General features: G+C 60.6%; 50 protein-coding genes (1 of these 50 running past the window's edge). 30 read left to right on the forward strand and 20 right to left on the reverse strand.

From position 1 onward, the window contains the following. Positions 1-325: the 5' portion of a hypothetical protein gene (locus BV034_RS10505; protein ID WP_265592848.1), read on the reverse strand. 29 nt of this gene lie to the left of the window's left edge; 325 of the gene's 354 nt are visible here — the first part of the coding sequence; it begins with the start codon at positions 323-325; the stop codon falls past the left edge of the window. 85 nt (positions 326-410) lie between these two features. Further along, complete coding sequence (locus tag BV034_RS10510) at positions 411-968, reverse strand: hypothetical protein (RefSeq protein WP_050026764.1); 558 nt, start codon at positions 966-968, stop codon at positions 411-413. Between the two features lie 6 nt (positions 969-974). Between BV034_RS10510 and BV034_RS10515 the strand changes: the two genes are divergently transcribed. Continuing rightward, positions 975-1,250: a hypothetical protein gene (locus BV034_RS10515; protein WP_050026766.1), complete on the forward strand. Its 276-nt coding sequence runs from the start codon at positions 975-977 to the stop codon at positions 1,248-1,250. Positions 1,251-1,289: 39 nt separating this feature from the next. Beyond that, the gene (locus tag BV034_RS10520) at positions 1,290-1,553 is read left to right on the forward strand and encodes a hypothetical protein (RefSeq protein WP_050026769.1); all 264 of its coding nucleotides are present in this window, start codon (positions 1,290-1,292) and stop codon (positions 1,551-1,553) included. A 16-nt stretch (positions 1,554-1,569) separates the two neighbouring features. Here BV034_RS10520 and BV034_RS10525 read toward each other — a convergent pair whose 3' ends face one another. Continuing rightward, the gene (locus BV034_RS10525) at positions 1,570-2,511 is read right to left on the reverse strand and encodes a YihY/virulence factor BrkB family protein (protein WP_265592849.1); all 942 of its coding nucleotides are present in this window, start codon (positions 2,509-2,511) and stop codon (positions 1,570-1,572) included. A gap of 149 nt (positions 2,512-2,660) precedes the next feature. On the opposite strand from BV034_RS10525, the gene BV034_RS10530 reads away from it, so the two are divergent. Then, complete coding sequence (locus BV034_RS10530) at positions 2,661-3,035, forward strand: hypothetical protein (RefSeq protein WP_050026772.1); 375 nt, start codon at positions 2,661-2,663, stop codon at positions 3,033-3,035. Positions 3,036-3,060: 25 nt separating this feature from the next. Here BV034_RS10530 and BV034_RS10535 read toward each other — a convergent pair whose 3' ends face one another. Continuing rightward, positions 3,061-3,990, reverse strand: a complete 930-nt coding sequence (locus tag BV034_RS10535; protein ID WP_050026774.1) for a glutathione S-transferase family protein — start codon at positions 3,988-3,990, stop codon at positions 3,061-3,063. Positions 3,991-4,151: 161 nt separating this feature from the next. Here BV034_RS10535 and BV034_RS10540 point away from each other — a divergent pair, with 161 nt between their 5' ends. The 8 genes from BV034_RS10540 to BV034_RS10575 all read left to right on the forward strand — a co-directional run bounded on the left by BV034_RS10540 (position 4,152) and on the right by BV034_RS10575 (position 12,141). Continuing rightward, positions 4,152-4,379 carry a hypothetical protein gene (locus BV034_RS10540; protein ID WP_050026776.1) on the forward strand — a complete coding sequence of 76 codons (228 nt, stop codon included), beginning with the start codon at positions 4,152-4,154 and terminating at the stop codon, positions 4,377-4,379. Positions 4,380-4,875: 496 nt separating this feature from the next. Beyond that, positions 4,876-5,856: a hypothetical protein gene (locus tag BV034_RS10545; RefSeq protein WP_050026778.1), complete on the forward strand. Its 981-nt coding sequence runs from the start codon at positions 4,876-4,878 to the stop codon at positions 5,854-5,856. Between the two features lie 201 nt (positions 5,857-6,057). Further along, positions 6,058-6,516: a hypothetical protein gene (locus BV034_RS10550; protein WP_050026781.1), complete on the forward strand. Its 459-nt coding sequence runs from the start codon at positions 6,058-6,060 to the stop codon at positions 6,514-6,516. Between the two features lie 59 nt (positions 6,517-6,575). Then, positions 6,576-7,415 carry a hypothetical protein gene (locus BV034_RS10555; RefSeq protein WP_050026782.1) on the forward strand — a complete coding sequence of 280 codons (840 nt, stop codon included), beginning with the start codon at positions 6,576-6,578 and terminating at the stop codon, positions 7,413-7,415. A gap of 26 nt (positions 7,416-7,441) precedes the next feature. After that, the gene (locus BV034_RS10560) at positions 7,442-8,092 is read left to right on the forward strand and encodes a prepilin-type N-terminal cleavage/methylation domain-containing protein (RefSeq protein WP_265592850.1); all 651 of its coding nucleotides are present in this window, start codon (positions 7,442-7,444) and stop codon (positions 8,090-8,092) included. Further along, positions 8,089-8,547 carry a prepilin-type N-terminal cleavage/methylation domain-containing protein gene (locus BV034_RS10565; protein WP_050026786.1) on the forward strand — a complete coding sequence of 153 codons (459 nt, stop codon included), beginning with the start codon at positions 8,089-8,091 and terminating at the stop codon, positions 8,545-8,547. The genes BV034_RS10560 and BV034_RS10565 overlap by 4 nt, the downstream gene beginning before the upstream one ends. Beyond that, positions 8,522-9,445, forward strand: coding sequence for a prepilin-type N-terminal cleavage/methylation domain-containing protein (locus tag BV034_RS10570; protein WP_265592851.1), 924 nt, complete (start codon positions 8,522-8,524; stop codon positions 9,443-9,445). The genes BV034_RS10565 and BV034_RS10570 overlap by 26 nt, the downstream gene beginning before the upstream one ends. Further along, on the forward strand, positions 9,442-12,141 hold the full coding sequence (locus BV034_RS10575; RefSeq protein ID WP_050026790.1) for a hypothetical protein: 2,700 nt from the start codon (positions 9,442-9,444) through the stop codon (positions 12,139-12,141). The genes BV034_RS10570 and BV034_RS10575 overlap by 4 nt, the downstream gene beginning before the upstream one ends. A 4-nt stretch (positions 12,142-12,145) precedes the next feature. On the opposite strand, the gene BV034_RS10580 is transcribed toward BV034_RS10575, so the two are convergent. Next, positions 12,146-13,132 carry a metallophosphoesterase gene (locus tag BV034_RS10580; RefSeq protein WP_063768736.1) on the reverse strand — a complete coding sequence of 329 codons (987 nt, stop codon included), beginning with the start codon at positions 13,130-13,132 and terminating at the stop codon, positions 12,146-12,148. A 72-nt stretch (positions 13,133-13,204) separates the two neighbouring features. Here BV034_RS10580 and BV034_RS10585 point away from each other — a divergent pair, with 72 nt between their 5' ends. Then, a complete protein-coding gene (locus BV034_RS10585; RefSeq protein WP_050026793.1) occupies positions 13,205-14,131 on the forward strand; it encodes a LysR family transcriptional regulator in 927 nt (308 codons plus the stop codon). Here BV034_RS10585 and BV034_RS10590 read toward each other — a convergent pair whose 3' ends face one another. The 3 genes from BV034_RS10590 to BV034_RS10600 form a co-directional block, all read right to left on the reverse strand. Then, positions 14,132-15,466: a DUF6596 domain-containing protein gene (locus BV034_RS10590; RefSeq protein WP_050026794.1), complete on the reverse strand. Its 1,335-nt coding sequence runs from the start codon at positions 15,464-15,466 to the stop codon at positions 14,132-14,134. A 30-nt stretch (positions 15,467-15,496) separates the two neighbouring features. Beyond that, positions 15,497-15,922 carry a YciI family protein gene (locus BV034_RS10595; RefSeq protein ID WP_050026796.1) on the reverse strand — a complete coding sequence of 142 codons (426 nt, stop codon included), beginning with the start codon at positions 15,920-15,922 and terminating at the stop codon, positions 15,497-15,499. 361 nt (positions 15,923-16,283) lie between these two features. Then, complete coding sequence (locus tag BV034_RS10600) at positions 16,284-17,108, reverse strand: thioredoxin family protein (protein WP_050026798.1); 825 nt, start codon at positions 17,106-17,108, stop codon at positions 16,284-16,286. Positions 17,109-17,233: 125 nt separating this feature from the next. Here BV034_RS10600 and BV034_RS10605 point away from each other — a divergent pair, with 125 nt between their 5' ends. Continuing rightward, on the forward strand, positions 17,234-18,397 hold the full coding sequence (locus tag BV034_RS10605) for a DNA topoisomerase IB (RefSeq protein WP_265592852.1): 1,164 nt from the start codon (positions 17,234-17,236) through the stop codon (positions 18,395-18,397). A 213-nt stretch (positions 18,398-18,610) separates the two neighbouring features. Continuing rightward, positions 18,611-19,927, forward strand: a complete 1,317-nt coding sequence (locus tag BV034_RS10610) for a hypothetical protein (RefSeq protein WP_050026800.1) — start codon at positions 18,611-18,613, stop codon at positions 19,925-19,927. Between the two features lie 31 nt (positions 19,928-19,958). On the opposite strand, the gene BV034_RS10615 is transcribed toward BV034_RS10610, so the two are convergent. Continuing rightward, entirely contained in the window at positions 19,959-20,237 is a 279-nt protein-coding gene (locus BV034_RS10615; RefSeq protein WP_265592853.1) for a hypothetical protein, read from the reverse strand. 44 nt (positions 20,238-20,281) lie between these two features. On the opposite strand from BV034_RS10615, the gene BV034_RS10620 reads away from it, so the two are divergent. Next, entirely contained in the window at positions 20,282-21,127 is an 846-nt protein-coding gene (locus tag BV034_RS10620; RefSeq protein ID WP_265592854.1) for a polysaccharide deacetylase family protein, read from the forward strand. 57 nt (positions 21,128-21,184) lie between these two features. Then, positions 21,185-22,162, forward strand: coding sequence for a diadenylate cyclase CdaA (gene cdaA / locus BV034_RS10625; RefSeq protein WP_050026807.1), 978 nt, complete (start codon positions 21,185-21,187; stop codon positions 22,160-22,162). Positions 22,163-22,196: 34 nt separating this feature from the next. Here cdaA and BV034_RS10630 read toward each other — a convergent pair whose 3' ends face one another. The 8 genes from BV034_RS10630 to BV034_RS10665 form a co-directional block, all read right to left on the reverse strand. After that, on the reverse strand, positions 22,197-24,101 hold the full coding sequence (locus BV034_RS10630; protein ID WP_050026809.1) for an AsmA-like C-terminal region-containing protein: 1,905 nt from the start codon (positions 24,099-24,101) through the stop codon (positions 22,197-22,199). A 49-nt stretch (positions 24,102-24,150) separates the two neighbouring features. Then, entirely contained in the window at positions 24,151-24,513 is a 363-nt protein-coding gene (locus BV034_RS35935) for a hypothetical protein (protein ID WP_265592855.1), read from the reverse strand. Beyond that, on the reverse strand, positions 24,477-24,911 hold the full coding sequence (locus tag BV034_RS10640; protein ID WP_081887719.1) for a phage holin family protein: 435 nt from the start codon (positions 24,909-24,911) through the stop codon (positions 24,477-24,479). The genes BV034_RS35935 and BV034_RS10640 overlap by 37 nt, the downstream gene beginning before the upstream one ends. Before the next feature lie 24 nt (positions 24,912-24,935). After that, entirely contained in the window at positions 24,936-25,217 is a 282-nt protein-coding gene (locus BV034_RS10645; RefSeq protein WP_050026814.1) for a hypothetical protein, read from the reverse strand. Between the two features lie 54 nt (positions 25,218-25,271). Further along, positions 25,272-25,472, reverse strand: coding sequence for an entericidin A/B family lipoprotein (locus BV034_RS10650; protein ID WP_050026815.1), 201 nt, complete (start codon positions 25,470-25,472; stop codon positions 25,272-25,274). Between the two features lie 314 nt (positions 25,473-25,786). Beyond that, on the reverse strand, positions 25,787-27,142 hold the full coding sequence (locus tag BV034_RS10655) for a sigma-54 dependent transcriptional regulator (RefSeq protein ID WP_050026817.1): 1,356 nt from the start codon (positions 27,140-27,142) through the stop codon (positions 25,787-25,789). 21 nt (positions 27,143-27,163) lie between these two features. Continuing rightward, positions 27,164-28,315, reverse strand: coding sequence for a hybrid sensor histidine kinase/response regulator (locus tag BV034_RS10660; protein ID WP_050026818.1), 1,152 nt, complete (start codon positions 28,313-28,315; stop codon positions 27,164-27,166). Beyond that, positions 28,312-30,474 (reverse strand): ATP-binding protein, encoded by a 2,163-nt coding sequence (locus tag BV034_RS10665; protein ID WP_265592856.1) that lies wholly within the window; start codon positions 30,472-30,474, stop codon positions 28,312-28,314. Before BV034_RS10665 ends, BV034_RS10660 begins: the two co-directional genes overlap by 4 nt. A 246-nt stretch (positions 30,475-30,720) precedes the next feature. Between BV034_RS10665 and BV034_RS10670 the strand changes: the two genes are divergently transcribed. The 3 genes from BV034_RS10670 (at position 30,721) to BV034_RS10680 (ending at position 31,977) form a co-directional block, all read left to right on the forward strand. Further along, on the forward strand, positions 30,721-31,320 hold the full coding sequence (locus tag BV034_RS10670; RefSeq protein WP_050026822.1) for a ferritin-like domain-containing protein: 600 nt from the start codon (positions 30,721-30,723) through the stop codon (positions 31,318-31,320). 72 nt (positions 31,321-31,392) lie between these two features. Further along, a complete protein-coding gene (locus BV034_RS10675; protein WP_081887725.1) occupies positions 31,393-31,557 on the forward strand; it encodes a DUF1328 family protein in 165 nt (54 codons plus the stop codon). Between the two features lie 162 nt (positions 31,558-31,719). Continuing rightward, entirely contained in the window at positions 31,720-31,977 is a 258-nt protein-coding gene (locus tag BV034_RS10680) for a GlsB/YeaQ/YmgE family stress response membrane protein (RefSeq protein ID WP_050026825.1), read from the forward strand. 75 nt (positions 31,978-32,052) lie between these two features. On the opposite strand, the gene BV034_RS10685 is transcribed toward BV034_RS10680, so the two are convergent. After that, positions 32,053-32,613: an alpha-ketoglutarate-dependent dioxygenase AlkB gene (locus tag BV034_RS10685; protein ID WP_050026828.1), complete on the reverse strand. Its 561-nt coding sequence runs from the start codon at positions 32,611-32,613 to the stop codon at positions 32,053-32,055. A gap of 142 nt (positions 32,614-32,755) precedes the next feature. On the opposite strand from BV034_RS10685, the gene BV034_RS10690 reads away from it, so the two are divergent. The 11 genes from BV034_RS10690 to BV034_RS10740 all read left to right on the forward strand — a co-directional run bounded on the left by BV034_RS10690 (position 32,756) and on the right by BV034_RS10740 (position 50,525). Beyond that, positions 32,756-33,616: an IclR family transcriptional regulator gene (locus BV034_RS10690; RefSeq protein ID WP_050026829.1), complete on the forward strand. Its 861-nt coding sequence runs from the start codon at positions 32,756-32,758 to the stop codon at positions 33,614-33,616. A gap of 29 nt (positions 33,617-33,645) precedes the next feature. Continuing rightward, positions 33,646-37,719 carry a DUF1553 domain-containing protein gene (locus tag BV034_RS10695; protein ID WP_050026831.1) on the forward strand — a complete coding sequence of 1,358 codons (4,074 nt, stop codon included), beginning with the start codon at positions 33,646-33,648 and terminating at the stop codon, positions 37,717-37,719. Positions 37,720-37,765: 46 nt separating this feature from the next. Next, positions 37,766-38,224, forward strand: coding sequence for a GxxExxY protein (locus BV034_RS10700; protein WP_265592857.1), 459 nt, complete (start codon positions 37,766-37,768; stop codon positions 38,222-38,224). Positions 38,225-38,279: 55 nt separating this feature from the next. Then, positions 38,280-39,701, forward strand: a complete 1,422-nt coding sequence (locus BV034_RS10705; RefSeq protein WP_050026832.1) for a DUF1501 domain-containing protein — start codon at positions 38,280-38,282, stop codon at positions 39,699-39,701. Between the two features lie 147 nt (positions 39,702-39,848). Further along, positions 39,849-40,424: a cob(I)yrinic acid a,c-diamide adenosyltransferase gene (locus BV034_RS10710; protein WP_050026834.1), complete on the forward strand. Its 576-nt coding sequence runs from the start codon at positions 39,849-39,851 to the stop codon at positions 40,422-40,424. Positions 40,425-40,426: 2 nt separating this feature from the next. After that, positions 40,427-41,143, forward strand: coding sequence for a hypothetical protein (locus BV034_RS10715; protein ID WP_050026836.1), 717 nt, complete (start codon positions 40,427-40,429; stop codon positions 41,141-41,143). Positions 41,144-41,366: 223 nt separating this feature from the next. Next, positions 41,367-42,407 (forward strand): glycosyltransferase family 9 protein, encoded by a 1,041-nt coding sequence (locus BV034_RS10720; protein WP_050026838.1) that lies wholly within the window; start codon positions 41,367-41,369, stop codon positions 42,405-42,407. 68 nt (positions 42,408-42,475) lie between these two features. Beyond that, complete coding sequence (locus tag BV034_RS10725) at positions 42,476-44,608, forward strand: ABC transporter ATP-binding protein (protein ID WP_050026840.1); 2,133 nt, start codon at positions 42,476-42,478, stop codon at positions 44,606-44,608. Between the two features lie 340 nt (positions 44,609-44,948). Next, a complete protein-coding gene (locus BV034_RS10730) occupies positions 44,949-48,959 on the forward strand; it encodes a PVC-type heme-binding CxxCH protein (protein WP_050026841.1) in 4,011 nt (1,336 codons plus the stop codon). 108 nt (positions 48,960-49,067) lie between these two features. Next, positions 49,068-50,123, forward strand: coding sequence for a nitronate monooxygenase (locus BV034_RS10735; RefSeq protein ID WP_050026844.1), 1,056 nt, complete (start codon positions 49,068-49,070; stop codon positions 50,121-50,123). A 36-nt stretch (positions 50,124-50,159) separates the two neighbouring features. Beyond that, positions 50,160-50,525, forward strand: coding sequence for a cupin (locus BV034_RS10740; RefSeq protein ID WP_050026846.1), 366 nt, complete (start codon positions 50,160-50,162; stop codon positions 50,523-50,525). Positions 50,526-50,535: 10 nt separating this feature from the next. On the opposite strand, the gene BV034_RS10745 is transcribed toward BV034_RS10740, so the two are convergent. Beyond that, positions 50,536-51,801, reverse strand: a complete 1,266-nt coding sequence (locus BV034_RS10745; protein WP_265592858.1) for an O-antigen ligase family protein — start codon at positions 51,799-51,801, stop codon at positions 50,536-50,538. Between the two features lie 285 nt (positions 51,802-52,086). Then, the coding region (locus BV034_RS10750) for a sulfatase-like hydrolase/transferase (protein ID WP_265592859.1) at positions 52,087-52,843 on the reverse strand (757 nt) is incomplete at its 5' end.

A 52,843-nucleotide genomic window follows, 5' to 3' on the forward strand; every position in this document is an offset into this window, starting at 1 on the left:
CCTCTTCCAGTTCCCGGAGTTCTTCATCGGCTTCATCGAGGCCGCCTTTGACGAGGAGTTCGGTGCATTTGATCTCGTCCTCCAGAGGAATGCGAGCGATGCGGTCCCCATTCTCCACTCCGGCCTCATCCCAGGAGTGGCCCATGAGAAGGGCATTTTGTGACACCTCGGGATACTCCTCCAAAATGGTCTCCTCTCCCGAGGGCATGAAGTCCTGCTGATTGAGATCTTCCACCAGGCTTTCCACAGGATCCGGGGGATCGTCTTCGAAGGGCAGAGCGGGCTCCGCCCGGCGGGGAACGTGAGAGGATGCTTTTGATTTCACGGAGGTGTCGCTTTCTTCTGAATCGCAAGAGCCCATCATTTGCGTGTTTGGCCTCGCGTGGTGGGGAGAAGTTCTTGGAGAGCCGTCAGACCTCACGCGGCCCACCTGAGCCCTTGGACCACCACGAGCGCAGGTGCGCGGCCATGCTGGCCATGAAATGATGCAGTCCATCGCGGAGAGAGGCCAGGGGGGATGGCGATTGCAGAAGAGTGGATCGCTTCTCAAGCAACTCCGCGAGAAAAAGGCTTTGACGGCGAGGGCTGCGCCACCAGGAGGAATTCTCACTGGAGAGGGATTCCATGGTTATCCGGATGTTGGATGGCGTGAGCAGTTCAGCGGCAGTCGGTGCCTGGCTGCGCACGTAGTTCGACAGAATCTCCGGCAGCTCGGAGTGGTAGTACACCTCAAATTCAGCCGCGAAAAGCTGGGGATGCAGGAGGAATCGGTCGGTGTGCCATTCGTTTTTCTTCTCCACCAACTGTCGCCATTGCTCGTAGTCGGACACCGATTCCAGGCGGTTGATGGCCATGTCGGCCTCAATCTCTGAGAGAGAACTGCGCAGGGTTGCCCCCATGTAGCTCAGGTAGGCCAGCTTCTTGGGCGAAGCAGGCACTGAGTTGGATGTGCTGGAGCCGGAGTCCATGGGAGAATGGAGATTCAGGCAACGAACGGAGGAGTCGAGGGCGGTTCCGATGGGGAGGGGTCTCCTGGCTGCGGGGCAGGCGAAGGAGCGGGAGGCTCCGGGGCTGGCAGCGGCTCCGCAGGGGTGGGGTCCGACGGCATCGGCTGGGGTGTCTGCGGTTCTGGGTATGAACTGTTCATGGGGGAATGGGTCAGAGTTTCACCGGAGATCGGGCGGTGCTGGCAGTTTGGCTGCATTGCACTGCTGGAAAAGACCGGTGTGGGCAACCGCCGGGGTGTGTAGCAACGATTTCAACATGAAGCTCGAAAGGAGAAAGGTTCCATGAAAAACCAGACAACATTCAATCTTCGCATCCCTCAGAACACATCGCGTGCGCTCGATATCGCCGCAGGCAGGACGGGTCTCACCCGGCAGAATGTGTGCCGGCTGGCCATCTCACTGGGATTGAGCCAGCTAAAGAAGGAGGGCTTTCATATCACCACTGCCTTGCAGCATCGCGCTGAGGCGGAGAATCCTCCAGGAACCGTGATGCTCGCGCAACGCGCTCATGGCGTACCGGGAACGGATTTCCCTGAAGATGGCTGAAGGCCTCCTTCAGGCCTCATCGATTGATCGATGCCGGAGGGGCTCCCTGCTTCGGATTCGGAACATGCAGCCCTTGTGCCACCATTTCCTCCAGCACGGAGGCGGCCACGGTCATGGCGCGGGACTTGGGCACCAGTCCGGAGCCGAACTTGCGCGCATAGCACTTGGTGAACTCCGCTCCGTAAAACAGGATGCATGAGGAGTAGTACACCCAGAGCAGGAAGACGACGATGGAGCCTGCCGCCCCGTAGCTGGAGGCCACGCCGCTGGTGCCGAGATAGACACTGATGGCGTGCTTCCCGATGTTGAACAAGCCCGCGGTGACCACCGCTCCCAGCCAAACATCCCCCCAGCCGACATGCACGTCTGGCAGGAGTTTCAGGATTAACGCAAACAGCACGCTGATGACTACAAGCGAGAGGCCAATGTCCCACCATCCCAGGAGCTCCGGGTGCATGGGAACCCATTGGCCAAAGTAGCGCGTGGCTGCTGCGACCGCAGTGCTCACCAGCAGGGAGGTGAGCAGCAGGAAGCCAATGACGAGCACCATGGAAAAGGACAGGAACTGGTCACGCAGAAGCGTGAACACTGGCCGTCCCGGGCGGGGGATGACTCCCCATATGGTATTGAGGGCGCCTTTGAGCTCGCCAAACACCCGGGTGGCACCGAAGAGCAACACAGCCACCCCGATCAGGGCCCTCCAGCCGTTGTTGTCCTCCTGCCACGCATCCAGAATGAATGCCTGGATGGAGTGGCCGGCATCCGCACCCGCCAGAGAGGAGATTTCCGCCACGATCTGCCCCCGAGCCGCCTGCTCGCCAAAGACAAAGCCCGCCAGTGAGATGCAGATGATCAGAAGGGGGGCCGTGGAAAAGGTGGCGTAGTACGCCAAGGCAGCGCTCAAACGAGAGGCATCGTCGTCGATCCACTCCCGTGCTGCGGTACGAAGAAGGGACAAGAAGGCGAGAGGACCCATAACCGGACTTCGCGGAAGCTGGGGGTATCGGTCCTCTTTATGCGGAGCAGTGGGTGAGTTTTCACCCTTATTACAGGGCTTGCCAGGCAGCGGGGGATTCTGGTAGAGTGGAGGTCAATTAAAGGAATCCTATGAATGCAACCCTCGAAGAAGGGGCAGATTCTGGGGCCGAGCCCGGGCCCGTCAAGACCGCCGTCACCGCCGAACTGGCCCGCAAGCGACGGCGTTCCGCGATCGAAAGCTGGCTTTCACAGTCTCCCTTCTACGAACCTTTCCGGAAGGTGACTGCGCCGTGCTTCCACTGGCTGGCCCAGCCCACAAATTCGATCATCGCCGTTCTGCTGTTGATCCTGGCCCCGTTCATTGGGCTGCTGCTGCTGCCACTCTTTTTGATCCTGATCCCGGTGTTCCTCTTCCTGGCCGTGCTGGGCTCGATGGCCACGACGGTGAAGACGGACGCAGAGAGCGAAGTTCATGAGTCCGTCACGCAGCACTTTCTGCACTGAGCCTGCTGTTGTTGCCTTGAACTTGTCAGTCGCGGCCGGGTGGCTCATCAAGCCACGCCAGGTCCGGGCCACGTGGCACGATGCGGGTGGGATTGATGTCGTCGTGCGTGATGTAGTAGTGCCGCTTGATGTGATCAAAGTTGACGGTGTCGGCGATGCCGGGCTGCTGGTACAGGTCCCGCAGGTAGCCTGACAGATGGCGGTAGTTCCGGATGAGCCGCAGGTTGCACTTGAAATGCCCGTGATAAACGGGGTCAAAGCGGATCAAGGTGCAGAACAGGCGCCAGTCAGTTTCCACGAACTTGGGTCCAAAGAGGAACCTCTGTGTGCCAAGGTGCTCGTCCAGCTGGTCGAGCGCGGTGAACAGCTCCCGGAAGGCCCTCTCGTAGGCGCTCTGGGTGCTGGCGAAGCCGGCGCGATACACGCCGTTGTTGATGTTCTGGTAGATGAACTCGGATAGGGCGTTCTGCTCCTCCTCCACGGCAGCCGGAAAAAGGTCCACCTCCGTGTGCTGGAGCTCACGGAACTCCGTGGCAAACATGCGGCAGATGTCGTCCTCAGAGTTGTTCACGATCTGACGAAGCTCCCGGTCCCAGAGGACAGGCACGGTGACGCGGCCCTGAAAGCCGGGATCGGTGGCTGTGTAGGCCTCAGACAGGAACTGGAAGTCGTTCACGGGATCGGCCGTGTGGCCGGGACCCTCCCGGAAGGCCCAGCCCCGCTCATCCCGCACTGGATCCACGACGGTCACGCCCACGGCGTCCTCCAGTCCCAGCAGGTGTCTCACGATGAGCGTCCGGTGTGCCCAAGGGCAGGCCAGAGAGACATAAAGGTGGTAACGCCCCCGGACGACAGGATGCGGTGTGGAGCCGTTTGTGCTTACCTTGGAGCGAAAGGCATCATCCTGCCGCTCGAATTCGCCGTCATCAGATTGTTCGTCAGGAAACTGGGCCATGGGGTGCTGGAGGGTATCTCCATGGAGCAATACGTCTGGATGGCGACGTTTGGCCGTCCAGGAGTGTTGGCCAGTTTTCCCGGGGAATTCCGGGTCTGTATTCCCCGCAAACTGGGGCTTCTGTATCTGGCAGGACGCCTGGGGGTATGGCACTTTCTCCCATGATAGCAGCCTTGTCCTTCCTCCCCGTCAAGATCATCGCCGGTGTGGGCCTGTTTTTCACCCTGGCGGCGGGAGTGTACATGATCAAGAATCATCAGCGGCTCTATGGCCACGACCCCGAACTCCCCCGGGAGACCAGCGGCGAGCGGGTGTACAGCAAGGCTCAGCTTTGGCTCATCTGGGCGCTGCTGGTGAAGGGGCTCGCATTCCTCACCTTTGCCATCTGACCGGGCTGGTCACGAGTCGGGCGGTAGCGAAAATTGCCCCGGGCGGTCCATTTTCGACTTCTATAGCGGGCTTCCTACCAAACTGGTGGGAGGCCCGCTAAGCATTTGTCCAGGGAGTGATCGGGAGCGACCGATGTATTGTAAGGGTTGTTGCCAGCTGCTCAGCCGGTCGTGCAGGGGTGAGAAAGATTTTTTGGTTGTTTCATCAAAGTTCTAGGAAAACGGGCCTCCCGCGACGCTTTGAAGGGTGATCCTGTATGCAGACGGATGATTTTGTTTTTACGGAAAACTAAATATCCCGATGAGCACGATCTTACGCAACTTTTCCTGAAAGATAGGTTGGATACGACATGCTCACGACTCTTTTGTATCAGAATATGGCATTAATTGCCAAGTATGTGCAGGGTGTTCACGAGGCGCCTCAGGCACCCTTAAGCCAGGGACTGAAGCGGATGAGGATGAGTTTCAACCCATAACCGGAACCCCAAGGACCGTCATGCAGACCGCACCCACCCACCCGGCCCAACTGCCCACCCGCGCAAATTCTCCCGGCGGGCTCATCGGCCTCGACTGTTTGGAGACCATCCCCGGCATCTCGTCGGTGGCAGTGCAACTCACTCCAGACATGGCCCGACGCATGCTCGAGCGAAACCTGAGAAACAGAAAGCTGTCCGAGCAGGTGGTGGACAAGTATGTGGAGGAGATTCGCAATGACGAGTGGCGCCTGACGCCTGCCGCGGTGGGTTTTGATTGCGAAGGGAGGCTGGTGGACGGCCAGCACCGGCTGACTGCCATCGTTAAATCCCGCCGCACCGTGCCCATGATCGTCACCACTGGACTGCCTGCTGCCGCCCAGGAGAAAGTGGACCGCCAGAGGAGGCGGAGCCTCTTCGATGCGCTTTATCTCTCTGGCCAGGTGCGCAACCGCAAGTGGGTGGAGATCGCGACCTGCCTGGCCCGCCGGGTGGTGGCGAGCAACAGCGGTACGGCCCCTCCAGACAGCGTGGTCAAACTGGCTTTGGAAACTCATCGTGAGGCCATTGAGGCGGTGACGGACCAGATGGGCGAGAAGAGTGTCAAAGGCATCTCCCAAGCGTCCTTCCTGGCTGCAGCCGTCCTTTACCACGAAGTGGATTCCGACAAGTGCCGTGAGTTCCTGGCTGCCATTCGTACGGGAGCGGGACTTGCGCTGGATCATCCGGCGCTTCGCCTGCGTAAACTGCTCATGGGAGAGTCTCTGCTCCATTCCATGCCGCGTGGGGGAGCCAACCAGAGTTACATCTTCAGAAGATCCATCTATGCCATGCAGGCGCATCTGGAAGGGCGGATGATCGGAGGCCTGCGGGAGGCGGACAATTTTGCCAGTCCGTTTATGGAGGAGGGGGCCGCCAGGCCGCCCCGCCGGAAGGCCCGCCGCAACCAGGAGGAGCCCGCCAGCGAACTGCGACACAGTGCCGGACTGTTGATGACCGCATAACGCCCCCGGCATCTGTGATTATTGCATAGAACTAGAGCGAGCCCTCCCAGAGCCCCGGGATCCCTCCGGCGGCCTGTGCCCGTTCTGCAACTCCAACAGGCTGACCATGACCACAAGAACACGTCACCCACGGGCTCGACCTGCCGAAGGTGCGCCTTTGAAGAGGTTGGTCTCCCCAGGTGTGGAATACCGGAAACAACCATGAAACGATCCCTGCGGCGTCTGATCCGGCGGATGGGTTTATCCGGGGTGGCCCTCGGGGATACGGTTCTGGTGAATCGGCTGGATGGCCTGGGCCGGCGGCCCAGTGGTCTGTTGCTGGACTATGTGGAACGTGTCATTCCTTCTGTCAGTCTCGATTTCGGCGAGATGACGATTCTGGGAGGCGAAGCATTTCTGGAGGCCAATGGGTTGCTGGATCCGGGCCGTCGTGTGGCAGGTCTGGGGTTCTGGACGCTGGCCACCCTCTCTGGGGGAGATATCTATGTCTTTGATCAGGAAGAGGAGCGTGTGCGCATGGTGGATCCCTGCCAGCTGCATTCGTTGGTCGCTGCAGCCGGTGAGGCACTGACTCGCAGCAGCATCGGAGCCCTAATGCTGGACCCTGGTGAGGCGCTGGATGAGTTCATTGAGAGCCTCGCAGATCTCTATGCCTGTTAACACGACTGCCATTTGAACCTGTGACTTGTTCGTGCACAACCAAGACACCGCGTGGCGGTTTGAAACCGAAAGCACGGCTGGAACCCCGCGCGACGAACAGCCTGCCATCGACCACCGTGCTGACCGACTATTCCGCGAACTCTGTGGCAGAGACGACTGCACTCGATCTGGCAGAATACAACCAGACCCTGGCCGGGTTGACCAGTGTCATTCCGACCGGGGCCAACGATGTGGTGGCGGTGACGAATTCAAGCAGTACCACGCTGTCCACGCTCACGATCAATCAGAGCACGGCTCTGACTTACTTTGGTCGCATCACCGGGAACCTGGCGCTGGTGAAGCCCGGGAACGGCACGCTCACGCGGGCCAACACGTGCAACACCACGACCCCCACCGCGACCACCAACACCTACACGGAAAAGACCACCATCAGCGGCACTCTCGCATTGTCGGGCACCGGGAACAACGACGGCACCCCCTGGATCCAGATCGACAGAGGAGCAGTGTTCAGCGTCAGTGGTCGCACCACCGGTAGCTACACCCTGACGAACAAGACGCTGAGTGGAACCGGGAGCGTCACCGGCACGCTGAATCTGGAGCGGACAGGAGTGATCAAAGTGGAGCTGGCCTCCGGGTACTCTGTGCAGTGGGCGGATGTCTTCAACCTCGTGGACTGGACCGCGCTCGGGGCCAATACGGGCAAGGTTTCAGATTATCTCGATCTTTCATCCTTGGCAGATCTGGGCAACGGCTGGTACTTTAGCACCGATCTGTTCCTGACGGAAGGCATCATCTACGTCGTGCCCGAGCCAACAAGAGCAGTTCTTTTCCTGCTTGCCCCGGCCAGCATAACCAACCGGCGTCGCCGGACATCTCATCAAGGAGGCGTGGTGTCATGACTACTGGGAAGAGAGCCAAATGGAGTATGCATCAATCAAGGTGTCGTGAGGGCTTCACCCTCGTGGAGATGCTTATGGTGATGGCTGTCATGGCTTCCATCCTGGCGATCGGGGGGCTTGGCGTAGGCCAGGCTCTGCGTGCCATGGCGCTGACCAATGCAGGCAACAAGGTGACCCGGCTCATGGAGACGGCCCGGCAGCAGGCAATCACCAAAAACACCCTGAACGCCGTGGTGCTGATGAAGTCCCTCGGGACTGAGGTGGACGGGCGTGCTTTCACCGTGCTGGAATACACTGTGACCGGGGGCTGGCGTCAGATTCGTGAGTGGGAGGTGTTGCCAGACGGTATCGTGGCGGATGTGGGGGCCACAGGTGCGGATGCGACCTTCTTCGCCAATGGTCCGCAGCCCTTTCCGTTTGCGGATGCCAGCACCCCTGGCGCACCGGTGGCCTATGGCTCGAATTCGAGCCTGCCTGCTGGCACCTATGCCGCCCGGATCTTCCTGCCTGGTGGCGGGCTGTTGAATCCGGATGATGCGGCCCAGTTCCGGCTGGTGGAGGGCGCCATGTCAGGAGGCAAGGTGCAGTTCAGCCAGGCCGAGGGTGGGGTTCCGTTAAACTACTATCGTGTGGTGCTGCTGGGCACCACGGGTAAAACCAAAGTGGAACGGCCATGAGACTTCGTACCGTATCGTCCAGGAAAGGTGGCTTCAGCCTCGTGGAGGTCGCCCTTGCCATTGCCATCATTGGCTTCTCTTTGCTGGCAGTGGTGGGATTGCTGCCGCTGTTGATGAAGACGGAGCGGGACAGTGGTTTCAACTCCCTGCTCCCCAGGATGGTTTCTGTGGCCGTGGGAGAGCTGCGTTCCCGGACTTATCCCTCCAATCTGTCGGAGACAGTTGAGTTCCGGTTCAATGAGTCGGGCACGGTGGCTGCGGAGGATGAGCAGGCCTTCTATGTCTGCAAGGTGAGTTTCAGCCAGATCCCGGCTCCAACCTCCGCCTCTGCGGCCAAGGGGGGCATCCCTGATGTGGGGACAGACGCCTGTCTGGCCACCTTGAAATGGACCTTCAACCTGGAGCCGGGGCGTGCCCCGCAGATCATCCATGTCTCGATCGCAAAAGAGAAATAACCTTTCCGCTTTCACTCTCGTGGAGGTCATGGTGGCCTCGGCGGTGCTGAGCCTCATTGTCGTGCTGCTGGTGCAGGTGGCCGGCATGGTGAGCAATACCTGGTCGCTGGGCAACGGTCGCGCAGAACGCACCCAGAATGGTCGCGCCTTGGTGGACTTCATTGGCCGGGATCTGCGCTCGGCTGCGCTGCCGGTGGACTCGCGCTCCACCGGTGCCGCGCCGGACCTGCAGTTCGTGGTCAACCCCGCTGGCGTACCCGCCAGGTACCGGCAGCCTCAGGCGGTGTTCTGGCAGGCTCCGCTCGCCACCTCCACGGTTCACGGAAACATGGCGGAGATCGGTTACTTCGTCCGCTGGGATGAATCCGCCAGCCCTCCGCGGGCCTCCCTGTGCCGGGTCTTTCTCAACCCCGGGGCGACTGATCACCTGGTGTACAGCCAGCTTTCCTGGATGACGGAGGCGGTGTTGAATTCCTCCGCTCCGGCAGATGCGGCCAGCTCCTACCGAGGGCTGTTTGCGGAGAATGTCGTGGGGTTGTGGGTGCGCTGTTTGGATGCTTCAGGCAACGCCATCACCCAGACGGGAGTGGCCGCAGGAGGGTATGACTCCCGCGTGGGCTATGCTGACCAGGTTCATGAGTCCACAGGGGTTGTCGCCAGCATCACTCGCACCGCCCCTGTGCTGCCAACTGCGGTGGAGGTGTCCGTCCTGGTGCTGGACTCACGGTCTGCCTCACTCCTCACGGCGGCCACGGTGGCCACCATCAAGGCCGCAGTCGCACAGAGTGCCAGCGCAGCGGACTGTGTGGAGACTCTACAGGCCAATGCCAGCCTGAGCCGGGTGATGGGGGGCATGTCGTCCCAGACTCTCAAAGTACATTTGGAAAACGCACCATGAAGACCCTCTTGCCTCCCAGCCATCCGAGTGGTCGCACCGATCGCGGCATGGCGCTGGTGATCACGGTCATCATCCTCGCCCTCATCACCATCATGGTACTGGGGTTCGCCGATATGGTGCGAAACGAGACCGCCGCCTCCGGCGCTCACCTGGATCGGGCCCGAGCTCAAAGTTATTCTCAGATGGGGGTGAACATGGTCACGGGAGTGCTGCGCAAGCATACGACGGATGGCACGAAGGTGTGGGCGAGTCAGCCAGGGGCGCTGATTTTGCCGGTTGAGAACGCCAGTGGTTCCTTCTTGATCCGCCTGGGGAGGCGGCTGCCGTTGCACTCGGGCATGCCTGGCTCGGCGGCTCTGGCGCTGGCTGCCAATGATCCTCTGGCCCCGGCCAACCTCAATGTCCAGACCTTCAATGATCAGAGCCCGGTGACCCATGTCATCACGGACCAGCAGACGGACCCCAACGACAGTACGAGCCCGGTGGCGACTCTGCCACTGCGCTGGATCTATGTGCGGCAAGACGGCACGCTGGAGGAGTCTGAAGCGCCTGTGTTGACCAATTCCGCGAACCCGATTGTGGGTCGCTTTGCCTGGTGGGCAGATGACGAGTCCAGCAAAATCAACATCAACACGGCTTGGAAGCGCAACGGCTCCAGCGGTGGCACAGGGGTGAAGAGCCCCTTCACCACCAGTCATCCCGCCAGCATCAATCTCCTGTCCCTCTCCAACTATGGCATGACGGCGGACATGGTGGACCGGATGCACGCAGCCATCGCACCGGACCCCTATGATTTCACCACCGTGAAGCGCTTCTTCAACTCCACCCGGGAGTTGCGCAACCTGGATGATGGGGCTGGCAGCTTCACCACGGTGTTGAATCGCGCCAAGTTTGAGGTCACCCACTACAACCACGAGCCGGATACGACGTTTTTCAACGAACCACGGATTGTTCTCACGACCGACAAGACAAAGGCGGCGGGCCGACCCTTCATTGACATCAAGAAGGACGGGTCTCCCGAGATCTGGGACCCCATCGCCCACACCGACGCCACTAAACTGGCGGACACGATCGACCTGCTGAACTCCTACCTCAAGCGTACTGACTGGCCCATGACTCCTGACTCCAGCTTTCAGGCCAAGTACTATGCGAACAAGCCAGAGCGGCTCACCCAGCTCTCGCTCAACATCATCAACTACGTGCGGTCAAAGGAGTCGGCAGGGGAGAGCGTGACGAAGGCCGTCGTGCCTCTCCGTGGTGAGCAGGCGGCGGGTGGTCGCTTCCAGCTCATGGAGGTGGCCACCTCTGACATCGCCTTCATTGGCATCACCCGGGCACCGAAGATCACGGAGATGGGATTGTGGGTGGCAGCTTCGGCCAGCAGTGGCACCACTTACCAGGCCAAATACAAGCTGGAGATTCATCTGCCGAAGAACTTTGGGTTGGATCAAATCGATCTTACGAAACTCAGCCTCTTTCTTGGTACCTCCGGTACAGGGCTAAGTGGTGCTCCGGCAGAAACGGCGATCACCACGGCAGAGATTGCGGGAGGCAATCCCATTTTGACCGCAGGAGGTTATGCCAGCATCACTCGCACTTCCACCGTTACGATGACCGGCACCCGTCCGACCTCGGTGAATCTGCGTTTTGCCATTTCGCGCACAAGACGGCTCGATGTGACACCGCTGGGTACAGCGGCCGTCTGCACGCTGGATGGTACGGGGGTGGCAGAGAAGGACATCCACTCGATCGAAGTGGATGACCCTCGCGTGAACACGCATCGAAACGACTGGAAGAAGCGGGACTATGGAAACAGCTTCGGCAGGGAGAACGACGGCACGGTGGGCGGGGTGGCCATTCGCACCCTGGGCAAGGCAACCACCACGGCTCCCAAGCAGGACACGAATGCCAGTGGGGTGATCACAGATGCAAGCCTCTACATGCCGCCTCCCGCAGGCTCCGCGGGCAACGCCAGCGGTCAGGTCGATTCCGTGGGCGAACTCGGCTACATCCACACGGGAATGGAGAGTGGGGCCGGAGCCGGGGTGCCCTGGCGAACACTGCATCTTCAGCCCAATGCAGACGCGGCCACCATGGTGCCAGACTGGGCCTTTATGGACCTGTTCACGGTCCCTGTGGATGTGCCTGAGCGTGCCAAAGGCATGTTTGCCCCGCATTCCACCAGCACGGCGGGACGCATCAATATCAACTCCCAGGTGCAGCCGTACGGTGATGCCTCACAGGTCACTTCGCCTCTGGAGCGTTCCTTGCCGCTGGTGGCTCTGTTGACTGGGGTGGCGGCTCCTACGTCCACCAATGCCAGCGAGACCATCGGCATCGCCAAGGCGCGTACGATCGCCAAGAACATCTACAACCGCACCCTTGCCACGAAGGGCAAGAAGTACGGCTATGCCGAGGCCTACGATTCTCCTGGCGAGATCGTGGAGATCGCCGGAGTCGCTGACGGAGGTGAAGAGAGCGAGGCGGTGGTTCGAGGTATTGCCAACCTCGTCAGCACCCGGGGCAGCGTCTTCATGGTGTACAGCATCGGCCAGGCATTGAAGCAGACCCGCAACGGTAGTCTGGTGATCACGGCCGAGAGCCGTCAGCAAACGATGCTGGAGCGATATGCGGATCCCTCCGCCACGGGCGTGACCCGGTTCCGCCGCCTGGAGTATCAACCGCTGACGCCGTGAAGTCTCATGCTGCAGCTCTTGCTTCCACTGGGTAGTCAGTTTGCACGAAGTTGGCGGCGTCCAGAGTGGCCTCGCCGTTCCAGCGATACGCGGTGAGTGGCCCGTCGAGCCCGGCCCCGTAGTCCAGGCAGGCGAGGTTGGGCGCCAGCGGAGCTTTGGGGCCTGCCGGAGGCATCCAGTAGTGTCCGAAGAAGACTGGGGGCGCATCCGCAGGATAGTTGGGGAGAGGGAGCAGGTGATCTTCTCGAAGGGGCATGTCGCCCACCAGCGTGCCAGGTGGCATGGCCAGATCCGCCAGCTTGGTCAGGCCGTTCAGGTTCCACCAGCGGGTGCGCATGTTGCGGCGCTCGATGCCCTTCTTGTCGAGGAACGCAAGAGCCTGCGGCAGGGCAATCTCGGGCCCCTTGGCAAGGATCTCCATGGCGGCATGCACCTCCGTGGTGCGGTTTCCGCAGGCCTGGAGAAATTCAGGATCGCGCAGGGTATGATGGGCTATGCGTTTCAGCAGGGCATCGTCCCAGCAGGCGTGGATGGCCCTGCAGCCCCCCAGATCCAGTGCGAGCGGCAGGCCCTTCATCCAGTGCAGGTGACCGGTCAGTTCTTTCTCGTACCCAGCGAAGGCCTGGTGAGTTGCCTCGCACTGGCGCAGATTCTCTTTCGTCCGGGGACGCAACCAGCCGCCGTGCCCATCAGGAGTGTGCAGCAGGATGAAGTTGTACTCGTGATTGCCCAGAATGCAGAACGCGACGTGTGCCTCCACCAAGGTTCTCACCCGGCGGACCAGCCCCCGGACGTCCGTCCCACGATCCAGCAAATCGCCCAGGAACACTGGGATTCTTCCCTCCGGATGGCGGTGAATCCCGTCTCGCTCCACGTATCCCAGCCTGTCCAGAAGTTGCAGCAGTTTGCCATGCTGACCGTGGATGTCGCCAATGAAGTCGTAGGCCAGGTGATGAAGGGGCGGGTGCTGGAGGAGTAGTTCTTGTTTCATGACGAACCCAAGGTGCCTTCTATAAACACAATGTTGTAGTGATGAGAATGCAGGATATATCATTGGGCGATCATGTTTGAAGATCTGCTCTCCCGACACGGCCTCTCCCTGGACCGCCTGCATGGGTTTCTGTGCGTGGCGGAGGCGGGCAACATCAGCCGTGCTGCCGCTGGCGATCCGGTGAAGCAGAGCCAGCTTAGCCGGCAGATCCGTGATCTGGAGGCGTTCTTCGGTGTGGAACTCACCCATCGTCGGGGCAAGTCGATTGCCATCTCGGCTGAAGGAACCCGGCTGGCGACGTTGATCCGCCAGCACCTGCGGGCGTTGGATGACTTCCGGCTGGAGCAATCCGGTCAGCTGAGGATGTACTCATTCGGCACCACGTCGAGCCTGATGGAGTGGCTCGTGTGCCCACGAATGCCGGAACTTCTCAAACAGTTCCCCAATGCCCGGTTGCATCTTGAGACCTGGCGCAGCGCGGAGCTGGTAAACCGGGTACGGGACGGGCGGCTGGATTTTGCCCTGGTTCGGGAAAATGCCGTGCCAGAGGACCAGTTGCGTTTGAAGCTGGCCCGTGCCCGCTACCTCCTGGCCGTTCCGGTGGCGCTGGCCAGGCAGGTAAAGCTGCCGGAGCGGCCGCGTCTGGCTGATACGGCCCGCCTTCCTCTGGCCTTGCAGGTGGCGGGAGGCACGTTTCATCACATGGTGACAGAGGCGCTGCTGGAGAGTGGGGTTGCCTGGGAGCCTGCAGTGGCCTGCCAGTCTTTCCTACAAGTCCGCGCCGTCGTGGAGAGCGGGTGTTGCGCGGGCATCCTGCCGGAGTTTTTCACCACCCGGCTGGATCCACGACGCTTCCTGCTGCTGCCGATGGCCTTCCTTCAGCCCCATGTGCGTACCCTGGTGCTGCACTGGAGCGAGCGTCAGATGCAGCGTCGCGGGATAGAGGAGTCACGCATCCGTGAGCTGGCGGCAGTGTTGAAGAGCGGGATGGGCGTCTAGTTACGCTCCCACGCCGCACTCCTGGAGCCGCCGGGAGATAAACTCCCTTTCTGAGGGCAGGTCCGCCTTGCCCAGTGCTCTGCGGAAGTGCCCGGCAGCCGCCTGGGTGCGGCCCATCTGGTACTCCAGATCGCCGAGCACGGCGTCCAGCAGGAAGTAGGAGTCGAGCTGGTCCCGGTGTTTCATCTGCTGCACCGCCCGAAGCCCTTCGGCAGGGCCGTCCACATGGGCGACTGCCACCGCGCGGTTCAAGGCAACAATGGGGGAGTCACTCATGGCCACCCAGCGGTCGTAGTGGTCCAGGATCCGCGTCCAGTCCGTGGAGGAGAAGTCTCTCGCCGTGGCGTGACAGGCGGCGATGCCTGCCTGCAGATGATACTCGCTCAGCTCTGTGCCAGAGGCAGATCGTGACAGGTGAACGAGGCCCCGGGCAATCATCATCTGGTCCCAGGTGGCGCGATTCTGCTCCTGCAGCCGCAGAATGTTTCCGGCCCCGTCCATGCGGGCGGAGAGCCGGGCAGCGTTCAGCAACATGAGGGAGAGCAGGGCATGAGTGCGTGGTAAATTGGCGGCAGGGTGGCTGGTGAGGAGGCTGGCCAGTCGGATGGCCTCATTGCAGAGATCCTCCCGCACAAGATGCTCGCCGCTGGAAGCCTTGTACCCTTCGTTGAAGAGGAGATACAGGATCTGCAGGACACCGTCCAGGCGGGGCTTGAGTTCCTGCCCGGAAGGGATTTCAAAGGGGATCTTCAGATCCTGAATGAGCTGTCGTGCGCGGGTCAGCCTTTTGGCAATAGCGGCGTCTGAGGCCAGAAAGGCTCGGGCGATTTCTGTCACGCCAAATCCGCAGAGTGTCTTGAGCGCCAGGGCCGCCTGGGCATCCGCAGGGATCTCCGGGTGGCAGCACACGAACATGAGGCGCAGCACCTGGTCCTTGATCTCGTCCTCGAACATCGGCGGCGTCTCCTCCGAGTTGCCGCCTGACCACAGATCCGTGGCCGCGATGATCTGCGGCTGCTTGTCCGCCGCCATCTTGTTGCGCCGCACCACGTCCAGGGCCAGGTGCTTGGCGGTCTGCATCAGCCAGGCGGTCGGGTTCGAGGGCACACCGTAGTAGGGCCAGGTGCGCAGGGCTCGCGCCAGGGCCTCCTGCACGACATCTTCAGCCAGTTGCAGGTGTTCCACGCCAAAGATGCCTGTGAGCATGGAGACCAGACGTCCAGACTCCCGGCGGAACAGGTGCTCCGCCAGCCGGGGGATCTCCCGGGGAGGCGGGCTGTCCGGCAGCGGCTCCTGGTCCAGGTCCGTCTCGTCAGTGTGGCGGGTCAATTGCATGACGGGGATGCAGTGGAGGTGTCAGTAGATTCAGGCTTCTGTCGCCGCTGCTGCCGCCGCCATCTCCATCACTGCTACGCACGGTGGGCAGGCCGCTGCGACAGGGCGCACCTCCACCTGCATGCCGTACTCCAGGGCCGGGCATTGCTGCCCGAGGGCCACCGCCTCCTCCAGGGTGTCCACGCTGATGAGGAAATAACCGGCAATGGTCTCCTTGGACTCCGCAAACGGCCCGTCCGCGATCTGGCGTCCTTTTTTGCCGGTCAGAATGCGCCCTTCCGGATGCAGAGGATTGGCCCCCACCATCTTGCCAGAGGCGGAGATGCGGTCAAACCAGGCCATCCACTCAGACATCACTCGCTGCAATTCTTCAGGGGCCAGGCCTTTGTCCCAATGGGTGCCGCGAAAGAGAAGCAGATACTGGGATTCGTTCTGGACTGGGGAAGTTGAGTTCATAAGATTTGAGAGAAAGGGGATGGAGTCTGCTGATTACTTCGGTGTCTCGCTGAGCATGTTGAGATATTCTGGAGCGGCGGGCGAGCGAATTCAACCCCACAGCACGTGGAGCGACGTCGGTTGGCGAGCCGGCGGGCTCTCTTGATCACCAGAAAAGCCAGCGCCCCCACGCAGAGGGTCATCAGGCCGTATCTGACGAGGGCCGCGGTGGAAAGCGAGACGCCCAGACCGGTGAGCACCGCGATGTAGCCCGCCATGCAGGCCGGGCACTTGGGCATCAGGACGAGCAGGGCGCCTGGGCCCAGCCAGCCCAGGGCTCGCAACCCACGCGGGGATGGTGGGGGGCTGAGGTGAGTGGTGTTCATGATGGGGGCCTCCCTTGGTGGTTGCCTCCACAGGCGCAATCTGCGCCGTGCCGAGTTTCCTCGTACCTGTCATGGTGCCGCACCCAGTCGGTCAGGTCGAAGGAAGGGCCGTTTTCATTGCGGCCCAGCGGGGTGAGGTCCAGGAAGTTGTAGGTGTTGAGCAGAAGTTCGTCTCCGCGCGCAAAGCACGAGTAGGTATGGTACACCACATTGTCCGGGCCTTTGTAAAACACGCTGGTGCCACCCAATTCCTCGATCATGTACGGGGCAGGTTGGTAGTTGTACTCCACCACGCCCCGGGCACGGTCCTCCGCGGTGTAGGACACGTGGTAGTCGAAGTTGAAGTCGCTGTGGCAGGAGGAGACCCACGGGAAGCGCCAGCCCATGCGGGCTTTAAAAGGGGCGATTTCCGGCCAGGGTGCTCTTGAGATGGCCGCGACAGTGACCCCGTGGTTTTCCAGATGCACGCGGGCCCCCTCAATGTGGTCGGAGAGGAAGGAGCAGCCCACACACCCCTCCACCCAGCCGGGGCCCAACATGAAGTGCTGCACGATGAGCTGGCTGCGCCCGTCAAACAAATCCGCCAGGGTGAGTCTGCCATCGGGGCCTTCAAAGACATACGATTTCTCCACTCGCACCCAGGGCAGTTCGCGGCGTTTCGCATTCAGCCGATCCCGCCGGTGGGTGAGGTCCTTCTCCTGTTCCAGGAGGGCCATACGCGCCTTGAGCCAGGACTGACGGGAGACCACCCGGTGCCTTCGTGGCTCGGGGTGGATGGCGATGGTATTGCGGGCGGGCAGGTCTGTGCTTCGGGTGCTCATGTCTGGATGGTTCCCTCCTTGGTTGGGGGCCGGGGTCTTCAGTGGAATGACGAACCGCCCTGCGGGGGATGGACATGCGGGACAATTTTTCTGAAAATCTTCCAGTCTCCGATCAGGGTCGGGTAGTGCGCACCGCCGAAACCAAATTCCGCCGCGAATCGGGGGTGGTGGTTCCCGCTGCCATTCCCAATATGAAACACGCCGTGCTCGATACTCCGACGGCCGAAAACCTCCGCGCTGCCGATGCGGCGGGGTTGCGCTACACCAGTGATCATCGCCCAGGCATCAGCCGCCACCGAAAAGGTGATGGATTCGTTTATAAGGACGCGAAGGGGCGGCGGGTCACCGATCTCGCGACTCTGGGGCGCATCAAGTCGCTGGTCATTCCTCCCGCCTGGACCAATGTTTGGATCTGTCCCACCGCGAACGGCCACCTCCAGGCCACGGGACGGGACCTGCGTCAGCGCAAGCAGTACCGCTACCACTCTAAATGGCGACGCCACAGGGACGACAATAAGTTCAGCCATGTGCTGGGTTTTGCCCGGATGCTGCCGAAGATTCGCCGTCGGGTCGGGCGCGATCTCGCCTCAATCGGCATGCCCAGGAACAAGGTGCTGGCGGCAGTGGTGAAGTTATTGGAAACCACACTGATCCGCATCGGCAATGATGAGTACGCCCGCACCAATAAATCCTACGGCCTCACGACGATGCGCAACGGCCATGCAAAGGTGAAAGGCGGGCAGATTACCTTCAAATTCCGCGGCAAGAGCGGAAGGGTTCATGACATAACGCTCCAGGACCGCCGGTTGGCTGCTGTGGTCCGGCACTGTCAGGAGATGCCGGGGCAGGAGCTCTTTGCGTACGAGGACGAGGAGGGCGGGGTAGTTGACGTAGGATCTCAGGAGGTCAATGACTACCTGCGCGAGATCACTGGCGGAGAATACACCGCCAAAGACTTTCGCACCTGGGCGGGCACGGTCCTGGCCGCCATCGCTCTACAGGAAATGGAGGAGTGCACCTCGGAGACTCAGGTGAAGAATAACATTCTCACCGCCGTGGAATCGGTCGCTGCGATGCTGGGGAACACCCCCGCGGTTTGCCGGAAATGTTACATCCACCCTGGCATTCTGGATTCCTATCTCAGCGGGGCGACCATTGCCACGGTGTCGCAACGCATTCGGGCGGGGCTGGATGCTTCACTGCGCCAAATGCGTCCGGAAGAGGCAGCGGTCGTCGTGCTTTTGCAGCGACGCCTTAAGAACGGTCCGCGAACCGGTAGGAAGCGGTGAAAGCAGGTGAGGGATATTTTATTGCCAATCGGACGGTATAAGTGGATAAATTCTGTCCCTAAATTAGGTGGTTTCATGGTTGTAAACTCCTAAGAATCAGCTTGTCATGGACGTTGGATCTGGGTTGGAATAGTATTTGCAATATTCAGCCATCTCCTGGCGTGGCGACGTGGTTTGCCAGGAGTGTTGCGCCATTTGCTCCACACCGCTTCCATGAATCCAGAGAACTCAAACTCGTCGCCAGTGCGGCCTTCGGCCTCCGGTCCGGTCCCTCCGATCGTCATCCAGGGAAGCCTCTCCGGGGTCCAGCCTGGGACGGCCTCGCAGCCGGTGCAAGTCGCCAGCCCTGCCGCGGATCCCATGCCTGTTCCCGCAACTCCGACAGTGCAACCGGTGGTTGTTTCCGTGGACCTTCGGCCGATGATCTCCGCAGCGGTGCCTCCGGCACCCAAACGGGGATTTTTTAGCAGTTCCTGGAGGAAGGTGGGAGGCGGCTCGCTCATCCTCAGCATTCTCATTCACGTCGGCATCCTGGCGGTGGCGGCCCTCATGGTGACCACCATCGTCCAGTCGGAGAAGAAGGTGGACTTCCTCCCCGGTGGGGGCAGCAAGCAGGGGCAGGAGGCCAACCAGGCGCTCTCGAAGGCGGTGCAGATGAAGAAGCGCAGCCTGCTCAACAAGAGCACTCCCATGCAGAAGGTGGTCTCCACCAGCGCGAATGCCGCGATCGCACTGCCAGACATGCCGGCCGAGCCCCTGGAGGTGGCGGAGCTGAGCAGCATCATGGGCGGAGGCACCATGGGCAGCGCAGGCTTTGGTAGCAGCGGAGCTGGTGGTGGCTTTGGCACCGGGCAGGGGATGGGGGGCAACTCCGGGGCCGTCTTCAAACCAATCATCATGTTTGGCCAGAGCATCAAGGCCCGGAAGATCGCTGTCATCATGGATGTGTCGGGCTCCATGACTCCGCACCTGACAAAGGTCATCAAGGAGCTGGACCGCGTGGCAGCAGGCAGCCGGGTCGTTCTCTACGTTGGTTGCGGGGTGGCGAGCCCAGAGAAAGGGGTGCGACTGGATGACGATGCCATGTCCACCCGCACCAGCACCAAGAACGAGGAGCGCAGCTTCGAGGTCTTCTGGCGCAAGAGTCACCAGGCCGCTCCCAAGCCGGGCATGCCTCCTCCGCCACCCAAGAAGAAAGACGATTCCGATCCGATTCCCGAAAAAGAAGTTTACGATGTGCTGGCCAATCGAGGTGAGACCTACTTCATCAAGAGCCAGGGGATCAAGTATGCCTGGGTCTCGCTGCTGATCCGTGAAGTGCGCGATGCCGACGCCCTCTACTGGTTCTCCGACTTCCAGGATGAGGTGGATGATGAGCAGATGGAAGCTGTGCTGAAGAACCTGAAGCGTCGTCAGCAGAAGCTGTTCATCCACGCCTCCGGTCAGGGGCGCTCATTCGAGCAGGTGCGTGACAAGATCTGCCTCCCCTCTGGTGGAGAGGTCGTGAAGGAGCAGCCCAAGAAGTCGTAGGTCAGCGTTGCCAATCCGCCGCGACCTGGTCCTAGAGCTCCTCTTCCTCGTCGTGGCGCATGGCCAGGGCCCGCTTGGCCAGCATTGCCTCGCGGGAGAGGATGGCGGCGGTCTGTCCCTCGGCGTACTCCTCCCAGCAGATGATGTCTGACTTGGGCAATACGACGTTTTCACCAGCCTCGACGATAAACTCAAACCGATCCTCTTCCGGCACCGCCTTCAAAGCGCGAAGGATCTTCGGCTGCTCTTGGGTGCTCAGATAGACGACGAACAAGCTCATGGGCAATGGGTAGCATTTGTCGCGGGGCATGGCGACGAATTGTTTTGGCTCAATTTTGGCGCAAGCCGCTGCTTGTGAACCTTCCAGCCAGAGGCATGGTGGAAATGGTGAAGAATTTGCGGTGTCAGCTCCGACGGGGAGTCATCCTCTGGAACGCAGTGGCTCCCGTGGTGGCCCTGGTTTTGCTGCTGCGAGGGCATGGCTGGCTGGCTCTGGCGATCCTGATGAGTGCGCATGCACTGTGGCTTTTGCCCACCCTTTGGCCCGCCTGTGACTGGCTGGGGGAGGTGGTTTGCACCCTGAAGGGGGCGCGCGATGGGCGACAGGAGCGCCCGTATGATGAGGATGCCAAGGAGGTGTGGCTGACCATTGATGATGGCCCCGATCCCGTGGACACACCGCTTTTGTTGGATCTGCTGGACCAGTATGGAGCCCGGGCCACGTTCTTTTTCATCGGTGCCCGTGCGCGCAACCATCCGGAACTGGTGGGTGAGGTTCTGCGGCGGGGCCATACCGTGGGGAATCACACTCTGAACCATGTGCAGTACTGGTTCTGGGCATTCGGCCCCTCAGGGGTGGCCCGTGAGGTGGGGGGATGTCAGCAGGTGCTGACAGACCTGTCTGATGGGGACGCTCCCCGCTGGTTCCGTGCGCCAGCGGGATTCAAGAATCCCCTGGTGCAGGCTGAGGTGGAACGGAAGGGCCTGCGTCTCGCAGGATGGAGTGCGCGGGGGCGGGATGGGGTCATCAAAGACCAGGATGTCATTCTTAGCCGCCTCACTTCTGGAGTGAAGCCCGGGGCCATCCTTCTCATGCATGAGGGGCGGGATGACGGCCAGGGCGGGCGGTTGGCCCCTCAAGTGCTGGAGAAACTTCTCACCTGGCTGCGGCAGCATGGCTACCGCTGCGTTTTGCCGTAGGGCGCTGGCAGCAAATCATTTGCGCAGGACGGAGCTGCACGTTAGTTTCCGCCAACCATGTGGAATTTCATCCAGGATCACTGGAGAGACGGGGTGGAGATTCTGATTCTCGCCGTCCTGCTTTATCATGGTTACAGGTTCCTGCGTGCCACCCGTGGTGCACGCATTCTCACCGGCTTGCTGGTCCTGCTTCTGGGGCTGACGCTGATTTCCCAGTTGCTGGAGCTTCAAGTGATGAACTGGCTGCTGGAGCGGTTCTCTGTCTTCCTGGCGGTGGGGTTGGTGGTGCTGTTCCAGCCAGAATTGCGACGTGTGCTGGCTGAGCTGGGTTCACACCGGTTTTTCTCGTTCAATGCCACGGAAGAGGCCAGCGTGGATCAGTTGATCGAGGCCATGGTCAGCCTTTCCCACAAACGTTGCGGGGCGCTCTTTGCTCTCCAGCGCGGCATCGAACTCAAGCCCTATGCCGAAAGTGGCGTGGGCATGGATGCCAAGATGTCCCTGGAACTGGTGGGCACGATCTTCCATCCCAAGACGCCTTTGCACGATGGCGGCATGATTGTGGACCAGGGGCGGATCATCGCCGCCGGTTGCGTGTTTCCCGTCACCCAGAAGGATCTGAATGATCGCAGCGTCGGCCTCCGGCATCGCGCGGGCATTGGCATCTCCGAGGAAACGGATGCCATCGCCCTGGTCGTGAGTGAGGAAACCGGTGCGCTTTCGCTCTGCTACAAGGGCAAACTGGAGCACGATCTGGAGGCGAATGAACTCCGCACCCGCCTCCAGCAGATCCTCATGTTCGGCGACGATGATGAGGAGGAGACTACGCCTGGGAAACAGGAAGGGGTGACGATCGCCGATGTCAAAGCCACGTTCGCCCGCGTGAAGCTCTGGTTTACCCGCGATTGGGAGGCCAAGCTGGTCTCCTTGGTGCTTGCCTTCCTGCTCTGGTACGTCATCCACGACCAGATCTCCCGCGGTCAGCGGTTCATGTTCGAGATGGGCTCGGCCACCCCGGGCGCGGTAAAGGTGTAAACGCCTGCATTCGCCAGACGAGGGCAACACCAAGTCACTTCCTGCCGGGGATCAACCGCCCCGGCAGTTTGAAGATCTCCTTGGCGGCCTTGCCCGTCCCTTCGAGGATGCCTTCGGCGGCTCCCGCCCCCACTTTCACCCCTTCGACCCCGATTTTGGCTCCTTCTTTAAGAATGCCAGTGGCGGCGTCCAACGTCCCCTTCACAATCTGTGTTCCGGGGGCGAACTTCAGCTGCCATTTGAGGTCGGGCAGGGTGCCTGCCCCTTCAAACGTGAGCAATTCACTGAAGGCACCAGTGGCAAGCTTCAGCACCAGACCTTTGAGACGGGCTTGTGCTTCGAACTGGGCATACTTGGATTCCAGATTGATCGAGCCTTTGGCGTCCACTTTGGTGGCGTTGCTGGAAAGGTCGAGTTGCTCGAAGACCAAGGTGCCCCCGCCCATGTGATAACGGGCATCCAGGCGTGAGGCGACATCTTTGCCGAAGTCGGGTTGCAGAGGGTTGATCAACAGGTGCAGGGCTCCTAGGAAGGGGACCTGATAGAAACGTGCCTGAGTGATGACAATGGAGCCTGAGCCTTTCACCCCAGAGGGAGTCATCACCCCGCCGCCTGCGAAGGTGCCCGTCACCGAGCCCTGGCGGGGTTCGTTGCTGCCGAAGCTCCGCATCACCACATCCAGGTTGGCTCCTGACAATCGGGCGCTGGTCTTGAAACTCGTGGCGGGCTGAGAGTAGTCGAGATCGAGCTCGTCCGTGGAGAGCGTGCCGCCCCAGAGCCTGGCCTTTACATCCTTGAGCGAGGCCCGCCGGTCTTTCAGCGCGAGATCGGATCGTAGGTCGTCCAGATGAATGGTCCCGGAGTCTAGCGCCCATGCCAGATGACCTTCCAATTCGAGCCGCCCGTGCCACTCCAGGGCACCGGGATCAGAAAACGGTAAAAGGCCGGTGCCAGTTAGCTTCCAGACTCCCTCGGAGCGGAGTTTCTGCAGGTGCACCGCATTGGGTGAGAGCTGACGAATCACCGCAGGGAGGTCCAGAGAGGAGTCCAGCTGCTTGATCACGATGTGCTCCCGACCGGGATCCACATGTCCGGACATGGTCGCCGTACCGCCGCCGCTGGCGAGCTTGAGCAGAGGGATCTCAATCCTTGACCAGGGATCTCCCTCGGCTGCAGTGTCGATCTTGGCCGCTGCCTCGGTAAGATGGAGCCCCCTCCAGGTGAAGTCTCCCCCGCTGAGTTCGAGGTTCATATGGACCCGGTCTTCCGGCCGGGATTTGCGGAAATCGAGCTTCGCCTGGGGTGGCTGGTTCTTGGAAACGATCTTGATGTACTTCTGGGTCGGGGCCAGCCAACGGAACCGCAGGGCGGACTTCAGCGCCTGTCCCTTCTCCCGCGGCGGTTGCTTGGCCTGCTCCTCAGGGGAGAGTTCGGCTTTGGGCGTCCAGGCATATTCCCCAGTGATGAGGGCAGCCCACCCTTCCATGAGGCCCTGGGCACTTACCAGTTCCACCCTGTCCTGGCGCACGTTCAGGTCGATGCCAAAGTTCTCCACCTGCATCCGAGTCTCCCCCTCCAGCAACTCGAGGTGGGACTTCTTGGTGGTGAATCTCCCCGCGTTCCAATTGCGCCAGCCCGGGCTGTCTTTCACAAGGCTGAGCTGGGAAACTTTGACCGCAGCATCCGTTTTGGCCTCGTCACGATAGAGCGTCACGTTGCTGAGGCTGACGCCGGGGCCGGGGATCCAGTTGGCATCCTCCCAGGTCATGTACACGCCTGCGTCTGCCAGACGGGAGTTCGCCTCCGCTGCCAGGATGTCGCCAATCCACTGTCGGCTCAGCCATACCCCGCCCGCCAGCAGAAGCAGGAGCACGAGGCTCCCGATGAGAAATCGGCGCAGTCGCCGTTTCTTCTTGGGAAGCGGTTCAGTCGGGTTCACGGCGCTAGGGGACAGCCAGTGTCGCAGAAAATCGAGGAACGGGCAATCATCAACTGACACCCGTGGGCGCTCCAGAGGCGGGAAGAGAGGAGGCGAGCGGCGTTTGTGACAGTCGCTGTAGGACATACGGCGCGGCCAGGGGTACGACCGCCTGGAGCATCGTGCGCACGAACTTGGCACTCATGGTGGGGCGGGCCATGCGGAAGACCATGGGGATGACCCGGCTGGCCAAGGCTCCTCCCGCGAGGGCGTACAGGGCGTACCGCATCGGGTGGGAGGCGATGGCCTCACGGGCGCGGGAAGGCAGGTTAAAGGAATGTTCCAGATCGTCCACCGCGCAGCGCAGATCCCACCGGCTGGCTTCAAGTTGACGCCTTAGTTTCTGGAGTTCGATTGGGAGCTGGTGAGCCATAGCTTGTCTTGTTGGAATTCATGCCTGGTGGCGTGGAAGAGCGTTTTGCTCGAGGTGGAGAGTGCGCGGACCGCCCAGAAGGCCAGTCCTACCGCGCCAATAAGATGGGCTGCCGCCACGATGGCTGCTGCCGGGGCGAGGTCCCCCTGCCACCAGTGGGCAGCCACCCAGCCCACCAAGGCAAACATGAGGAGGACATAGGCGATGGCGGCAAAGAGCAGGCTGGTGAGTCCCGCCACGATCACCGCAGCGAGCAGCTTGAATGCGCCTTCCCCCTCCATACAGGCCAGGCGAAACCGGGCCTCCAGATACATCACGGCTGCAGCGAGAAGTCGCCGCAATGTGCCGGTAACGCCCGCGGAGTTCTTCTCCGGGTCGGAGTGTGGGTGAGACTGCATGAGGGGGACATGCTGGGAACGGAATCAGCCGTTCGTCTGTTGATGACGGACCCGAATGGCAGCTGCGACGAGGACACCTGCGCCCAGCGCCAGACTGGCGGCGGCGAGCGGGTTGGTGGCAACCCAAGATGCTGGGCGGCCAGCTCCGGTCAGCGTGTCACGGGTGACGGCTGCAAAGGAGCGCACCACGGGCCGCATGTGATCAAGCAACCGGTGATTGGTCAGCCGGGTCAAGTGATGCTGCGCGTGCCGGACGTCGCGGCGGATATTGTCAGGGTACAGGACAAGGGCTGGGACCGGGATCATGGGAAAGGAAAAGCGGGGGTTTTTGATGCGCTTGGGGCGTTGTGTCAGTCAAGATCAGCGGGCGACTTCGTGGGCCTTCTCCTCGATCTTGTTGCCAACCTTTTGGGTGTCACGCCCCAGCCCGGCCACCGTGTTGCACGAGACCATGCCACCGGCGACCGCAAGGGTGCCGATCAGAATGGCGGCTTTCGTGAAAGGGCGCTTCACGACCGGGGTGGGAGAGGGGAATTTGATGACTGAAGGTGTGGTATTCATAGCAACTCCCTAATTCGCAAGGGCTGTGCCACCCCAGTGTGTGCGGTGTAAGCCGTTGATTGCCAAGGGAAAGTGTTCTTTGGCCTTGGGGGAACTCCCTTTCAGAGGTTGCATCCTGCATCGCCAACGGGCGTTTTTCGTTTGCAGATTGCATGAACACCTGAGCCTCTCATCAGGGGGCGGTGTCTTGGCCGGTGCCCAGAGGAGGTCGCATGGTGGATCTGGACGTGACCGACCAACAGACGCCCCCCAAAAGAAAACAACCTCGAAATCCGCGATGGGAGTTCGAGGTGTCAATCAAACCGCCCGCCGGATTACTCTGAATCCAGACCCAGCTTCTTGCGCTTGCGATACAGGGTGGCCTGGTCGATGCCGAGCACGGATGCCGCCTCCGCAAGACTTTGAGTTCTGCTCAAGATGGCTTTGATGTGAGCGGCCTCCAGATCTTCCAGACTGACCCAGTCACCTTTGTTCGGGCCGTCTGCGGAGGCTTCCGCAGCGGCGCTGCCATTCAGCGAGGGTGGCAGGTCCGTGGTCTTGATTTCGCGGCTCGCGGCCAGGATGACCACACGTTCAATGACATTGCGAAGTTCGCGGAGATTACCTGGCCACGGGTAGGCCATGACCCGCCGGCGCGCGTCTTCTGAAAAGGCAGGAAGAGGGCGGGCGCACTGTTTGGCAAAAAACTTGAGGTATTCCTCGGAGAATTGCATCACGTCCTGCTGCCGCTGGCGCAGGGGTGGCATGGTCACGGTGATGACGTTCAGACGGTAGTAGAGGTCTTCGCGGAAGGTGCCGTCTCCCACCGCCTTCGCGAGGTCGCGGTTGGTGGCGGCGATGATGCGGACATTGGCCTGCCGGATGGTGTTTTCCCCCAGGCGCTCGTATTCGCGATCCTGGAGGAGTCGCAGCAGCTTGGGCTGGATCTCCAGGGGCAGTTCGCCGATTTCATCGAGGAAGAGAGTGCCGCCTTCTGCAGCCTTTACCTTCCCCCACTGGTCTTTCACCGCGCCGGTGAATGATCCACGGGTGTGGCCAAAGAGTTCACTCTCCAGCAACTCCTTGGAGAGGCTGGGGCAGTTGACAGTGACAAAGGGTTTGCTCGCCCGGTCGCTGCGCTGATGCACTGCGCGAGCTACAACGCTCTTGCCCGTGCCGCTCTCACCCAGGATGAGGATGGAGGCGGGAGTGGGGGCGGCGCGAAAAAGGACGTCCAAGGTGTCCTTCACTGCTGCGTTGGAGGAGTCAAACACCGGCTCCGGGCTGTGGCTTGCCACCTGCGTCTGCAGTTCCACCACGCGCTCGGCCAGCTTGCGATGCTTCTGGGCGCGAGTGATGACCAGGCCCAGTTGGGCGGCGGTGAAGGGTTTCTCCAGAAAGTCCAGCGCTCCACGGCGCATCGCTTCCACGGCCAGACTGATGTTGGCGGCGGCCGTAAAGACCACCACCGGCAGTTGCGGGTTCCGCTTGAGAATCTCGTCCAGAATGTCCAGACCGTATTCGCGACCCAGGTTCACATCGAGCAGGACCAGATCGAATGTGGACTCCTTGATGGCTTCCAGGGCAGTGGCGCTGTCCTGGGCGCTTTCCGCATAGTGGCCTGCATCCTCCACGATCTGCATCGTGGCTTCGCGGATGAGCTTTTCATCATCAATGACGAGGATGTCCATGTGCGATTGTCTCTTTGCTTTTTATCGGGTCAGGTTGGCGGTGGGAGATGGGGCTTCGGGAGTTTGCTCCAGGGTTTCAGGAATAGCCAGCGGGAGCTGGAGGGAAAACACGGCCCCCTCCCCGGGGCCGCTGATCATCCGGATCGTGCCGCCCATGCGTTCGATGAGGCGTTTTACGATGGAAAGTCCCAAGCCGGTGGAAGGCTCGCCGCCCGTGGGCCGGGCGCTGAGCCGGCCGTAGCGCCGGAACATGCGGGACATGTCGTCATTGGTGAAGCCCGGTCCCTGGTCGGCCACTTCGCACACAGCGTATCCGGTGGTTCCGGTCTTGGCCCTCAGCGTGATGGTGGTGCCCACCGGGGAGAATTTGATGGCGTTGGAAACCACGTTTTCCAGAGCTTGCTCAAGCATTTCGTGGTCACCCTTGATCGTCACGGGGCGCGGGGCCAGCTCGAGCACGATGTTGATCTGCTTCGCAGCGGCGATGGGTTCGTGGCGCGCTCCCACGGAGGTGAGGATCTCTTTCAGGTCAATCGGGGTCGGATCCACCTTCAAGTTCTCCGCCAGTTGATTGGCGAGGAACTCCTTCACGAACACGAGCATGCGCTCCGTGGAGTCGTGGATGTTGTCCACGAGACGTGCGCTGCGGGGCGGCAGTTCGGAGACGCGGTCCTGAAGCAGCTTGGTGCTCAGTTTCATGCCCGCGAGGTGGTTCTTCAAGTCGTGGGCCAGAATGCCCAGCAGTTCATCCTTGTCCTCTGCCAGCAGGCGTAGGTCGTCCCGTGCATGTTTGAGCGCCAGATGGGTGCGCACGCGGGAGAGGAGCTCCGCCCGGTTGAAAGGCTTCGTCACATAGTCCACGCCCCCCGTTTCCAATGCCTGGACGATGAGGTTCTTGTCATCGGCGGCGGAGAGAAAGATGACTGGGATGCCGGACCAGTCGGAGTTGGCCTGCAATCGACGGCACACCTCCAGGCCATCCATCTCGGGCATCATCACATCCAGCAGGATCAGGTCTGGCTTGCGTATGGCGAGGCGCTTGAAGGCCTGCTCCCCGCTCAGCGCAGGAATGATGTCGTAGTCCATCATGGACAGGATGGTACCTACGATTTGAAGATTTTGTTCCTGGTCGTCAATGATCAGGATGGTGTCCTTAAAGACTGTGGGAGTCATGCGGGAGGGGCGATGTCGGAGTCAGGGATGGATGCAGAGGTCAGTTGAGTGGTGAGGGCAGGGAACTGGCCGAGCTGATTTTCCAGTGCAGCCAAAGCAAAAGATTCGGCAGCCTCCATCAGCTTCTGGGCATAGTGTTCCAGCGGGGGACATGAACAAGATCGCGCGAGACCTGCGAGCTGGTTGGAAAAACTTTGAACGTCAGACATGGCCATGCCCTGGATGACGCCCGGCCACACATTTTTTTCCAGGTCCTTGAGACGAGGCAACAACTCCCTCCACAGCGCGGCGATCTCGGCGGACGCTGGTCTGGGCACTTCCGACACGCCCAGGACGGAATCCATGGAGGAATGCTGCGGGATGAATTGCGCCAGCTCGCGGTAAAGTTCCGCGAGAGAGAAGGGCTTGCGGATGTAGCCGTCGAATGAGCGGCGGAGGGCCTGTTCTTCATGCGAGAGGCTTGAGGCCGTGACCGCGACCAGTGGCAGCAGTTCCAGGTCGGGTTGCTGGCGGATGAGTCGCATTGCCTCGCGTCCGTCCATCTCCGGCATGCGGATGTCCATCAGCACCACATCAGGTTTCTCGTTCACTGCGGTGCGGACTGCCTCTGAGCCGCTGGCGGCGAGGAGAATTTTGTGGTGGGTGCTGGCGAAGATGTCGGCCACCAGGCTGCGGTTCGTGGGATTGTCATCCACCGCCAGAATCTTGGAGGGCCGGAGCTTGTTGAAATCAACCGCGAGATGCTCCTTGGTCTGGCTTTCCGGAAGGCGTGCAGAGATCTCCACATGGGGGAATTCAAAGCGGAAGAGCGTGCCGCGACCTGGCTGGCTGTCCAGCAGGATGCGACCTCCCATCAGGTCGGACAGCCGCTTCACGATGGCCAGCCCCAGGCCTGTGCCGCGGGTTTGGGACTTCGTTCCTCCATTCACTTGAACGAAGGGTCGAAAGACTTCCGCCTGCATCTCGCGAGGGATGCCTACGCCGGTGTCTTCCACTTCCACCGTCAGCAGCATGCGGCTGCGGTGTTCAGTGTCCCGTTCGCCGTGCAGGCGCACGGTCACTCCGCCACGTTCCGTGAACTTGAGCGAATTGCCCACCACGTTCACCAGGATCTGCCGGAGCCGGATGCTGTCGATCAGCAGGGAGTTGGGCACGTTGGGGGAGATCTCTGTATGCAACTCCAGGCCACGCTCGATGGCCTGCCGGGCAAACATCTGCTGCACAAAGCGCACCACGTCCCGCACATCACAGGGGTCCGAGGAAATTTGCAGCATGCCCGCCTCGATCTTGGAGAGGTCCAGAATGTCGTTGATGATCTGCAGCAGGGCCCGCCCGCTGACCAGAATGGTTTCCGCATGGCGTTTCTCCTGCTCCGACTGCGCCTCATTGGCCAGCAGTTCGCTGAAACCCAAGATCGCGTTCATCGGGGTGCGGATCTCATGGCTCATCGTCGCCAGGAAGATGCTCTTCTCCTTTTCCGATTGCTCCGCCCGCACTTTCGCGGCGGCGAGCCGCTCCTCCCTGCGCAGTTGTTTGAGGGACTCGCGGAAGAGCATCAATGCCAGAGCTCCCGCTCCCAAGGCGACCACTCCGGATCCAGTGGCGCTGATCAGGCCCCATTTCTGGTCTGACCTCATCACAGCATTCTTCTGAATGATGATGCCATCGAGTCGGGAAGTGACCGCCTCCACCCGATGGCGGAGTTCGTCCATGATGCGTTTTCCTCCTCCGCCGGAGATGAACTCCTGGGCCGGTCCGGGCCCCTCCCGCTTGCGGATGCTGATGGCTTCGCGCAACTCAGCGAACTTTTCATCCACGAGACGGCGGATTCCTGAGACTTCCTCACTGGAGACAGCCTCGGTGTGATCAGCTGTCACGAGTTCATCCAAATCCCGGGGGACGGCCACTACACTGCGCATGAAAGGCTCGAGGTAAGTTTCATCTCCGGTGATCTGGAAACCCCTCTGACCCGTCTCGGCATCTTTGAGGGCGGAGAAGGTCCGTTCCCAGCCAGCCTTCATCAGCATCGCATGCTGGCTCGCATCGATGCTGGCATTCATCTTGGACCAGGTGACAGCCGTGAAGATGAGGGAGGTGACCGCCATCGCGCCCGCGACGAAGGCGATAAAACCCTTGGTTGGCTGTCTTTGAAACCGCATGAGACCCGCGTCAGTGTCACGCCTGCCACCCTGATCCTGCAAGCGGTGATTTCCCCGCCGTGCAAAAAGCATAGCAGGCGGTGAACCATCTTGCAAAATGGTCCCTGAGAGTATCGGGGAAGGGGAGGGGGAAGGGGTGGGTTGAGGTCTTGTTTGCGTTCATGTTGAATGAGTTATGGTTGTTTGCCTAGGGGTGGCATGCCATATGCACCTTATTGGGGTGGACCCCCTCCCCCATCCCTCGACATGACTCCCGCCCAGAGCTCCCGGCCCCTGTTTAATCTGAAAGACCTGTTGTGTGAACAACTGCGCGATCTTCATGACGCTGAAAAGCAGTACGGTTCACAGTTGCCGGAGATGGTGTCGAAAGCCACTTCCTCGCATTTGAAAGACAAGTTGAGCGAGGTTTCGGACCGAGTGTTGAACAATGCCGAAGAGTTGGCTCACGCGTGCCAGATTCTCGGAGTTCCGTCCGGAGGTGTGACGTGCGAGGCGATGAAGGGCCTGATTCGCGAGGCCAAGGACACCTCTTCAGACTGGGGCGACTCTGCAACGTTGGATGCTTCGCTCATCTCCAACGCCCAGCGTATCGCTCACTATGAAATCGCGGGATTTGGTACGGCCCGGGCCTTTGCCCGCTGTTTGAAGCTGGGTGAAGTGGCAGAGATTCTGCAGCACCTGCTGGAGCAGGCGTTCCAAGACGACAAGGACCTTAGCTACATCGCCAATGGCGGTTGGTTCACGCCGGGCATCAATCATGAGGCGGCGGAGCCCGCCATCAAGCCCCTCAATACTCCCGGCTCGGAGGTGCCAAGTGCGGCAGGCACCAGCGTGGATGCCTCTTAATCACAGAGGCTGCATCTCAATCTCTCACTCCCCAGGACAGCCATGAAACACAGCTTACCCAGCCTCTTCCCCATGTTACCCTATGCGCTGCTCTTCCTGATTATCGCGGTGGTTGCCGCGGTCATCGGCTTTGCCGGCATCGCCGGAGCGGCGGCGTGGGTGGCAAAAATCCTCTGCTTCGTCTTCCTGGTGCTCACGGCTGCGGCGTTCCTCAGCGTGCCAAGGGACACCCTTTGAAGCAATACCCTCGAAAGACAAATGAACGTCTGGGGGAAAACGGTATCAGAAGTTGCATGGCGCAATCATTTCCAGAGCCACAGGTTCAGGCGCCAGCGGCGGGGATCTAATCAGTGAAACCACATCCAACCAAACAAGCATAATCTCCAACTGCACACCTATATGGGCATTCTTTCCTGGATCATTCTCGGCCTCATCGCAGGCGCACTCGCCAAGCTCATCATGCCAGGCGACCAAAAGGGCGGCTGTATTCTCACCTCCGTACTGGGCATTGCCGGCGGCATCGTCGGAGGCTGGCTGGGCTCGACCCTCTTCGGGTGGGGTGACGTCAACGCCTTCGACTTCCGCAGCTTGGGCATCGCCATCATTGGCTCCTTGATCCTGCTCCTGGGCTTCCGTCTGGTGAGCGGCAAGAAGTGACGGTTCTGTCCAGATAGCTCCTTATGATGCCGGCGGATGAAAGTCCGCCGGCATTTTTTTGAGGTTGTTTCCTGCTTACCTTGCAGGCTGCCTCGCTTCCATCTCAGCAGGCTTCAGGATGTGGCGGAAGGTCAGGCTGATCCGGGCCTCATCGGTGTCGGTTTTCTTGATCGCGTGCATCCAGTGGTCCTGGGTGAACTGCGTCATGTAGAGCAGTGAACCCGGTGGCAGTGGGAAAGCGCGCTCTGCATCAGCTAGGGTTTTGCTCCGGAAGGTCAGGACCCGTTCCGCACCCAGCGAAAGGATCGCCACCCCTGTGCCTTTTGCGAGGTTGTGGGTGGCGTCTGAGTGAAACCCCATGCTGGAGCGCCCATTCTCATAGTAGTTGATGAGACAGTTCGTAGGGGCAAAGCCCAGCGTCACGGTGAGCTTCTGGCAGAGCGACACCAGTAGAGGGTGCATGGGTACCTCTTCATAATCAATGCCGGAGTCATCGTAAGTCTGGCCAAAGCAGGCCGTCTTTCGGGACTTCATTCGCTCGTCCCAGGTGATCTGGGCCGTCAGCACGTCAAACAAGGCGCTGGCTTCCGATGGCGCGAGATAGCCCGGGGTGACCGTCACTTCAAGGGGGTCCATGGCAATTGCAGGGGGTGTTTTTTGTTAGGGGAGTACAAGATGCCATGCCGTGGTCGAGTTCAAAGCGGAACCTGCGTCGGTTCGGTTGCGGAATCTTCAGGCTTGAAAGATCCGTTTTTCATCTGCGTAATGCTTTCCGTCTATGAAAAACGGATCTCGCTCCAACTCCTCAGCCTCCCGTGCCTCTACCCGAGGGTTGGAGGAGGTCTCTCCTCTGGCACCAGGGGCAGTTCTCGAGCCCGCAGGATCCGAATCACAAGCTCCCGCGCTGCAGCGGGGGCTGAATATTCTGGAATTTCTGGCTTGCCGGGAGCAGGGGGCGACCCTCTCGGAACTCAGCAGCGCGCTGAATCTCTCACCTGCCTCCATCTTCCGCCTCACCGGGGTGTTGGAGGAGTCTGGCTATGTACGGCGTGAGGAGCCGTCGCGTCGGTTCAGTTTGACGCGAAAACTGCTCCTTCTTGCCCAGCCCAAACAGGAGGGGCGGGCCTTGGTGGAGTGCTGCATGGCTCCGATGCGGGAGGTGCTTCGCCGTACGGGTGAGACCGTGCAACTGTGTTGTCTGGCAGGGAGCGAGAGCGTTATGGTGGAGCAGTTGCCTTCCACCCATCCTTTCAAGTACATCGTGGATCTCGGCTCCCGCCCGCCCCTCCACTGCTGTGCACCCGGAAAAGCCCTGCTGGCGAGTCTCCCGACTGCAGAGCAAACCAAGATCCTCCAGGAACTGAAGCTGGAGAAACACACGGCCCGCAGTATAACCACCAAGAAGGGGCTGCTGGACGAGTGTCGGCGAATTCAGTCTGCAGGCTATGCCGTAGACGAGGGGGAGCACTTCGAAGGCATCCATTGCGTGGCGGCATCGGTGAAGGACCGTCATGGCTATCCGGTGGCTGCCATCACGATCGCAGGGCCTTCTGCCCGTATCCCGTCGGAACGGTTTGCGGAGTTTGGAGCCATCATGATGGAGGCTGCCCGTGAGGCGGCACTGAACTATTTCGGTTGAGCCGGAGTCTGTACTTCACCTGGAGAACCATGAACAAGGTCACTTCCATTGCCTCCGTCTTTCTAGCGATTTCCCTGCCGATCTGGCAGGGAGCCGGCTCTGCCCGCGCGGCTGAGATCACCCCAGAGGGGCGCGACTATTTTGAAGCGCATATTCGCCCAGTGCTGGTGGCGGAATGTTATGACTGCCACGCGGGCAGCAAGAAGAAGGGAGGGCTGGTGGTGGACTCACGAGACGGTCTTCTCAAGGGCGGCGAGAACGGCCCCTCATTGGTCCCAGGCGATGCGCAAAACAGCTTGCTGATTCAAACGCTGGCTCACACCCATAAGGATCCAGATCTGCACATGCCCAAAGACGGCGCAAAGCTGGATGCATCTGCTCTCAAACACTTTGTGGAATGGGTGAACATGGGTGCGCCAGATCCCCGCGACAAGCCTGCGGTGGCGGAAGGTACGCAACCGGTGTCGTGGGACCAGATCTTTGCCCTGCGCAAGCAGTGGTGGAGCCTGCAGCCGGTGAACCACAACGTGGTGCCACCGGCCGGGGCGGCGGACCACCCGGTGGACCGGTTCATTCAGGCCAGGCTGGCAGAGCAAGGGCTGCAGCCTACCCCGAACGCAGACCGTCGTCTGTTGATCCGCCGACTCAGTTTTGCCCTCACGGGCCTGCCTCCCAAGCCGGAGGAGGTGGAGAAGTTTCTTGCTGACACCTCGCCGGATGCCTGGGGACGGCTGATCGATTATTACCTTGAACTGCCCTCCTTCGGTGAAACCTGGGCGCGCCACTGGATGGACCTCATGCGCTATGCCGAGACCCATGGCAGTGAGGGCGATCCTGTCATCCCGGGTGCCTGGATGTACCGGGACTACCTGGTGCGCGCCTTCAACTCCGACCTGCCCTACCACCAGCTTGTGCAGGAGCACATTGCAGGTGATCTCCTGAAACCCCGTTGGAATGAAGCGCTGGGGGTGAACGAGGCCCTGCTGGGAGCTGCCAATCTCCGTCTTATGGAGCACGGCTTCCAGCCTGTGGACTCCCTGGATGAGCAGGTGAAGACGGTGGACAACCAGATTGACGTGCTCTCCAAGACCTTTCTGGGGCTGACGGTGAGTTGTGCCCGTTGCCACGATCACAAGTTCGACGCCATCAGCCAGAAGGACTTTTACGCCTTGTACGGCATCTTGGCCAGCACGCGCCCGGCACAGGTGGTGCTGGATCCACCGGGCAAACTTGATGTTCACCGTGACGAGTTGATCCGCCTCAAAGGGCAGATCAAGGCTGAGCTGGCGGGGCTGTGGTTGAAGTCTGCGGAGGTTCTGCCGGAGCAGCTTCTCAATCCGGCCGGCCTGGAGGGTAATGCCGGGGTTCGAGGAGAAATGGAGACGGCTCTGGCTGATTTGAGGTCTCGCGCCCGGGCCGTCGCCCTGTCCCGGAAAGGGGGCGTGGTAAAGGACGCGCGAGTGCCTGACCCCATGGCGTGTTGGAATTTTGAGGGGGACGCTCGCGACCAGATGGGCGGGCTCGATGGAGAGTTGATGGGGGGCGCTGTAGTGCGCAATGGCCGGCTTGTCCTCAATGGGGAGGATGCCTATGTCCGAACAGCCCCGCTGGGGAAGTCCATCCGGGCACGGACGCTGGAGGCCTGGGTTCGTCTCGACAACACCGAACAGCGGGGCGGGGGAGTGGTGTCCATCGAATCCGAGAGAGGGGACGTGTTTGATGGGATTGTCTTCGGCGAGAAAGAGCCCCGGGAATGGATCTCTGGGAGTGATTTTCACCGTCGCACGAAGGATGTGGGTGGTCCTGTGGAGATGAAGCCCCGTGATCAGTTCGTGCATATCGCGATCACCTACAGTGCAGACAACGTGGTGACCCTCTATCGCAACGGAGAGCCCTACGGCCTTCCCTACCAGTCGGAGGACGAAATTCAAACTTATGGTCCCGGCGGTGCCCATCTCTTGTTGGGCAGACGACATCTGGGGGGCGGTAACGCGCTCCTGGCAGGCGAGATTGATGAGGCCCGCCTCTATGATCGGGCGTTGTCTCCTGCGGACGTGGCTGCCTCCTTCCGGGCCGGAGCCATCGCGGTGCCTGAGCAGGAGCTTTTGGCCGCGATGACGGATGGCGACAAAATGGAATACGAAAGACTCACCAAGGCCCTCAAACTAGCGGAGAAGGAAGATCAAGAGAACCCCACTCGCAATGCCTGGAGGGATGCGCTCTCCAGTGCTGCGAAGAATGCGAGCGATGCTCTCTATCCCTGGGCGAAGCTGAAGGACCGCCAGGGGAAGGCATTCAGCAAGGTGTGGGCGGACCTCGCTTCCGCCTGGTCGCGGGATCTGGACGAGCGTCGCCGCTTCAACTCAGAGAATTTCACCTCTCTCTGGGACGTGTCCAAAGGTGAGGACTACTCGAAATGGTTCAGAAACGGAACGGGACTGCCGCCTCAGCCTGCGCGTGCCGGCGAGTTCATGGTTCGGGTCGATGAAGATTCGGTGGTGGATGGGTTGCTCCCCGCGGGGGTGTACAGTTCGCTCCTATCTGCGCGACACGCGGGGCTCATGGTGTCGCCATTCTTCAAGATGGATACCGAAGCGATCAGCCTGCAGCTCACAGGTGATGAGGGCGGCGGAGTCCGCGTCGTGGTGGACAACTATCCTCTGGGAAATAACAATACGTACCCGCAGTATCGCCCTGCTGCTGAACCCCTGCGCTGGCTCAAGATGGACACCAGCTATCGGAAAGGGGCGCAGGCCTACATGGAACTCGGCACACGAGATGACTCCACCCGCCCGCAGCCACCAAGTGCCCAAGCGCCCAAGAAAGGGGTGAAGCCAAAAGAATACAATGGGCGTTCGTGGTTCGGGGTAGCAGGCATCGTCCTGAACAAGCCGGGTGTGAACGATCCGCCCCGGGAACTGCCGCTCGCTTTGTCTGGCATCTGGGGCCAGCCCGCACCCGTGGATGCGCGGGCGTTGGCCCAGCTCATGGGCAAGACTCTGGAAGATGCCGTCCTCGCCTGGAAGGAAGATCGCATCAGTCCGGAGCAACTGGCCTATCTGAACGACTTTGTTCGCCGAGGTCTGGTACCGGTGACGGCTGAATCATCCCCCAAGCTGGCGGAGTTGGTGAGGCAGTATCGCAAGCTGGAGTCGGAAGTGCCCGTTCCGCAGCGTGCGCCCGGGCCGGTCGAGGCGGATGGCTACAACGCCGCACTGATGGTTCGCGGAGATCACCTCAAACCGGCAGAGCCGGTGCGCCGTGGCTTCTTGAGCGCCCTGGGAAGTGCAAATTGCGAAGAGAAGGGGAGTGGCCGCCGACAGCTCGCCGCCGCCATGACCAATCGGGAGAATCCGCTGCTGGACCGCGTCATGGTCAACCGCATCTGGTACTGGCTCTTCGGCCAGGGGCTGGTCGGTACGGTGGACAACTTTGGCCGCCTGGGTGAAAAGCCGACCCACCCGGAGCTGCTGGACTACCTGGCGACGCGGTTCGAGGAAGACGGCGGCTCGGTGAAAAAGATGATCCGCTTCCTACTCGGCTCACAGGCCTGGCAGCAGAGCAGTGAGGCCTCAGCGGAAACCGTGAAGCGTGACGCCGCCAATCAGTGGTTCAGCCGCGCCAGAGTGAGGCGGTTGGAGGCGGAGATGATTCGCGATGCCATGCTCAGTGTTTCTGGGGCGCTGAACGACACCCTCTATGGTGAACCGGTGGGCGATGCCCAAAAGCGTCGCAGCCTCTACCTTCGCGAGCGTCGGACAGCCCCGCACGCCTTCCTGGAAGTGTTTGACCGGCCCAAGCCCACCACCACTCGTGGTCAGCGCGATGCCACCAACATCCCCGCCCAGAGCCTGACTCTGATGAATGACCGCTTTGTCATCGACCTAGCTCTGGTCTGGTCCCGCCAAATGGTCCGACCCGAAGCCGGGGCCACCTTGGAAGCCAAGGTCACTGCCGTGTACAACACCGCCCTGGGCCGCCCGCCTACGCCAGAGGAACTGCAAGTCGCGAAAGACTACTTCGCTGGTGAAGACACTGAAGCGGTTTGGAAAGACTATCTGCAGGCCGTGTTTGCACTGAAGGAGTTTATCTATCTGAGATAGCTCAGGAAATGCAGTTTAACCACAGAGACACAGAGAGCACAGAGGAATGATGAAAGAAAACAGCAATTTGGAGTTTGGAGTTTCAGTCTTGGAAGAGACTGGGCTGCAGGATGCTCCTGTGGACTGTCAGGCGGAGTCGCGTGATCCTTTGACTGCTGCGGTGATCGGGGCTGCTATTGACGTGCATCGTGCGTTGGGGCCTGGACTGTTGGAGTCTGCGTATGAGGAGTGTCTGTGCCACGAACTCACATTGCGGCGTATCGCCTTCGAGCGTCAGGTGTCGTTGCCGGTGTCTTACAAAGGCGTCAAACTGGATTGCGGCTACCGTCTGGATCTCCTTATCGAACAGCGTCTCGTGATCGAGATCAAAACGGTCGACGAGCTGACGGCTGTGCATTCCGCGCAGATCATTACCTATCTGAAACTCGGCAACTATCCCTGCGGCCTCATCATCAATTTTCACGTCCATCTGCTCCGCAACGGCATCAAGCGATTCATCAACTGAATGGATTCATTCCTCTGTGTCTCTGTGGTTTAACCTTCATCTTCTCTAACCCCTGATGTCCCCACAACTCTTTTCCCGTCGTCAGATGCTCGCCCGTGCCTCCACGGGGTTTGGCATGACGGCCCTCTCGGCACTCATGGCGGAACGCAGTTATGCCGGGCTGGCGGATCCCTTTGCCGCGCGCCCATCCGGATACCGGCCCAAAGTGAAGAGCATCATCTTTGCCTACATGAGCGGCGGGGCCTCGCATGTGGATTCCTTTGACCCCAAGCCGGAGCTGGCCAAGCGCCATGGCCAGCCGATGCCTGTGCCGGTCAAGCCCACGATGTTCAACAACAACGGGAACATCATGGCCAGCCCGTTTGAGTTTAAGCGCTATGGCCAGAGCGGCATTCCGGTGAGCAGCATGTTTCCCTGCATCGGGGAGTGTGCGGATGATCTGGCGGTGATTCGCTCGATGACGAGCAAGGTTAACGAGCACGCCCAGGGCAACTATTTCTTCCATTGCACGCAGCCCTTCAGCGGATTCCCCAGTGCGGGGGCATGGTTCACTTATGGGCTGGGCAGTGAAGCCAATGACCTGCCGGGATTCGTCGTGCTCAGTCATGGCAACGTGCCCCACGGTGGTGTGGGCTTGTTCGGCAGCGGATTCCTGCCTGCGGTGAACCAGGCCTCATTCATCAATCCGGATGCGGATGAGCCGCTCAGCAACATCAAACCCCGGGAACTGGACGCCGCCCAGCGCCGCCGCCTGGGCCTCATTAGCAAGCTGGACCATCGGTTCTTGGAAACGACCCAGCAGGATGCCCAGGTGGAAGCCGCGATCCGGAACTATGAGATGGCCTATCGCATGCAGAGCGCGGTGCCCGGGCTGTGCGACCTCTCTGACGAAACGGAAGCCACCAAAAAGCTGTATGGCCTGGACTCCACCGACAAGGAGAAAGCTGGCTATGCCAAACAGTGTCTGCTTGCCCGCCGCCTGGTCGAGCGCGGTGTGCGATTCATCGAGCTCACCTGCCTCAACAAAGGCATTGGTGCAGGCAATGCCGCCAATCCCTGGGATCAGCACGGCAAGATCTTTGAAGGCCACGGGGCCATGGGCTATCAGGTGGACCAGCCGCTGGCCGGTCTGATCAAGGATCTGAAGTCCCGGGGATTGTTCGAGGAAACGCTCATCATCTGGGCAGGCGAGTTTGGTCGCACACCGTTTTCCCAGGGCAGCGATGGCCGGGATCACAATCCCTACGGCTTCAGCATCTGGCTGGCCGGCGGCGGAGTCAAAGGGGGCACCATCTACGGTGCCACCGATGAACTGGGCTATCACGCCGTCGAGAACGTCACCAGCGTGTACGACCTGTGGGCGACCGTGCTCCACCTCGCCGGCTTCGATCACGAAAAACTTCGCTACCGTTTCGGCGGCCGCGACTACCGGCTCACGGACGTTCATGGCAGGGTGATTCGGGAGGTGCTTGCATGAAGTGAAAAGTGGAGAGTGAAAAGTAAAAAGTGGCGGGCAGCTCGTGCTGGACTTTTCACTTTTTACTCTTTTACTTTTCACTTCCTCGCGGCTTGAACTCATCGAGTGCGCCCAAGGTGTCCTGAACCGTCCACCCCGCCACTTCCCATGTCCATCACCACCCGCCGTGGAGACTCCGGAGAAACCGACCTTCTTTTTGGATGTCGTGTCAAAAAGAGCTATCCACGCATTGATGCGATTGGGTGTGTCGATGAACTGAATGCGGCTTTGGGGCTGTTGCGTGTCACGGGGAAGACGGACTATGCGACCCGTGAGGTGCACAAGATTCAGCTGACGCTCATCGCTCTGATGGGCGAACTGGCGACGCCACCTGGGGAGGAGGAGCGCTATGCGGCCAGCCATCCTCAGCGGGTGAACGCAGATTCCGTGGACTATCTGGATGCGCTGGTCAGCGATCTGGAGATGGCCGGGGCATTGAAGTTTCATGGCTGGGCGCTGCCTGGGGCTGCGGGATCGTTGGGTGGAGCTCATGCCGATGTGGCTCGCACGGTTTGCCGTCGGGCAGAACGCTGTGTGGTGCTGCTGGAGGGCACTCCTGAGGCCGTGCCAAATGCAGAGATTGTTCGCTACCTGAACCGTCTCTCAGATGTGCTGTGGCTGATCGCCCGGCTGGAAGAAAAAGGCAGCAGCGGCGCAGAAGCGGCTGCACCGGCCCAGGCCTGAGCATGATGTCCTCGCTTTCCTATTGGATCGATCAGGAAGCTGCCGAGGTCACACCAGATGTCGTGCAGTCGGTGGCGGACCGGGTATTCAGGAGCGATTTCCGTGAACCAGGATTCTGCGTGGTGGCATTCCCGCAAGGCACGGATTCTGTCGTGCTCCGTCAACTCATGGTCGCCTTGAAGGGGGCTCTTTCGAACCTCTATGAACATCGGTTTGGCGAGCGGCTGGAGTATGTCTCCATGGGACGGTTTGACCAGCAGAATACCACGCGGCTGCATCTGGATGGTGCACCAGCACGCTCGTTTCTGATGCTGGGTTATGAGCCAACCACGGTGCGCAGCGAGTTTCACATTGCCGACTACAGCCGTTGTGCCGAGGGCAGGGGACTCACGCCGCTGGAATTTCTGGCGGCGCATAACCCCATGATGTCTGGTCAGGAGTCGCTGCTCGCCGACGAGCTCACCCTTCTGCAAGACTGGCAGGAGCATCGGCCGCGCATCGTCGTGGTCAATAACTGCTCGACCGCTCCTGGAGCCCCTTGCCATACTCCGGGGGTGCTGCATGGGGCTCGCATTTTGGAGCCCGACCCGGAGGCGACGCGAGTCATCAATTCGACGATGACTGTTCCCCAATCACTCGCCTCAGAAGGATCCCTATCCTCTGCCGTGGTACAGGCGTTTCTCCACACTCAGGAAATCGCGGGCGAAATCCGCCGCTGAAGCCCTTGTCACAGGACGAAGTACAACAGAATGAGATCTGGGTTGAGCTATTCCGTCGTCTCAGTGGTCAAAAAAGCTGGAGCCCCCGCCACGGGTGGGCCGCAAGTATGAACGTGGAGCGAGAAATCGAGAAACCAAAGTCCGGTGCTGAAAACTTGAAAGTTGAAACTGAAATTCTCCGAACCCGCTTCTATGGTGTTTTGCGCTTTCGCCACGCGCTCACATGTCTTCCGCACGATATCTTTTGATCCAGCTCAAGCGCATCGGTGACTTTATCCTCACCGCGCCCGCTGTGCAGGCCTTGCGGGCAGCGCGCCCCAATGCGGAGATTGTGCTGCTGGTGCCCATGCAGGTCACGGCCCTTGCTGAATGTGTGCCCGGGGTGGACAGGATCATCCCATACCGATCAGGTAGGGCGAATCTGGAGACCTGGGGCTCGGCACTGGCCGGGGAGTGGGAGGCAGTGCTTGATTTCACCGGCACAGATCGCGCCGCGCTTATCGTTCAGCTCTCCCGGGCCGTCCATCGGCTCGGGTATGCGAAGTTTGCCGGTCATCGGCTCCGTCGCATGGCCTATACCCACCTGAGCGAAGCTTCGGTGAGGGATCTGCACACCGTGGATTTTCACCTGGCACTGGTGAATGAACTCCTGGGCCAGTTGGGCGAGCATGCCCCTGACCCGGCGACGCATCCCGAGCCCGGCCCCTCCCTGATCACCGCTCACTCGCTGCGGGACGATATGCGGAGCCGGCTGGCAGACCTGGGCGTGCACCGCGATGCCCGCTACGCCATCATCCACCCGGGAACCGCCCGGGAGGAAAAGTTCTGGCTGGATGATCGCTGGGCCGAAGTGGCGGCCCATCTGCATGACCGCCACGGCCTGCATGTGCTGCTGACCGGTTCGGGTGACGGTTTGGAAAAGAGCCATCTGGAGCGTTTGAAAACCGCCCTCCGCACTCCCGTCGTGGACCTCACCGGCAGCTGCTCGCTCATGGAAATGGCAGCTCTCATCGCCGGAAGCCAGATGATTGTGGGGGTGGATAGCATGGCCATGCACCTGGCAGCCCTCCAACTCCGGCCTCAAGTGGCCTTGTTTGGTCCGACCAATCCCTTCCACTGGCGCGCACGCCATGAGCGCTCAGTGGTGCTCACTCCGGCTGGGGAATTACCTCAGAAAGTGTTCAAGCCGAAGGCCAAAGGGGGCGAGATGGCAGCGATTCCCACCCGGGCGGTGCTTCAGGCGGTGGACGCGCTTATCTCTTGATTCCGTGGAGGGAGGGGCGATGCTCACCTCCCTGGCTCCCCGGAGGCAGTGAGACTGTAATTTCCCCGATGTCCGATTCTCACAAGATCAGCCGCAAACAGCTTTCCCAAATGAGCACACGCGAAGTGATTCGCGTGGCGACCAAGGCGTACGGCAAGCTTTTCAGCTACATGAAGCCCTACCGCGGGCGTTTCGTGGCTGGAGCCTTCTTCGGGATCATTTCTGGCTTGTTCAATGCCGTGATGATTATTGGGTTCCAAATCATCTTCTCTGTGGTGCTGCCCGGAGAGGCGATGGAGAAGCCCCATATTCCCTTCGTTGGCCAGGTGGATCCTGCCAAGTGGGTCAGCCACTGGTTCCCAGACAAGGTGGACGGTTCCCAGCCCAATATTGAGATGCTGGCCGCTACGGGGCTGCCCATCATGGTGGGAGTGCCGGAAGAGCAGCCCCAGGAGATCCCTCTCATCGTCTTCTTCGCCGCGCTCATCCCGCTGCTCATCTTTGTGCGGGGCATGCTGACTTACTTCTCCAACTACTGCCTGATGTGGGTGGGGAACCGGGTGCTCTACGATCTGCGAAACGAGGTGTTTGCCTCGCTGCTGAGACAGTCATTGAGCTTCTACACCAATGCGAAGGTGGGAGACCTCATTCAGGTGGTGTTTAACCAGGCACGAGTGGCCCAGCAGAACGTCGTCACGCTTTCGCAGGATCTGGTGCAGCGTCCGGCGGCCATCCTGGCCATCTTTGCCGCGCTGCTCTACTACGACTGGTTCTTCACCGTTGCCTCCCTCATTGTGTTCCCCCTCTGCATCGGCCCCGTGATGGCAGTCGGGCGCAAGGTCCGCAAGGCCGGTGCCAAGGAAGAGGAAGAGGCTGGCATGCTCATGGTCACCATGCACGAGACCTTTGCCGGCATCCGTGTGGTGAAGTCCCATGCCCGCGAGGATTATGAAATGTCCAAATTCAAGCGTGCAGCGACACGCATGCAGGAGCTGATCATCCGCTGGACGAAGGCATTGGAAATCGTGGGGCCCATTGTGGAGACCACCGCTTCCCTGGGGCTTGCCGCAGGCCTGGTTTATGCCTCCCAGCGTGGCATGGGTGCCAAGGAGTTCCTCGTCATCGCCATGGCGTTGACCCAGATCTATCCGCATGCCAAGGCCCTCAGCCGCATCCAGTTGCTCATGCAGAAGACGGTGGTGGCCACGAGCAGCCTCTTCGAAATCATGGAGATGGAGCCTGACATCAAGGATTCTCCAGATGCCAAGAAGCTCAAGAACGCCAAGGGCGCCCTGAGTTTCCAGGACGTCTCCTTCACCTACCGACCGAAGGAGAAGAAGGCCTCTCCTTACGCCTATGTTCCGACCCCCGAGGAGGTTGCGAAGAAGAAAAAGAAGAAGAAGACCAAGCTCCACAAGACCAAGGAAGGGGAACTGCAGCCTGCTGTGCAGGGGGTGACCCTCGAGATGGAGCCAGGAAGTTTCTATGCCCTGGTTGGCCCGAGTGGGGCGGGCAAAAGTACGCTCTTCTCTCTGCTGCTGCGTTTCTATGACCCTGAGACGGGGGCGATTCTGATCGATGGGCAAGACCTGCGGTCGGTGACGCAGCAGTCTCTCCGCAATCACATCAGCGTCGTGAGCCAGGATACCTTCCTCTTCCACGATACCATTGAGGCCAACATTCGCTATGGGCGTCTCAATGCGACCGACTCCGAGATCATTGAGGCAGCCAAGAAGGCCCACGTGCACGACTTCGTGCAGGATCAGGAGCACGGCTATCACACCATTGTGGGTGACAGTGGGAACAAGCTTTCCGGGGGTCAGAAGCAGCGCATCTCGATTGCCCGTGCAATTCTCCGCAATGCGCCGATCCTGTTGCTGGATGAAGCCATGTCCGCTCTGGACACGGAGAGCGAGAAAATCATTCAGGAGGCCATCGAAACCTTGTCCAAAGGCAAGACCGTTATCGCCATCGCCCACCGCCTCTCCACCGTGCTGGAGGCTGACAAGATCGTGGTCATGGACAAGGGCCATGTGCTGGATGTGGGGCCGCACCACGACCTCCTCCAGCGCTGCGAGCTCTATCAGCGTCTCTATCACCTGCAGTTCCGCAGTGGCAACGTGGACCCCAGCCATGCGGTGGAAGATGTGAACCTGGACGAGCCCTACGAAAGTGACGTTCTGGAAGCGGCGGTAAACTGATCCTGCCTGGCGGGCGTCCCTTTGGGGGAGTCCCCGGGGCGGCCAATTTCTTTGTCCCAATCGGGGCGACGGGTGCCATTGAAGCTCTCGTCGCCCTTTTTCATGCCCGCGCACCGGGTTGGGAAAATGGCTGGAGGCTTGTCCTCCTTCAGAGTCATTCTCTCCATGTGTGCAGGAAATTCCAGTCCCAGAGCCGTCATTCACTCCATTACCTGTGAGCCTTGCTCAGGGATGATGCAGCGTGGCTCTGTGTTGCCTCTCTGGAATCAACTGAACAAATAATGCCGCAAACTCCGTAAAATGTGTCCGGCAAGTGCCGGAGTTTTCCTTACTCAAGTTCATGAAACCCACGTTGTTCACCACACTGCTCACCCTGGCGATGGTAGGAGGGCTTCATGCCCAGGCACCCGCCCGGCTGGATCTCAAGCCCGGCGATCACATCAGCATCCTCGGCAATACGCTCGCAGATCGCATGCAGCATTTCGGCTGGCTCGAGACGCTGATTTACAGCCGGTTCAAGGAGGACAACCTCGTGGTGCGCAATCTCTCTTTCGGTGGCGATGAGGTGAACACCTGGCACCGGGTGGACAACTTTGGCACACGGGATGAGTGGCTGGGCAAAACGGGCACGGATGTGATCCTGGCTTTCTACGGCTTCAACGAGTCATTCAAAGGGTATGAAGGCATTGATGCCTTCAAGAAGAACCTGGAGAAGTTCCTCAAGGATGCCAAGGCTCAGAACTACAGCGGCAAAGGCGCGCCGCGGATTGTGCTGGTATCTCCCATCGCTGCAGAGAAGCAGACAGATCCCAACGTGCCTGATCCAGGCGAAAACAATACGAACATTCAGAACTACACTGCAGCCATGTCCGAAGTGGCGGCTGCGGAAGGCGTCCAGTTCGTGGATCTCTACAAAATCTCCCAGAAGCTCTATGCAGAGTCCAAGACCCCGCTGACGTTCAATGGCATCCACCTCAAGGACGAGGGATACAAGGCGCTGGCCCCGGCGTTCTTCGAGGCGCTCTTTGGAGAAAAAGCTCCTTCTTTGGACGGACTGGAAAAGCTGCGCGCCGCCGTGGTGGACCGCAATGAAGCCTGGCACAATCGCTACCGCACGGTGGACGGCTACAACGTGTATGGCGGCCGTTCCGCCCTGGCCTACCAGCCGGGCAAAGGCGGGTTCGTCAGTGATCGCAATGCCCCGGCCCCCTACGTCTCCAACTACAAGGTGATGCAGGAGGAGATGACGGCGCGTGATGTCATGACCGCAAACCGCGACAAGGTCATCTGGTCGCTCGCCAAGGGCAAGGACGCGAAGGTGGACGACTCCAACCTGCCGGCCGTAACTCCGGTGGAGACCAACAAGCCCGGCGATCTGCCGGACGGCAAGCACACCTTCCTGAGCGGTGAGGAATCGATCAGCAAGATGAAGATGCCTCCGGGCATCAAGGTGCAGCTCTTTGCGGACGAAAAGATGTTCCCGGAGCTGATCAAGCCCGTGCAGATGGCCTTCGACACCAAAGGTCGTCTCTGGGTGGCCGTCTGGCCGAACTACCCTGAGCGGACGCCCACCAGCACGAAGGGGGACAGCCTGCTCGTCTTTGAAGACACCAACAACGATGGCAAGGCGGACAAGTGCACGCCCTTCCTGGACAATCTGAACTGCCCCACGGGGTTCCAGTTCTACAAAGACGGCGTTCTGGTGATGAAGTCTCCGGATCTGCTCTTCGTCCGTGACACGGACGGTGACGGCCGCGGCGACAAGACGGAGCGTGTGCTCACAGGCCTCTGCGCCTCCGACTCGCACCACGAAACCAACTCCATGTGCTATGAGCCCGGCGGTGCGGTGTACTGCTCCGACGGTGTGTTCCACCGTACCCAGCTTGAGACCGCCGCCGGTCCGGTACGCAATACAGATGGGGCCATCTATCGCTACGAACCCCAGACTGGGAAGTTCGAACGCTACGCCGCCTACGGCTTTGCCAACCCACATGGTCGCGTGTTCGACTACTGGGGCAACGACATCATCACGGACGCCACCGGGAACGCCAACTACTATGGCCCCGGCTTCAGCGGCTTCCTGAGCGAAGGCAAACACTCCAACTACCAGCAGTTCTGGAACCGCCCGTCCCGCCCCTGCGCTGGCACGACCATCCTGAGCAGCCGCCATTTTCCCGAGGGCTTCAAGGATAATTTCCTGAACCTCAACGTCATCAGCATCCAGGGCATCTTCCGTGTGAAGGTGACCGAGGAAGGCTCCGGTTTCAAGGGCGAGAACATCGAATACGACTGGAACGGTGAGAAGCTCACCACGCTGGTGGAGACCTCCCCGAAGGACAACGAGAAGTTCCGCCCCAGTGCGGCGGCCGTGGCCCCGGACGGCTCCCTGTTCTTCAGTGACTGGAGCAACTCGATCATTGGTCACATGCAGCACCACCTGCGTGACCCCAACCGCGACAACATTCACGGCCGCATCTACCGTGTGACCTACGAAGGCCGTCCGTTGCTGGAGCCCAAGAAGATCGACGGCGAGCCAGTGGAGAAGCTGCTTGACCTCCTCAAGGAGCCGGAGAACGACGTGCGCACCCGTACAAAGATCGAGCTGCACAAACACGCCACGGCAGACGTCATCGCTGCGACCCAAAAGTGGATGAAGCAGTTTGACCCCAACAAAGTGGAGGATGCCCACCACATCCTTGAAGGTCTGTGGGTCCATCAGTGGCACAATGTGGTGAACCCAGAATTGATCGCCACCGTGTTGAAGTCCCCAGAGCCCCGGGCGCGTGCCCAGGCCGTACGCGTCGTGTGCTATCAGCGCGATCGACTTCCGAACGCTCTGGCGCTGCTCAAGACCGCTGCCAACGACCCCAGCCCCCGCGTGCGGCTGGAAGCGGTGCGTGCCGCCAGCTTCTTCAATGGTCCGGACGTTCCCAAGGCACTTGAAGTCGCCTATGAGGTCCTCAAGTACGACACCGACTACTACCTCGACTACTGCTTGAAGGAGACCCTCCGCCAGCTGCAGTCGCTCTCCAAGGAGAAGGTGTTGCCAGCAGAGCCTGCGGTGCTTGCCGCCCTCATCACCCGCATGGATGACAAGGAGCTCGACGCCCAGCCTGCGGTGGAAGCGGTGCTGGTGGCGAAGCTTCAGCGCAAAAGCTACGACCTCGCCAAGCGCGACCGGTTCCTGAAGGAGCTGGCCCGCCTCCGTGATACAGATCCGGTGACAGAACTCGTCACGGCGATCAAGACCCTGGACGGCAAGGATGGTGCAGACGCGGCGGTCGCGACCGAGCTCGGCAAAATGTTGGTGGGCACTCCGGCAGCCCGATTGGAAAAAGTGATCCCGCAGGTCACGGAGCTTGCCAAAAGCGCGCGCATGCCGGCCGTCAGCCGTGCTGCGTGGGCGACCCTGATCATGAAGGATCGCAAAGCAGATGATGTCTGGGCTGCCTCGGCTGACTCAAAGTCACGCCTCGCGGTGGTCTCTGGCCTTGCTCTGGTGACGGATCCCGCGGTGCGTGCCGCATTCTACCCGCAACTCACCGCTCTGCTGGCCGATGCCAAAACCGAAGGTCCGGTGCGCAAGGCGGCCATTCTGGCCCTCCCTTTGACGGCGGCTCAGAATGCTGAGGCGGGCTTCAAGGTGCTGGCCAACGAGTTGAAGGAAGGTCGTGAACGCGCGGCGGTGGCGGGTGCGATGATGCAACTGCCCCGGACCAGCTGGGACAAGGCTGCTGCTGGGGATCTCGCCCAAGGCGTGCTTAACTATGCGAAATCGGTGGATGCCAAACGGCGCGCAGATCAGGACTTCGTGGAGCTGAACCAGCTCGGCATGGAGCTGGCTTCGCTCGCGGGGAACAGCGGTTTGCGCAAAGAACTGCGCAGCCTCGGTGTGAGCGTGTTCGTCATCAAGACGGTGCACGAGCAGCTTCGCTTCGACACCCAGCGCATCGTGGTGGAGAAGGGCAAGCCGTTCGAGATCCTCTTTGAGAACACGGACGTGATGCCTCACAACCTGGTGGTGGTGGAGCCGGATCAGCACCTGAACATCGGCATGGCTGCCATGACGATGTCCCCGAACGACAAAGACAAGAAGGGGCGCGCGTATCTGCCGAAAGACTTCAAAGTCCTGGACGCCACTCACATGCTGGAACCCGGTCAGAAGGAGAAGCTGCAGCTGAAGGCTCCTGACAAGGAAGGCAACTATGAGTTCGTCTGCACCTTCCCCGGCCATGCCATGATCATGTGGGGCCAGGTGGTGGTGACTGGAGACGTGGAAGGCTATCTTCAGGCCAATCCCGTGCCTCATCTGCCGATGGCCACCATGCCCGCGGCACCTCCTGTGAAGTAACTCAGGTCGTCAAGGCGATCAGTCGATCACACGCAAGGGGGAGGAGATGGCTGCGGCCGTTTCCTCCCCCCTTGTCATTTTTCGCGGTTTCAGGTAGACCTCTTGACTATGTCCACCGCCGCATTTCGGGATCTGCTGGGTACCGACCTCCCCATCATCCAGGCGCCCATGGCGGGTGCCCAGGGGAGTGACATGGCCATTGCCGTGTCCAATGCCGGGGGCCTGGGCTCCCAGCCCTGTGCCCTGCTCAGCCCGGAGGCCATGCGGAGTGAACTGGAACGGATGCAGGCCGGCACCACCCGGCCGTACAATGTGAACTTTTTTGCTCATCGCCAGCCCGTGTTCGATGCCGCGAAAGAGGAGGCGTGGCGTGGCCTGCTGCGACGTTATTACATGGAACTCGGGCTGGAGGAGCCGGCGGTGCGTAGAGAAGGGGAGCGGGAGCCATTTGGGGCGGCGCAACTTGAAGTGCTCTCTCTTTTTCGTCCACGGGTGGTGAGTTTTCATTTTGGACTTCCAGAACCTGCGTTGCTGGAGGGAGTGCGGGCACTGGGGGCAAAGGTGCTGTCTTCTGCCACCACCGTTGAAGAGGCGATGTGGCTGGAGCAGCAGGGAGTCGATGGCATCATTGCCCAAGGCCTGGAGGCGGGAGGGCACCGCGGGCATTTTCTTTCCCATGACCTCACGGTTCAGATGGGCACCTTTGCGCTGCTTCCGCAGATCGTGAACGCGGTGCGCGTGCCAGTGATCGCTGCAGGTGGGATTGTGAATGCCCAAGGGGTGAAGGCGGCACTTGATCTCGGCGCGGTCGCTGTGCAGTCGGGCACGGCTTATCTTCTCTGCCCAGAGTCGCGCATCAGCCCCAACCACCGGCAGGTGCTCACTGGACCTGAGGCCCGGCACACGGCGTTGACAACTCTCTTCACCGGTCGTCCTGCTCGCAGCATTCTGAATCGGATGATGCGGGACCTCGGTCCACTCCCTCCCTCCGTGCCTGAGTTTCCTCTGGCCGGGAACGCCGTGGCCCCCTTGCGTGCTGAAGGCGCCCGTCTGGGGTCGGGTGACTTTTCACCGCTATGGGCGGGGCAGAATGCCTCCGCCTGCCGTTCGGTCTCTGCAGCCGAGGTCACTCTCGCCCTGGCGGCCGGGGCGGTTCTGGACTGATCTGTCCTCTGTTAACACCTCTATCCCTTCCTCCTTATGGCTCAGCTCATCTCCCATCCCACCCGCATAGAAGCCGTCGGCCTTCCTCCCAAGATCATTGAGGAATATGTCGGCCACGTGAACACCGGAACCTCTGCGGTCAGCATTGCCCGCATGCTCAGCCCCCAGGGCTGGAGCGAACCCGGTCAGACCCCGGAGTTCGATGAATACACGGTCGTCCTGAAAGGCACCCTTCAGGTGGAAACACGCGCTGGTATCTTGCAGGTCTCAGCTGGGCAGGGGATCATTGTTCACGCGGGCGAATGGATCCGGTATAGCAGTCCAGAGCCCGAGGGGGCGGAGTACATAGCGGTGTGTCTGCCCGCCTTTTCGCCTGCGACGGTGCATCGGGACGAGGGCTGACGTGGGGGGCTCAGCCCTTCCGATCCACCCGGATGCGCACTGGTATGGGCACAGCTTCATCCACCAGCGATGACACGGCCACTGGCGGAGTCTGCCGATACTCTTCCCGTCGTCGGTTCCGCTCTAGGGTGGTGGCCATGGCGCTGGAGACCGCGAGGGGGAAGAGGATCAATACCGGTTCAATGCGGGTGATGGTCATCACGCGAAAGGGCATGGTGCCGTCGCACATGAGCCCCACCATGCCGAATGCCAGCAAGGCCAGCCAGACCGCATCGCCAGAACGCCACCAGACCGACCACGCCCGCTCCAGGCCCAGCCCGAGAACGGCGAAGAGCCAGACGGCTCCCAGAAGACCACTGTGGTAAAACGTGGACGCATACATGCTGTGCGCATGGAAGGCGAGTGAGCCGGCCTCTTCGGGCGGGAGAGCTTCTGGAGCCCAGAGACCATGACCAAGAAACACGTGGGCTGGCTCCACCATCCGCTTGCTGATGGCGCTGTAGATGGCCATCCGGCCAGAGTCACCCCGTTTGACGAGATCCACCATGGGGCCGAGGGGGCCTGTGCTGGCTCCAACCAGACCCGTGCCATAGAGCATGGCCACCAGGATGAGAGGAGCGGCCAGAAGCCAGCGCTTGTATTTGGGACCAGTAAGAACCATCACCAGCGTTCCCGCCACGGTTGCGATCATGGCGCTGCGGCTGGCAGAATAGAAGACCCCGGCCAAGAGAATGACCGAGGTGCCCCACCAGACCCAGAAGCCCGTTTTTGTTTCTGCACGCCGGGCCAGGCCCAATGACAACACGCCGGCGAAACCGCAGGAAAGCCCCGTGAGTACGGGGTTTAGCCCGTCCGCGTAAACGAGGACGTTCTTGAACCGTTCGATCGGGAAAACAGCCTGTCGGATGCCGTAGTGCACGATGAAGCTCAAGAACGTGGCAGCCGCGGCCACCACAACGACGGTCTTGAGCATACGCGAGAGACGGAACTTGCGTCGGGCAATGGCCAGTGTCGGGATGGCAAAGAACGTCGCCAGCAGCACCAGGTTCAAAAGGGCGGCGAGGACTTGCCAGCGGTCCGGCAGGGGATCATCCAGCGTGATGATGGAAGTCACAAGCATGACCACCGCCCCACCCAGCACCACGGCGGGAAGTGGCTGGGATACCAGAATGTGGCCCACTCGTTTCCGGTAGGATGCAAGGAGAGGAACCACGCCCAACAGGGTGAACCACGCGATCTGTAATTCCCCGTAGCGAAAAACGAAGAATCCTGCCATGAAGCCCACAAGGGCCAACCAGAGAAAAAAGGAGCGATGCTGCCGCAACCACAACCGCAAAGGCGTCCAGGAAGGAGGGGGAAACGACATCATGCTGGAGGGAAAGACGCCGGGCTCATGGTAGCAAAATTTGTGCCTCGTCTGGAGCAACAGGCAAGATGACGAAAGTGTCGCTTTCGTTACCCGTTGACTCTGAGACGCGCATTGACAGCGAGCGGAGATCCCGCCCGGGCTCTATCGTCTTTGGCAGCGTTGTGGGTGGCGTGGAGATGGTCAAAGGATAGCCTATTCCGGCCAGTTCTCCTGGATCATACCATGCATCTCAGCCCTGGCTTCAGCGTATTTGGGATCGCCAGCCAGATTGCGTGTCTGTTGGGGATCGCCTTCCATGTCATACAGTTGCACGCCATCCGCCCCATCTTTGCCCCACTCAATGTATCGGTACATGAAGGTGCGCACGGCATATCCGGTCATCTTGCCCCGACGCACCTCCGTGAAAGCTGCCGGTTTGACGGAAACCGCCGAGCCTTCCAGCAGAGGAGTGAGACTCTTGCCATCCAGGTAAGCGGGGGCTTGAAGGGCAAAGAGATCCGCAAGCGTGGGATAGAGATCGAGTAGCTCCGTCGGGGTCTCGACCGCGGTGCCATTGCGGGCCGCACCCGGTGCTGAGATGATGAAGGGCACCCGGGCCGACTGCTCAAAGAGGCTCTGCTTCTGCCACATGCCGTATTCCCCCAAGTGGTAGCCGTGGTCGCTGGCAAACACGATGACGGTGTTCTTGGCCAGGCCCAGACGATCCACCGCATCCAGCAGCCGTCCCACCTGGGCATCCATGTAGCTGGTGGCGGCATAGTACGCCTGGATTGCCTCTTTGCGTTGCTGGTCGGTCATCTCCTCCTCATTCTTCTTGGTGGTGATGGCCGGTTTTGGAGTTTGTTCCGCGAACCCTGCTGGGGTGGAGGGCAGGGGAATCTGGTCGAGAGGATACAGGTCGAAGTATTTCTTCGGTGCCACATAGGGCGTATGGGGCCGGTAGAATCCC

The organism is Verrucomicrobium sp. BvORR034 (assembly GCF_000739635.1).
In the GTDB taxonomy this organism is placed as follows: domain Bacteria; phylum Verrucomicrobiota; class Verrucomicrobiia; order Verrucomicrobiales; family Verrucomicrobiaceae; genus Verrucomicrobium.

Excerpts from the sequence above, each read along its gene's own strand:
- BV034_RS10510 (WP_050026764.1), bottom strand. The coding sequence starts at position 968 with ATGGACTCCGGCTCCAGCACATCCAACTCAGTGCCTGCTTCGCCCAAG.
- BV034_RS10515 (WP_050026766.1), top strand. The coding sequence starts at position 975 with ATGGAGATTCAGGCAACGAACGGAGGAGTCGAGGGCGGTTCCGATGGG.
- BV034_RS10520 (WP_050026769.1), top strand. The coding sequence starts at position 1,290 with ATGAAAAACCAGACAACATTCAATCTTCGCATCCCTCAGAACACATCG.
- BV034_RS10530 (WP_050026772.1), top strand. The coding sequence starts at position 2,661 with ATGAATGCAACCCTCGAAGAAGGGGCAGATTCTGGGGCCGAGCCCGGG.
- BV034_RS10535 (WP_050026774.1), bottom strand. The coding sequence starts at position 3,990 with ATGGCCCAGTTTCCTGACGAACAATCTGATGACGGCGAATTCGAGCGG.
- BV034_RS10540 (WP_050026776.1), top strand. The coding sequence starts at position 4,152 with ATGATAGCAGCCTTGTCCTTCCTCCCCGTCAAGATCATCGCCGGTGTG.
- BV034_RS10545 (WP_050026778.1), top strand. The coding sequence starts at position 4,876 with ATGCAGACCGCACCCACCCACCCGGCCCAACTGCCCACCCGCGCAAAT.
- BV034_RS10550 (WP_050026781.1), top strand. The coding sequence starts at position 6,058 with ATGAAACGATCCCTGCGGCGTCTGATCCGGCGGATGGGTTTATCCGGG.
- BV034_RS10560 (WP_265592850.1), top strand. The coding sequence starts at position 7,442 with ATGCATCAATCAAGGTGTCGTGAGGGCTTCACCCTCGTGGAGATGCTT.
- BV034_RS10565 (WP_050026786.1), top strand. The coding sequence starts at position 8,089 with ATGAGACTTCGTACCGTATCGTCCAGGAAAGGTGGCTTCAGCCTCGTG.
- BV034_RS10570 (WP_265592851.1), top strand. The coding sequence starts at position 8,522 with ATGTCTCGATCGCAAAAGAGAAATAACCTTTCCGCTTTCACTCTCGTG.
- BV034_RS10575 (WP_050026790.1), top strand. The coding sequence starts at position 9,442 with ATGAAGACCCTCTTGCCTCCCAGCCATCCGAGTGGTCGCACCGATCGC.
- BV034_RS10580 (WP_063768736.1), bottom strand. The coding sequence starts at position 13,132 with ATGAAACAAGAACTACTCCTCCAGCACCCGCCCCTTCATCACCTGGCC.
- BV034_RS10585 (WP_050026793.1), top strand. The coding sequence starts at position 13,205 with ATGTTTGAAGATCTGCTCTCCCGACACGGCCTCTCCCTGGACCGCCTG.
- BV034_RS10590 (WP_050026794.1), bottom strand. The coding sequence starts at position 15,466 with ATGCAATTGACCCGCCACACTGACGAGACGGACCTGGACCAGGAGCCG.
- BV034_RS10595 (WP_050026796.1), bottom strand. The coding sequence starts at position 15,922 with ATGAACTCAACTTCCCCAGTCCAGAACGAATCCCAGTATCTGCTTCTC.
- BV034_RS10600 (WP_050026798.1), bottom strand. The coding sequence starts at position 17,108 with ATGAGCACCCGAAGCACAGACCTGCCCGCCCGCAATACCATCGCCATC.
- BV034_RS10610 (WP_050026800.1), top strand. The coding sequence starts at position 18,611 with ATGAATCCAGAGAACTCAAACTCGTCGCCAGTGCGGCCTTCGGCCTCC.
- BV034_RS10615 (WP_265592853.1), bottom strand. The coding sequence starts at position 20,237 with ATGCCCCGCGACAAATGCTACCCATTGCCCATGAGCTTGTTCGTCGTC.
- cdaA (WP_050026807.1), top strand. The coding sequence starts at position 21,185 with ATGTGGAATTTCATCCAGGATCACTGGAGAGACGGGGTGGAGATTCTG.
- BV034_RS35935 (WP_265592855.1), bottom strand. The coding sequence starts at position 24,513 with ATGGCTCACCAGCTCCCAATCGAACTCCAGAAACTAAGGCGTCAACTT.
- BV034_RS10640 (WP_081887719.1), bottom strand. The coding sequence starts at position 24,911 with ATGCAGTCTCACCCACACTCCGACCCGGAGAAGAACTCCGCGGGCGTT.
- BV034_RS10645 (WP_050026814.1), bottom strand. The coding sequence starts at position 25,217 with ATGATCCCGGTCCCAGCCCTTGTCCTGTACCCTGACAATATCCGCCGC.
- BV034_RS10650 (WP_050026815.1), bottom strand. The coding sequence starts at position 25,472 with ATGAATACCACACCTTCAGTCATCAAATTCCCCTCTCCCACCCCGGTC.
- BV034_RS10655 (WP_050026817.1), bottom strand. The coding sequence starts at position 27,142 with ATGGACATCCTCGTCATTGATGATGAAAAGCTCATCCGCGAAGCCACG.
- BV034_RS10660 (WP_050026818.1), bottom strand. The coding sequence starts at position 28,315 with ATGACTCCCACAGTCTTTAAGGACACCATCCTGATCATTGACGACCAG.
- BV034_RS10665 (WP_265592856.1), bottom strand. The coding sequence starts at position 30,474 with ATGCGGTTTCAAAGACAGCCAACCAAGGGTTTTATCGCCTTCGTCGCG.
- BV034_RS10670 (WP_050026822.1), top strand. The coding sequence starts at position 30,721 with ATGACTCCCGCCCAGAGCTCCCGGCCCCTGTTTAATCTGAAAGACCTG.
- BV034_RS10675 (WP_081887725.1), top strand. The coding sequence starts at position 31,393 with ATGTTACCCTATGCGCTGCTCTTCCTGATTATCGCGGTGGTTGCCGCG.
- BV034_RS10680 (WP_050026825.1), top strand. The coding sequence starts at position 31,720 with ATGGGCATTCTTTCCTGGATCATTCTCGGCCTCATCGCAGGCGCACTC.
- BV034_RS10685 (WP_050026828.1), bottom strand. The coding sequence starts at position 32,613 with ATGGACCCCCTTGAAGTGACGGTCACCCCGGGCTATCTCGCGCCATCG.
- BV034_RS10690 (WP_050026829.1), top strand. The coding sequence starts at position 32,756 with ATGAAAAACGGATCTCGCTCCAACTCCTCAGCCTCCCGTGCCTCTACC.
- BV034_RS10695 (WP_050026831.1), top strand. The coding sequence starts at position 33,646 with ATGAACAAGGTCACTTCCATTGCCTCCGTCTTTCTAGCGATTTCCCTG.
- BV034_RS10700 (WP_265592857.1), top strand. The coding sequence starts at position 37,766 with ATGATGAAAGAAAACAGCAATTTGGAGTTTGGAGTTTCAGTCTTGGAA.
- BV034_RS10705 (WP_050026832.1), top strand. The coding sequence starts at position 38,280 with ATGTCCCCACAACTCTTTTCCCGTCGTCAGATGCTCGCCCGTGCCTCC.
- BV034_RS10710 (WP_050026834.1), top strand. The coding sequence starts at position 39,849 with ATGTCCATCACCACCCGCCGTGGAGACTCCGGAGAAACCGACCTTCTT.
- BV034_RS10715 (WP_050026836.1), top strand. The coding sequence starts at position 40,427 with ATGATGTCCTCGCTTTCCTATTGGATCGATCAGGAAGCTGCCGAGGTC.
- BV034_RS10720 (WP_050026838.1), top strand. The coding sequence starts at position 41,367 with ATGTCTTCCGCACGATATCTTTTGATCCAGCTCAAGCGCATCGGTGAC.
- BV034_RS10725 (WP_050026840.1), top strand. The coding sequence starts at position 42,476 with ATGTCCGATTCTCACAAGATCAGCCGCAAACAGCTTTCCCAAATGAGC.
- BV034_RS10730 (WP_050026841.1), top strand. The coding sequence starts at position 44,949 with ATGAAACCCACGTTGTTCACCACACTGCTCACCCTGGCGATGGTAGGA.
- BV034_RS10735 (WP_050026844.1), top strand. The coding sequence starts at position 49,068 with ATGTCCACCGCCGCATTTCGGGATCTGCTGGGTACCGACCTCCCCATC.
- BV034_RS10740 (WP_050026846.1), top strand. The coding sequence starts at position 50,160 with ATGGCTCAGCTCATCTCCCATCCCACCCGCATAGAAGCCGTCGGCCTT.
- BV034_RS10745 (WP_265592858.1), bottom strand. The coding sequence starts at position 51,801 with ATGGCAGGATTCTTCGTTTTTCGCTACGGGGAATTACAGATCGCGTGG.